This window comes from Streptomyces sp. NPDC002076 (genome assembly GCF_053593835.1).
In genome coordinates, this window is record NZ_JBSFDI010000013.1 from 1 (window position 1) to 57,671 (window position 57,671).

Annotated in this window: 46 protein-coding genes (1 of these 46 running past the window's edge); 28 read left to right on the forward strand and 18 right to left on the reverse strand. The window is 70.1% G+C overall.

The window, feature by feature from the left end; all coding sequences use genetic code 11:
* The coding region (locus ACWCQS_RS26050) for a hypothetical protein (protein ID WP_451006685.1) at positions 1-250 on the reverse strand (250 nt) is incomplete at its 3' end.
* Here ACWCQS_RS26050 and ACWCQS_RS26055 point away from each other — a divergent pair.
* The 7 genes from ACWCQS_RS26055 to ACWCQS_RS26085 all read left to right on the forward strand — a co-directional run bounded on the left by ACWCQS_RS26055 (position 180) and on the right by ACWCQS_RS26085 (position 6,039).
* A complete protein-coding gene (locus ACWCQS_RS26055; RefSeq protein ID WP_451006923.1) occupies positions 180-422 on the forward strand; it encodes a hypothetical protein in 243 nt (80 codons plus the stop codon). The genes ACWCQS_RS26050 and ACWCQS_RS26055 overlap by 71 nt on opposite strands.
* Complete coding sequence (locus ACWCQS_RS26060) at positions 419-622, forward strand: hypothetical protein (protein WP_451006912.1); 204 nt, start codon at positions 419-421, stop codon at positions 620-622. Before ACWCQS_RS26055 ends, ACWCQS_RS26060 begins: the two co-directional genes overlap by 4 nt.
* Positions 623-741: 119 nt before the next feature.
* On the forward strand, positions 742-1,311 hold the full coding sequence (locus ACWCQS_RS26065; protein WP_451006686.1) for a winged helix-turn-helix domain-containing protein: 570 nt from the start codon (positions 742-744) through the stop codon (positions 1,309-1,311).
* 77 nt (positions 1,312-1,388) lie between these two features.
* Positions 1,389-2,441 (forward strand): NAD-dependent epimerase/dehydratase family protein, encoded by a 1,053-nt coding sequence (locus tag ACWCQS_RS26070; RefSeq protein WP_451006687.1) that lies wholly within the window; start codon positions 1,389-1,391, stop codon positions 2,439-2,441.
* Positions 2,442-2,472: 31 nt separating this feature from the next.
* Positions 2,473-3,732, forward strand: a complete 1,260-nt coding sequence (locus ACWCQS_RS26075) for a sensor histidine kinase (protein WP_451006688.1) — start codon at positions 2,473-2,475, stop codon at positions 3,730-3,732.
* On the forward strand, positions 3,717-4,370 hold the full coding sequence (locus ACWCQS_RS26080) for a LuxR C-terminal-related transcriptional regulator (RefSeq protein WP_451006689.1): 654 nt from the start codon (positions 3,717-3,719) through the stop codon (positions 4,368-4,370). The genes ACWCQS_RS26075 and ACWCQS_RS26080 overlap by 16 nt, the downstream gene beginning before the upstream one ends.
* 136 nt (positions 4,371-4,506) lie before the next feature.
* Complete coding sequence (locus tag ACWCQS_RS26085) at positions 4,507-6,039, forward strand: DUF1996 domain-containing protein (protein ID WP_451006690.1); 1,533 nt, start codon at positions 4,507-4,509, stop codon at positions 6,037-6,039.
* A gap of 91 nt (positions 6,040-6,130) precedes the next feature.
* On the opposite strand, the gene ACWCQS_RS26090 is transcribed toward ACWCQS_RS26085, so the two are convergent.
* Complete coding sequence (locus ACWCQS_RS26090; protein WP_388621667.1) at positions 6,131-6,532, reverse strand: hypothetical protein; 402 nt, start codon at positions 6,530-6,532, stop codon at positions 6,131-6,133.
* Between the two features lie 130 nt (positions 6,533-6,662).
* Here ACWCQS_RS26090 and ACWCQS_RS26095 point away from each other — a divergent pair, with 130 nt between their 5' ends.
* From ACWCQS_RS26095 to ACWCQS_RS26110, 4 genes are all read left to right on the forward strand, one after another.
* On the forward strand, positions 6,663-8,579 hold the full coding sequence (locus tag ACWCQS_RS26095; protein WP_451006691.1) for a hypothetical protein: 1,917 nt from the start codon (positions 6,663-6,665) through the stop codon (positions 8,577-8,579).
* Positions 8,580-8,656: 77 nt separating this feature from the next.
* Complete coding sequence (locus ACWCQS_RS26100; protein ID WP_451006692.1) at positions 8,657-9,535, forward strand: metal-dependent hydrolase; 879 nt, start codon at positions 8,657-8,659, stop codon at positions 9,533-9,535.
* Positions 9,535-10,593 (forward strand): PDR/VanB family oxidoreductase, encoded by a 1,059-nt coding sequence (locus tag ACWCQS_RS26105; protein ID WP_451006693.1) that lies wholly within the window; start codon positions 9,535-9,537, stop codon positions 10,591-10,593. The genes ACWCQS_RS26100 and ACWCQS_RS26105 overlap by 1 nt, the downstream gene beginning before the upstream one ends.
* Before the next feature lie 36 nt (positions 10,594-10,629).
* Positions 10,630-11,319, forward strand: coding sequence for a TetR/AcrR family transcriptional regulator (locus ACWCQS_RS26110; protein ID WP_451006694.1), 690 nt, complete (start codon positions 10,630-10,632; stop codon positions 11,317-11,319).
* 4 nt (positions 11,320-11,323) lie between these two features.
* On the opposite strand, the gene ACWCQS_RS26115 is transcribed toward ACWCQS_RS26110, so the two are convergent.
* Together ACWCQS_RS26115 and pulA are read right to left on the reverse strand one after the other, a co-directional pair.
* The gene (locus ACWCQS_RS26115) at positions 11,324-11,689 is read right to left on the reverse strand and encodes a 5-carboxymethyl-2-hydroxymuconate Delta-isomerase (protein ID WP_451006695.1); all 366 of its coding nucleotides are present in this window, start codon (positions 11,687-11,689) and stop codon (positions 11,324-11,326) included.
* A gap of 32 nt (positions 11,690-11,721) precedes the next feature.
* On the reverse strand, positions 11,722-17,094 hold the full coding sequence (gene pulA / locus ACWCQS_RS26120) for a pullulanase-type alpha-1,6-glucosidase (protein ID WP_451006696.1): 5,373 nt from the start codon (positions 17,092-17,094) through the stop codon (positions 11,722-11,724).
* A 276-nt stretch (positions 17,095-17,370) separates the two neighbouring features.
* Between pulA and ACWCQS_RS26125 the strand changes: the two genes are divergently transcribed.
* The gene (locus tag ACWCQS_RS26125) at positions 17,371-18,129 is read left to right on the forward strand and encodes a carbohydrate-binding module family 20 domain-containing protein (RefSeq protein ID WP_451006697.1); all 759 of its coding nucleotides are present in this window, start codon (positions 17,371-17,373) and stop codon (positions 18,127-18,129) included.
* 10 nt (positions 18,130-18,139) lie between these two features.
* On the opposite strand, the gene ACWCQS_RS26130 is transcribed toward ACWCQS_RS26125, so the two are convergent.
* The 5 genes from ACWCQS_RS26130 to ACWCQS_RS26150 all read right to left on the reverse strand — a co-directional run bounded on the left by ACWCQS_RS26130 (position 18,140) and on the right by ACWCQS_RS26150 (position 24,863).
* Positions 18,140-19,516 carry an alpha-amylase gene (locus ACWCQS_RS26130; RefSeq protein WP_451006913.1) on the reverse strand — a complete coding sequence of 459 codons (1,377 nt, stop codon included), beginning with the start codon at positions 19,514-19,516 and terminating at the stop codon, positions 18,140-18,142.
* A gap of 184 nt (positions 19,517-19,700) precedes the next feature.
* Complete coding sequence (locus tag ACWCQS_RS26135) at positions 19,701-21,386, reverse strand: glycoside hydrolase family 13 protein (protein WP_451006698.1); 1,686 nt, start codon at positions 21,384-21,386, stop codon at positions 19,701-19,703.
* 168 nt (positions 21,387-21,554) lie between these two features.
* Complete coding sequence (locus ACWCQS_RS26140) at positions 21,555-22,460, reverse strand: sugar ABC transporter permease (RefSeq protein WP_451006699.1); 906 nt, start codon at positions 22,458-22,460, stop codon at positions 21,555-21,557.
* A gap of 19 nt (positions 22,461-22,479) precedes the next feature.
* A complete protein-coding gene (locus ACWCQS_RS26145; RefSeq protein WP_451006700.1) occupies positions 22,480-23,484 on the reverse strand; it encodes a carbohydrate ABC transporter permease in 1,005 nt (334 codons plus the stop codon).
* Positions 23,485-23,585: 101 nt separating this feature from the next.
* Positions 23,586-24,863: an extracellular solute-binding protein gene (locus tag ACWCQS_RS26150; protein ID WP_451006701.1), complete on the reverse strand. Its 1,278-nt coding sequence runs from the start codon at positions 24,861-24,863 to the stop codon at positions 23,586-23,588.
* Positions 24,864-25,172: 309 nt separating this feature from the next.
* Between ACWCQS_RS26150 and ACWCQS_RS26155 the strand changes: the two genes are divergently transcribed.
* Both ACWCQS_RS26155 and ACWCQS_RS26160 read left to right on the forward strand, forming a co-directional pair.
* On the forward strand, positions 25,173-26,207 hold the full coding sequence (locus ACWCQS_RS26155; RefSeq protein ID WP_451006702.1) for a LacI family DNA-binding transcriptional regulator: 1,035 nt from the start codon (positions 25,173-25,175) through the stop codon (positions 26,205-26,207).
* Positions 26,208-26,275: 68 nt separating this feature from the next.
* Complete coding sequence (locus ACWCQS_RS26160; protein ID WP_451006703.1) at positions 26,276-27,139, forward strand: phosphatase PAP2 family protein; 864 nt, start codon at positions 26,276-26,278, stop codon at positions 27,137-27,139.
* A 115-nt stretch (positions 27,140-27,254) separates the two neighbouring features.
* Here the strand turns inward: ACWCQS_RS26160 and ACWCQS_RS26165 are convergent, their stop codons facing one another.
* The gene (locus ACWCQS_RS26165; protein WP_451006704.1) at positions 27,255-30,254 is read right to left on the reverse strand and encodes a bifunctional [glutamine synthetase] adenylyltransferase/[glutamine synthetase]-adenylyl-L-tyrosine phosphorylase; all 3,000 of its coding nucleotides are present in this window, start codon (positions 30,252-30,254) and stop codon (positions 27,255-27,257) included.
* A gap of 1,335 nt (positions 30,255-31,589) precedes the next feature.
* Between ACWCQS_RS26165 and ACWCQS_RS26170 the strand changes: the two genes are divergently transcribed.
* The 7 genes from ACWCQS_RS26170 to ACWCQS_RS26200 all read left to right on the forward strand — a co-directional run bounded on the left by ACWCQS_RS26170 (position 31,590) and on the right by ACWCQS_RS26200 (position 41,602).
* Entirely contained in the window at positions 31,590-32,477 is an 888-nt protein-coding gene (locus ACWCQS_RS26170) for an alkaline phosphatase family protein (RefSeq protein ID WP_451006705.1), read from the forward strand.
* 1 nt (position 32,478) lies between these two features.
* Positions 32,479-33,738 (forward strand): MFS transporter, encoded by a 1,260-nt coding sequence (locus tag ACWCQS_RS26175; RefSeq protein WP_451006706.1) that lies wholly within the window; start codon positions 32,479-32,481, stop codon positions 33,736-33,738.
* The gene (locus ACWCQS_RS26180) at positions 33,735-34,754 is read left to right on the forward strand and encodes a TolB family protein (protein ID WP_451006707.1); all 1,020 of its coding nucleotides are present in this window, start codon (positions 33,735-33,737) and stop codon (positions 34,752-34,754) included. Before ACWCQS_RS26175 ends, ACWCQS_RS26180 begins: the two co-directional genes overlap by 4 nt.
* 54 nt (positions 34,755-34,808) lie before the next feature.
* The gene (locus ACWCQS_RS26185) at positions 34,809-35,099 is read left to right on the forward strand and encodes a hypothetical protein (protein WP_451006708.1); all 291 of its coding nucleotides are present in this window, start codon (positions 34,809-34,811) and stop codon (positions 35,097-35,099) included.
* A gap of 290 nt (positions 35,100-35,389) precedes the next feature.
* Positions 35,390-37,273, forward strand: coding sequence for a serine/threonine-protein kinase (locus ACWCQS_RS26190; protein ID WP_451006709.1), 1,884 nt, complete (start codon positions 35,390-35,392; stop codon positions 37,271-37,273).
* 9 nt (positions 37,274-37,282) lie between these two features.
* Positions 37,283-39,634, forward strand: a complete 2,352-nt coding sequence (locus tag ACWCQS_RS26195; protein ID WP_451006710.1) for an FHA domain-containing protein — start codon at positions 37,283-37,285, stop codon at positions 39,632-39,634.
* 333 nt (positions 39,635-39,967) lie between these two features.
* Positions 39,968-41,602: an alpha/beta hydrolase gene (locus ACWCQS_RS26200; RefSeq protein ID WP_451006711.1), complete on the forward strand. Its 1,635-nt coding sequence runs from the start codon at positions 39,968-39,970 to the stop codon at positions 41,600-41,602.
* A gap of 213 nt (positions 41,603-41,815) precedes the next feature.
* On the opposite strand, the gene glnA is transcribed toward ACWCQS_RS26200, so the two are convergent.
* Positions 41,816-43,177 carry a type I glutamate--ammonia ligase gene (gene glnA / locus ACWCQS_RS26205; RefSeq protein ID WP_356303289.1) on the reverse strand — a complete coding sequence of 454 codons (1,362 nt, stop codon included), beginning with the start codon at positions 43,175-43,177 and terminating at the stop codon, positions 41,816-41,818.
* A 325-nt stretch (positions 43,178-43,502) separates the two neighbouring features.
* On the opposite strand from glnA, the gene ACWCQS_RS26210 reads away from it, so the two are divergent.
* Positions 43,503-44,687 carry a globin domain-containing protein gene (locus tag ACWCQS_RS26210; protein WP_451006712.1) on the forward strand — a complete coding sequence of 395 codons (1,185 nt, stop codon included), beginning with the start codon at positions 43,503-43,505 and terminating at the stop codon, positions 44,685-44,687.
* Positions 44,688-44,993: 306 nt separating this feature from the next.
* On the opposite strand, the gene ACWCQS_RS26215 is transcribed toward ACWCQS_RS26210, so the two are convergent.
* Complete coding sequence (locus ACWCQS_RS26215) at positions 44,994-45,446, reverse strand: RrF2 family transcriptional regulator (RefSeq protein WP_451006713.1); 453 nt, start codon at positions 45,444-45,446, stop codon at positions 44,994-44,996.
* Positions 45,447-45,598: 152 nt separating this feature from the next.
* Between ACWCQS_RS26215 and ACWCQS_RS26220 the strand changes: the two genes are divergently transcribed.
* The 3 genes from ACWCQS_RS26220 (at position 45,599) to ACWCQS_RS26230 (ending at position 49,104) form a co-directional block, all read left to right on the forward strand.
* Entirely contained in the window at positions 45,599-46,276 is a 678-nt protein-coding gene (locus tag ACWCQS_RS26220) for a DUF3105 domain-containing protein (protein WP_451006714.1), read from the forward strand.
* Positions 46,276-46,956, forward strand: coding sequence for a DUF305 domain-containing protein (locus ACWCQS_RS26225; RefSeq protein WP_451006715.1), 681 nt, complete (start codon positions 46,276-46,278; stop codon positions 46,954-46,956). Before ACWCQS_RS26220 ends, ACWCQS_RS26225 begins: the two co-directional genes overlap by 1 nt.
* A 210-nt stretch (positions 46,957-47,166) precedes the next feature.
* A complete protein-coding gene (locus tag ACWCQS_RS26230; RefSeq protein WP_451006716.1) occupies positions 47,167-49,104 on the forward strand; it encodes a S53 family peptidase in 1,938 nt (645 codons plus the stop codon).
* 74 nt (positions 49,105-49,178) lie between these two features.
* Here ACWCQS_RS26230 and ACWCQS_RS26235 read toward each other — a convergent pair whose 3' ends face one another.
* On the reverse strand, positions 49,179-49,388 hold the full coding sequence (locus ACWCQS_RS26235) for a DUF397 domain-containing protein (protein WP_451006717.1): 210 nt from the start codon (positions 49,386-49,388) through the stop codon (positions 49,179-49,181).
* On the reverse strand, positions 49,360-50,223 hold the full coding sequence (locus ACWCQS_RS26240) for a helix-turn-helix domain-containing protein (protein WP_451006718.1): 864 nt from the start codon (positions 50,221-50,223) through the stop codon (positions 49,360-49,362). The genes ACWCQS_RS26235 and ACWCQS_RS26240 overlap by 29 nt, the downstream gene beginning before the upstream one ends.
* Positions 50,224-50,335: 112 nt before the next feature.
* Between ACWCQS_RS26240 and ACWCQS_RS26245 the strand changes: the two genes are divergently transcribed.
* Both ACWCQS_RS26245 and ACWCQS_RS26250 read left to right on the forward strand, forming a co-directional pair.
* Complete coding sequence (locus ACWCQS_RS26245; RefSeq protein WP_451006719.1) at positions 50,336-50,560, forward strand: hypothetical protein; 225 nt, start codon at positions 50,336-50,338, stop codon at positions 50,558-50,560.
* Positions 50,561-50,565: 5 nt separating this feature from the next.
* Entirely contained in the window at positions 50,566-50,913 is a 348-nt protein-coding gene (locus ACWCQS_RS26250; RefSeq protein ID WP_451006720.1) for an ATP-binding protein, read from the forward strand.
* 1,002 nt (positions 50,914-51,915) lie between these two features.
* Here the strand turns inward: ACWCQS_RS26250 and ACWCQS_RS26255 are convergent.
* The 4 genes from ACWCQS_RS26255 to ACWCQS_RS26270 all read right to left on the reverse strand — a co-directional run bounded on the left by ACWCQS_RS26255 (position 51,916) and on the right by ACWCQS_RS26270 (position 56,802).
* Positions 51,916-53,133, reverse strand: coding sequence for an MFS transporter (locus ACWCQS_RS26255; protein WP_451006721.1), 1,218 nt, complete (start codon positions 53,131-53,133; stop codon positions 51,916-51,918).
* Between the two features lie 121 nt (positions 53,134-53,254).
* Complete coding sequence (locus tag ACWCQS_RS26260) at positions 53,255-54,304, reverse strand: endonuclease/exonuclease/phosphatase family protein (RefSeq protein ID WP_451006722.1); 1,050 nt, start codon at positions 54,302-54,304, stop codon at positions 53,255-53,257.
* A gap of 187 nt (positions 54,305-54,491) precedes the next feature.
* Positions 54,492-55,121 carry a TetR/AcrR family transcriptional regulator gene (locus ACWCQS_RS26265; protein ID WP_451006723.1) on the reverse strand — a complete coding sequence of 210 codons (630 nt, stop codon included), beginning with the start codon at positions 55,119-55,121 and terminating at the stop codon, positions 54,492-54,494.
* Positions 55,122-55,215: 94 nt separating this feature from the next.
* Entirely contained in the window at positions 55,216-56,802 is a 1,587-nt protein-coding gene (locus tag ACWCQS_RS26270) for an MFS transporter (RefSeq protein ID WP_451006724.1), read from the reverse strand.
* A gap of 197 nt (positions 56,803-56,999) precedes the next feature.
* Between ACWCQS_RS26270 and panB the strand changes: the two genes are divergently transcribed.
* Positions 57,000-57,671, forward strand: partial view of a 3-methyl-2-oxobutanoate hydroxymethyltransferase gene (gene panB, locus ACWCQS_RS26275; protein ID WP_451006725.1) — the 5' portion only. The gene runs 195 nt beyond the window's last position; only the first 672 of its 867 coding nucleotides appear in the window; it begins with the start codon at positions 57,000-57,002; the stop codon falls past the right edge of the window.

Below are 57,671 nucleotides of genomic sequence, written 5' to 3' on the forward strand. Positions count from 1 at the left end.
GATCGAGCTGGTTGCCGAGGCTGTCCGCCTCCAGGGTGATCGGTACGACGGGCGTGAACGCCTGCTGGCGGCGGGCGCCCCCCTGCCGTATTCCGTGCCGGGTGACCGGCGATCCGTAGCCCGCGCTCGCCCTCCTCGGCCGCGAAGTCGCCGGCCCGGCTTCGCACTGGATGGCGCACGTGGGTCGGCTCGGGCCCGCCGGCGCGCCGTTGCCGCCGCTGATCGAGCAGCACCTGAAGGAGGCGGGCACGGTCGCCGGCCGGGCCGAGGAAACGGTGGATCCGCTCGCCCGGTGGCGGGTCGGCCACCGCTCCTGGAGCGGTTTCGGCCTGCCCGGTGCCCTGCCCGCGCTCCCCGCGATCGGCCTCCTCCCCCGGTTCGCCGTACGGGAACTGCCGGCGACCGCGACGGTGGTCGGCTGAACGGCCCTTGTCCGGATAGCGAGACGACCTTTCACGCAGGGGTCCTGTCCGGCGCCCGCGTCTGCTTCAATGGGCCCATGGCCAGCTTCCAGAAGTACACCGCGACGGGTCGCCATGACCTCGAGCCCTTCTGGCCTTCCCGTCAGCACCACGACTTCGACCGGGTGTGTTGCCGCGCGGTGAACGCGCGGGCCCTCTAAAGCCGTAACCCCCGGCCTTCGGCCAGCGCGAAACGACGTACGTCCTCCGGCGCGCCCGACCACGAATCGCGGCCGCCGCTCCCACCGACGAACCTCTCGCGCGAAAGAGCTGACCTCTCATGGCGACCACTCGTTCTCTCTCCCCCGCCTCCACCCTCCCCGCCCCCGCCCGGCACCGGCTGCGCGCCGTCGACCGGGACGAGGTGGTCGACGTCGCGGACCTCCTGCCGCCGGGCGCCACCTGGCTGCCCGCGCCGCAGCACACCCTGCCGACCCTGCCCGGACAGCCGCCGATGGTCGGCTACCTGGTGCTGGTCCCGGCCGACCAGCACCCGCCGTTCCTGCCGGTCGCGGTGCCGGACCAGCCGGAGACGCCCGCCGGGGCCGGCGCCGCCGAGCCGCTGGTGCGGATCGACCCCGTGCAGCGCACCGCCCGCGTCGACGGCCGCGAACTCGACCTCACCTACCTGGAGTTCGAGCTGCTCGCGCACCTGGTGGCCCATCCGCACCGAGTGCACACCCGCGACCAGCTGGTCACCACGGTGTGGGGCTACGGCCATGTCGGCGACGGCCGCACCGTCGACGTGCACATCGCCCGGCTGCGCCGCAAGCTGGGCGCCGAGCACCGTCAGACGATCCAGACGGTGCGCCGGGTCGGCTACAAGTACACTCCGCCGACCGGCCGCTGACCGGCAGCCGGAAGAGCGGCTCTGCCCTCGGCAGAGTCACCTGCCGCCGGGCGCCCGGAGCGGGCACGATCACCGGTATGAGACTTCTGGTGCTGGGCGGTACGGAGTTCGTGGGGCGGGCGGTGGCCGAGGCCGCGCTGGGGCGCGGCTGGGAGGTGACCGTCTTCCACCGGGGACGGCATCAACCCCCGCCGGGGGTGCGGTCGTTGCACGGCGACCGCACCGCACCGGACGGCCTCGCCGAGCTTGCCGAAGACGCCGGCTCCTGGGACGCCGTGATCGACACCTGGTCGGCCGAGCCGCGTGCCGTGCTCGCGGCGGCACGGCTGCTGCGGGGCCGTGCCGCACGGTACGTGTACGTCTCCAGCCGGTCGGTGTACGCCTGGCCCTGGCCCACGCTGGGCGGGACCGCCGAGGCCGGGGCGCCGGTCGAGGGCGCCGCCGCCGACGCGGGGCCGACCGACTACGCCCGCGACAAGCGGGGCGGCGAGCTGGCCGCTGTCGAGGCCTTCGGCGAGCGGGACTCGCTGCTGGTACGGGCCGGGCTGATCCTCGGGCCGTACGAGAACGTGGGCAGGCTGCCCTGGTGGCTGACCAGGATCGCCCGTGGTGGCCCGGTGCTGGCGCCGGGGCCGCGCGAGCTGCCGGTGCAGTTCATCGACGCCCGCGACCTGGCGGGCTGGCTCCTGGGAGCGGTGGAACAGTCGCTGAGCGGGCCGTACGACCTGATCGGCCCGCCGGGGCACAGCACCATGGGCGAGCTGCTCGACGAGTGTGTCCGGGTCACCGGTGCGGACGCCGAGCTGCGCTGGACCGACCCGGAGGCGATCCTGGCCGCCGGTATCGAACCGTGGACCGAGCTGCCGGTGTGGGCGCCGCCGGGCACCGAGCTGTACGACTGCGCCCACCGCACCGACGTGTCACGGGCCCTGGCCACCGGTCTGGAATGCCGCCCGGCCGCACAGACGGTCGCGGACACCTGGCGCTGGCTCACGGAACTCGGCGGCGTGGCACCGGTGCGGCCGGACCGGACGGCCCCGGGTGTCGATCCGGAGGTGGAGGCGAAGGTGCTGGCCGGCGGCGGGGGTGTACCTGGCATCACCCCCCAGGAGGGGACCTCGGGCCAGTGACCCCCGCCCCGGGGTCGGCCAGACTTGCCGCATGAGCAGCGAAGACAAGAGCGGCCGCAGCCGAGAGGCCCTGCTGGCCGCCGTGCGCGGGCTGGTGCTGGCAGTGACCGTGCTGCCTTTCGGCATAGTGTTCCTGGTGCTGATCCCGCTGTCCCTCGCCTTCATCCCCCTCGGCGTCGGACTGGTGACGACTCCGGCCGTGCTGACGGGCGTTCGCGCGTTGGCGGACGTGCGCCGCAGGCTGGCGGGCGAGTGGTGCGGGGTGCGGGTCCGGGCGGCGTACCGGCCGATCCCCCGCGGCACCAACCCGTGGACCCGCACCTTCACCATGCTGGGCGACCCCCAGACCTGGCGGGACGTGCGCTGGCTGCCGGTGGACGTCACGGCCGGTTTCGTCACCGCGCTGCTCCCGGCCGTGCTGCTGTTCTTCCCCGTCGAGGGTCTGATGCTGCCCTTCGGGCTGTGGCGGCCGTACACGCACGGCGGCACCTACTGGTACGCGTTCGTCCCGGTCACCGGAGAGGTGAGTGCCATCGGCGCGGCGGTCCTCGCCCTCGTCCTCCTCGGCGTCGCCCGGCGCTACACCCCGGCCCTGCTGACCGCGCACTTCCGGCTCACCCGGGCCGTCCTCGGCCCCGCCGACGGCGAACTCGCCGAGCGCGTGAGGGTGTTGACCGAGACCCGGCGGGACGCGGTGGACACCTCGGCCGCCGAGCTGCGGCGCATCGAGCGCGATCTGCACGACGGGGCGCAGGCCCGGCTGGTCGCGATGGGCATGGACCTCGGCACCATCGAGTTGCTCGTGGAGCGGGACCCGGCCCAGGCGAAGCGGCTGCTCGCCCAGGCCCGCCAGAACTCCGCCGAGGCCCTGGAGGAACTGCGCGACCTGGTGCGCGGCATCCACCCGCCGGTCCTCGCCGAACGCGGGCTCGGCGACGCCGTACGGGCGCTGGCGCTGCGGCTGCCGCTGCCGGCCGAGGTGACCGTGGAGCTGCCCGGCCGGGCGGACGCGCCGGTGGAGTCGGCGGCCTACTTCGCGGTGAGCGAGGTGCTCACCAACGCCGCCAAGCACTCCGGCGCCGACCGGGTCTGGGTCGACGTGCACCATGCCGCGGGCCGGCTGCGGATCACGGTCACCGACAACGGCAGGGGCGGCGCGGCGGTCGGCGCCGGGTCGGGGCTCGCCGGGGTCGAACGCCGGCTCGGTACATTCGACGGCGTCCTGGCCGTCAGCAGCCCCGTCGGCGGCCCCACCCTGGTGACCATGGAGATGCCGTGCGCGTTGTCCTAGCCGAAGACCTCTTCCTGCTGCGCGACGGGCTGGTGCGGATGCTGGAGGCCTTCGGCTTCGAGATCGTGGCCGCCGTCGAGTCCGGTCCCGAACTGAGCCGGGCGCTGGCCGAGCTGGAGCCGGACGTGGCCGTGGTGGACGTACGGCTGCCGCCCACGCACACCGACGAGGGCCTGCAGTGCGCGCTCGCGGCCCGGAAGGCGCGGCCCGGGCTGCCGGTGCTGGTCCTGTCCCAGCACGTGGAGCAGCTGTACGCGCGCGAGCTGCTCGCGGACGGCAACGGCGGGATCGGGTATCTGCTGAAGGACCGGGTGTTCGACGCCGAGCAGTTCGTGGACGCCGTACGACGGGTCGCGGCCGGCGGTACGGCGATGGACCCGCAGGTGATCCAGCAGCTGCTGTCCCGCCGGGCGGGCGACGGCCGACCGCTCTCGGGGCTCACCCCGCGCGAGCTGGAGGTGCTGGAGCTGATGGCGCAGGGCCGGTCGAACGCGGGCATCGCGGCCCAGCTGGTGGTGACCGAACGCGCCATCGCCAAGCACACCTCCAACATCTTCACCAAGCTGGGCCTGGAGGTGTCGGACGACGACAACCGGCGGGTGCTGGCGGTCCTCGCCTATCTGGACCGGGACCGCTGACCAGCCAACTCCCCTGTTTCTGCGAGGAATTTGTGAGACGGGTGAACACCTCTGGGGCGGCGTCCGTATGGAAGGGCGCCGCTTCACTCCTGTCGGGCGCCCCGATGCTGCCCCGCAAGGAAGTCAGAGGAGTTCCATGGGACGCAACACACGAAAACGCCGTACGCCGTTGGCCGCCAAGGCCATAGCCGCATCGGCGGCCCTAGCGCTCGGTGGGGGCGGGCTGATCTGGGCGAACTTCTACGCCTCTGCGCACGAGTCGAACAACCAGACGTGGGGAGGCAACCAGACGAAGGCCGCGACGGCGCAGGTCGCGACCATCTCCTGCCCGGACGTCCAGCAGAAGCTTACGAACGTGCCGTGGCGGGCCCGCCAGGGCGTGGCGACGGAGCTGGCCAACCTCGACAAGCAGATCACCGAGGCCTACACCCGGCTCGCCTCCACGCGGGACGCGCAGGCCAAGGATCCGAGCTTCGTACAGAACGCGATCACCGGTCCGCTCAAGGAGAAGCGGGCGGCGACGATCGACCGGATCCGGATCGACATCCAGCGGGTCGGCGGTTCCTTCGACAACGCGATCCAGCAGCTCGCCGCCTGTACGACGCAGACCGCCAACCAGACCACCGCCGGGGGGAACGGCGGTGGCCAGCAACAGAACGGTGGTGGCCAGCAACAGAACAACGGCGGCCAGCAGCAAGGCGGCCAGCAGGGTGGTCAGCAGCAGGCCAACAACGGTGGTCAGGGCGGTGACGGCCCCTCCGCGGCCGACTTCGTGGACATCACCAAGGTCGCGCCGAACGTCCTGTCCAAGCCGAACAAGACCCCCAACGCCTCGACGGGCACGTTCACCACGCGCTGCGGTGTGAACGCGAACCAGAACCACAACAGCGACAACGTGATCGTCGCGCCCGGCGTGACCAACGGCGCCCACCACGTCCACGACTACGTCGGCAACCAGAAGGTCAACGCCTTCGCCAGCAACAACACCTTCCTGCAGGGCGGCACCAGCTGCCAGAACCGGAACGACCTGTCGGCGTACTACTGGCCGGTCATCCGCGAGCAGGACGGCACCCAGGAGAAGGACGCCAACGCGGACGGCGGCGGCAAGGACCTCAACGTCGGCAAGATCCTGGTCGCCCAGCAGGCCCAGATCAAGTACGTGGGCAGCCCGGCGAGCAAGGTCGTCGCGATGCCGCAGTTCCTGCGGATCATCACGGGTGACGCCAAGGCCTTCGTCAACGGCCCGGCCAACGCCAACGCGCACTGGAGCTGCACCGGCTTCGAGAACAGGGTTCAGTTGACGGACAAGTACCCGATCTGCCCGGCGGGCAGCAAGGTGGTGCGCTCGTTCGCCTTCCAGAGCTGCTGGGACGGCCAGAACATCGACAGTGCCAACCACCGCACGCACGTGGCCTTCGCCGATCCCGGGAGCGGTGTCTGCCCGAACGGCTTCAAGGCGATCCCGCAGCTGACGATGCGCCTGGTGTACAACGTGCCGCAGCCCGTCATCCAGGCGGACGGCACGGTGAAGAACGCCTACGCGGTCGACGGCTTCCCGGAGGAGCTGCACAAGGCCATCACCGATCACGACGACTTCATCAGCGTCACGACCGGTGGCCTGGCGAACCGGATCGCCAACTGCATCAACAGCGGGCGGAACTGCGCCTGACCGCCTGACGCGGGCCACAGAGCGAGGCCGGTGACGGATCCCCCTCCCGTCACCGGCCTTCCCGTGTGCGTGCCCGCTTCGACGGAACGTCTCAGCCGCCGTGCCCGGCGTGGGCCGCATGGTTCGTGCCCATCTCCACGTCCCCGCCGAGGGTGCCGCGCAGCGCCTTGACGACCCCGTCGTCGCCGACGGCCACCCACTTGCGGCCGACGAGGTAGTAACCGCCGTAGTCCTTCGCGTCGTTGATCCACTCGCGCTGGCCGCGGTCGGTGGCGAAGGTGGCGAAGACGAACCTGCCGTCGTGGTTCTTGCAGATCGCCTGACGGACCTCGTCGGAGTCGATCTGCATGTTCGGTGTGCACTTCACCTCGGCGGCCAGGCTCTCCAGGCTGCCGGTCGCGGTGGGCGGGACCGCCTTGGTGTCCCCGCCCGAACCGCAGCCCGCCAGCGCCAGTACGGCCACGGCGGCCGGCAGCAGTCGTGTCACCTTCATCTGTTCCTCCGGTCCAGTGGGCCAAGCATGCCTCAGCTCCTTCGGATACGGCTCCGGGCCGCCGTGCGCTCAAATCCGGGGATCACCCATCCGGTGGTGACCAACCGACTGCCGGCTCGTTCTCCATGACGTGCAGTCACAGGATGTAGCCCCGCGTCACGCACTGACCTCCAAGAACTCCGGACCGGTCGATGTCGAGCAGGCCGAGGCCGCGCTCGTCGAGCACTATCCACGGCTGGTCCGGATCGCCTACCTGGTGCTGCCGTCGAGCCTCGGCCGCAGTCGCCGGGTGCTGACCGCGCACGCGCTCGTCCAGCGCGCCCTGCCCAGAGGCCGGGGGCAGCGGTCCGCGATCCCGGCCCAGGCCTCCGGGCACGCGGGCGACCCGGGGTACGCCTTCCTGCGCGAGCGCGTCCTGCGTACGGCCCTGGAGGCGGCCCGGCCCCGCAAGGGCCTGCCCAGGCTCTCCCAGCTGCCGCCACTGCTGCCCCAGGTGTGGGGCCTGAGGCTGTTCCCGCGCTCGGGCGGCGCCGACGAACTCGCCCTGGACCAGCGGCTGTCCGCCCTGTCCGGCCCGGGCCGCGCCGCGTATGTGCTGCGCGGCCTGGAGAAGCTGTCCGACGCCGAGATCCGGGGTCTGCTCACGGCGGCCGGGGTGGACGACGCGGGCGGCGCGCTGGCCTCGGCGAACGGCGTGCCCACGCAGCCCGTGCTGCTCTCCTCCGCCGAGTTCGACCCCTGTCTGCTCCAGGCCCGGCCCACCGATCTGATGCGCCGCCGCCAGCACACCAAGGCCGCCCTCGCCGCCGCCGCGGCGCTCGCGGTGTGCGGGGCGCTGCTCGCCCTGCCGGGCGACGGCTGGGGCCCGGACGGTGCCGCCGCGCCGGTCTACGCCGAGAACCCCTCCGCCGAGGCCGCCCTCGACCCCGCCCGGCTGATCCGGGTCTCCCCCGTCGACTGGGAGTCCGCCGCCCGCACCGACTTCTCGGTGTGGCCCGCGCGCGGCCCGCTCACCGGCGACACGGCCCTGCTGCGCCGAGCCCTCGCGGTATGGGCCCGCCCCGGCGCGACGGTCCGGGTCTCGGCGACCCCCGGCACCCAGACCGGCGGCCCGGCCGGCCCGCCCCAGCTGCTGTACGCGGGCCAGGTCGACAACGCGCGCGTGGTGCTGCTCTACGACGGTCTGCGCATCGCCCGCTACGCCGAGCCGGTCGACGGCACCCCGGGCGCGGCCCTCGACCTCGCCCGGGTCGACGGCGCGACCGGCGCCGAGGCGAACGCCCTGGTGCTGGGCCGCTCCGACGGCAACGTCCGCTATCTGACCGCGCCCTGGGTGAAGAAGGCGGCCTCGCGGGACCTGACGAAGCCGGACGCGGCCGCGACCCCGCTGACCCTCACCGACGGGATCACCGGGCCGCTGTCCAGCCCGGCGCTGCGGCCCGGCAGCTGCACCTCCTGGACCGTGCTCCAGCTGACCGACGCCTCGGGCACCGAACTCACCACCGACCTGGGCGAGTTGGTTCCGGCACGGCTGACCGCCGGGCGGCCGGGATCGGCGGGCGCGGCGTCCGGCCGGGCCGGGCTGAAGGCCTGGGCGCCGTTCGCCTGCTCGCTTCAGGCGGAGCGCTCCGCCGGGGTGCGCAGCGTCAACGCCTGGGCGTTCGCCGACCAGCCGCTGCCCGACGGCAGCGGGGCCGCCGGGTGGGTGTGCACCAGGGCCGAGACCTGGCGCGGCGACGGTACGGCCGCGCTGGCCCAGTTCCGCACGCCGGGCGCGGCGGTGGGGGCGGCGGTCGCCAAGGGCACGGACGCGCGGGCCTGCGGGCCGCGCGATCCCCATGTGCTGGCCGGGGTGCTGTGGAAGTCCGCGGCCGGGCACTGGTACCTGCTGGCGGCGGGCGACAAGGACACGGCGTCGATCCAGGCGGGCGGCGGAGTCACCGCGGCCGGGCAGGGGCAGTTCCTGGTCGCCCGGGCGGAGAAGGGGGCTCAGGCCTCGCTGAAGGGCACGCTGGTGGACGGGACCGAGGTCAGCGGGTTGCGGTAGAGCCTTTGCTGACAGCGGCGTAAATAAGGCTTGCCCCAGGGGTTCTCAGAGCGCCTACCCGTCAGTACATTGACGCCATGTCTAACACGCAGGCCCGGGTGCCGCTCAAGGCACGCAAGGTGTCCTTCTCCTGGGACGGCACGCCGTTGCACTGGGTGCCGGAGGATCCCTTCACCACGCACACCATCAACGTGCTGCACCTGCTGCTGCCCGCCGGTGAGCGCTGGTTCGTGCACGTGTACAAGCAGGTGCTGCCGTACATCCGCGACGAACGGCTCCGCGAGGACGTCATCGGGTTCATCGGCCAGGAGGCCATGCACTCCCAGGCCCACGACGAGGTGCTGCCGCATCTGCGCGAGCAGGGGCTCGACCCGACGCCGTACACCGCGCAGGTCGACTGGTTCTTCGAGAAGCTGCTCGGCGACCGGACGCTGCCGCCGGGCAGGGCGCGCCGGTGGTGGCTGATGGAGCGGGTCGCGCTCATCGCGGCCATCGAGCACTACACCGCGTTCCTCGGCAACTGGGTGCTCAACGCCGAGGAGCTGGACCGGCGTGGTGCCGACCCGACCATGCTGGACCTGCTGCGCTGGCACGGCGCGGAGGAGGTCGAGCACCGCTCCGTCGCCTTCGAGCTGTTCCTGCACGTCGACGGCAGCTACCGCCGACGCGTCCGCACCTGGGCGACGGCCTTCTCGGCGCTGGTGTTCCTGTGGCAGCGCGGGGCGCGGTTCTTCATGGAGAACGACCCGACCCTCATCGACGGCAAGGCCTCCTTCAAGGACTTCTACGTCCGGGGCAGGCGGGGCCTGCTGCCCGCGACCGGGGACATGCTCAGGTCCATCCCCCGCTATCTGAGCCGCGACTACCACCCCTCGCAGGAGGGCGACACCGAGCAGGCCGTTGCCTATCTGGCCGCCTCCCCGGCGGCCACTGCGGCGCAGAGGAGGGCCGCCTGATGCCGAAGCTGCGTACGGTCGTGCTCGTCGCGGGCGCCGCCCTGCTGGCCCGGGGGGCGCTGCGCCGCCGGATCCAGGTCTCGCCGCTGTGGCCGATGCCCGCGCTGGCGGAGCCCACCTCGGGCCGGCCGCGCTCGCGTGCGCTGCGGCTGCTGGTGGCCTCCCGCGAGACGGTGGCCGAAGGGGTTGTGCAACTCCGCCTGGAGGGGCGGGACTTGCCGCGCTGGGAGCCCGGAGCGCATCTCGACCTCGTCCTGCCGTCGGGTCTTGTCCGGCAGTACTCGTTGTGCGGGGACCCCGAGGACACCTCCTCGTACACGGTCGCGACCCGGCTGGTCGCGGACGGGCGGGGCGGCTCGCGGGAGGTGCACGAGCAGGTCACGGAGGGCATGGAACTGGAGGTGCGGGGGCCGCGGAACCGTTTTCCGCTGGTCGAGGCGGAGTCGTACGTCTTCGTCGCGGGCGGGATCGGCATCACCCCGTTGCTGCCGATGCTGCGGGCACTGCCGGAGCACGCCGACTGGCGGCTGCTCTACGCGGGGCGCGACCGGGCCTCGATGCCGTTCCTGGAGGAGGTCGAGAAGCTGGGCGGCACGGGGGTCCCCCCGGGCGAGCGAAACCGAGGCCGCGGGCGGGTGACCGTCGTGGAGGGGCGACCGGACCTCGACGTGCTGGAGGTGGGCGAGGGGGCCGCCGTCTACTGCTGCGGTCCCGAGGGACTCATGGCGGCCGTCGCGGCACGCTTCCCGGACGTCCGTCTCGAACGGTTCGCGCCCCGTACGTCGTCCGACGGCAACACCGGGTTCCAGGTCGAACTGCGGCGTACCGGGCGGACGTTGGACGTCTCCGCCGACTCCACCGTGCTCGCCGCCGTACGCGGCGAACTGCCGGACACCGCCTACTCGTGCGAGCAGGGCTTCTGCGGGACCTGCCAACAGCGGGTGCTGGAAGGGGAGATCGACCACCGGGACGAGCTGCTGACCGACGCGGAGCGCGCCGACTCGATGCTGATCTGCGTCTCGCGGGCCCGCAGCGATCGTTTGGTGCTCGACATGTGATCACCTGCGGCCGAATCCGATCGGTAAGGTGTTCGCATGCGTACCGGGGTTCGCCGCAGGATGGGTGTCGAGGAGCGGCGGCAGCAGTTGATCGGCGTCGCCCTCGACCTGTTCAGCCGACGCTCGCCCGACGAGGTCTCCATCGACGAGATAGCGTCGGCCGCGGGCATCTCACGCCCGCTCGTGTATCACTATTTCCCCGGCAAACTCAGCCTGTACGAGGCCGCGTTGAAGCGCGCCGCGGAGGATCTCGCGGGCCGCTTCGGCGAGCCGCACGAGGGCCCGCTCGGCGCCCGGCTGCTGCGCGTGATGCGCCGCTACTTCGACTTCGTGGACGAGCACGGGCCCGGTTTCTCGGCGTTGATGCGCGGCGGGCCGGCGGTCGGCTCGTCGGCGACCAACGCGCTCATCGACTCCGTACGGCAGGCCGCCTACGACCAGATCCTGTCGCACCTCCAGGTCTCGGAGGCGCCCCCGCGGCTGGAGCTGGTCGTCCGCTCCTGGATCTCGCTCGCCGAGTCGACCGCGCTGATCTGGCTGGACGGCCGGCGCATCCCGCGTGCCGAACTGGAGCTCCAGCTCGTGCACGACTTCGCCGCACTGGCCGCCGTCAGTGCCGCCTACGACGAGGAGATGGCGGCCCTGCTGAAGACCATGGTCAAGGACGAGCCGGCCGACGGCCCCTTCGCGGAGCTGGTCGGCCGGCTCATCGCCCTCGGTGCCTAGACCGTCACCGGTCGAACTTCCGGTAGGACGGGGCGAGGTCACGGACCTCGGCGGAGGCGTGCACGATGACCCCCTCCTCCGGCTGCACGTACGTCCGCAGCAGCTCCAGCGCGGCCTCGGTGAGCCTCGCCTTCGTCTCCTCGCTACGCCCGGCGAGGAGTCCGATGGTCACATGGAAGATGGCGTGCCCGCCGGCCCCGGGGTCCTCGTACCCGAACGCGCAGTGGTCGCTGTACCGGAACAGCGTCTTGCACGCCTCGGGCTTGGCCGCGGCGATCTCGACGGTCGCCTCGTGCATCGCCCGCGCGAAGCCCTCCAGGTCGAAGGTGTCTTCCACCGGGTGCGAGTAGTCGACGGTGATCTGCGGCATGGGCACTCCTGTTCTACGACGACGCCCAGACCCTACTTCCCCGCCCGGGTGAACACCGCCACCGTCCGCGCCGGGACGCTGAACGTGCCCGAGTCGGCCGCGTAGGCGGAGGTCTTCACCACCGGGTCGGCGCCGGAGGCCTGCACCGGGTGCAGTTGGTACCGCGTCCCGGCCAGGTCGCCGATCCGCTGCTCCTGCCGCTGCGGGGTGGCGTTGAAGACGACGACCAGGTCACCGAGCCTCATCGTGATCACACCCGGTGTCTCGTCCTTGCCGGACAGCGGGAAGGACAGCTGGTCCTGCACCTGTGCGGCCGTACCGAGCGAGAACGCCTTCTCGGTCGTGCGGATCCTCAGCAGGTCCTGGTAGGCGGCGGAGGCGCCGTCGATCTGCGGGCAGCCGACCTGCACGCTGGTCAGCAGCGGGCGGGCGTAGTCCCACTTGGACTGGTTGTCGGCCGCCATGGGCAGCCCGCGGCCGAAGCCGTTGCCGTCGGCGCAGTTCCAGTGGATGGCGTTGAACCAGTCCCCGCTGTCGAAGGAGTTGCGGTCCAGCGACTTCGAGCGCAGCAGGTCGGTGCCCGCCTGGGACAGGGCCGGCCCCTGCGACAGGACGGCCGTGGCCATCGCCAGGACCTGCATGCGGGCCCGGTCGGACGCGGAGGTGTCCTTCGGGAGCTTGTAGGTCAGGGCGTCGAAGAGGGACTCGTTGTCGTGCGCGTCCACATAGGCGAGGGCGTCGCCGGGTGCGTCCGCGTAGCCGGCGGGCGAGCCGTTGTAGTCGATCTCCGCTCCCGTGACCTCCTTGCCGTCGGTGTCCGTGAAGTGGTACTTCGCGAGGTTTCCGGACAGCCCGACCTTGATCAGGTCCTGGTAGTGCAGCAGGCGCGCCTTCTGCTCCTCCTTCGAGCCGTTGGCGGTGGAGGAGTTGGGGTCGGTGTACAGCCCGGACGCGAAGCCCTGGATGCCGGGGTCGGAGTCGAAGGGGCTGCCGCCGCGCACCGCGTCACGGGCGCGGTCGGAGAAGGTGGCGATGCCGGTGCCGGCCATGTTCGCCTGCGTGGCCTGCACAAAGCGGGCGTCGTTCGCGACCTCGCCGAAGTTCCAGCCCTCGCCGTACAGGATGATCTTCTTGCCGTCGACGCCGTCCTTCTCCAGGGTCAGGGCGTCGAGGGCCTTGCGGACCGCGAGGATGTTGGCCTTGGGGTGGTGGCCCATGAGGTCGAAGCGGAACCCGTCGACCTTGTACTCCTTGGCCCAGGTGACGATCGAGTCCACGACCAGCTTGCCCATCATCGCGTTCTCGGGTGCGGTGTTGGCGCAGCAGGTGCTGTTGGCCACCGACCCGTCGGCCAGGAGCCGCTGGTAGTAGCCCGGCACGATCTTGTCGAGGACGGAGGTGTCCGCCTGGCCGCTGGCCGCCGTGTGGTTGTAGACGACGTCCATGACGACCCGCAGGCCGTCCCGGTTGAGCGCCTGGACCATCCTGCGGAACTGGACCGTACGGGCGGTGCCGTCCGGGTCGGTGGCGTACGAGCCCTCGGGGACCGTGTAGTGGTACGGGTCGTAGCCCCAGTTGTAGGCGTCCTTCGCGGCGGTCTTCGCCACGCACGCCTGCTGCTGGTCGGAGTCGGCCGCGTAGGAGGCCAGATCGCAGCCGGGACTCGCCTGGTCGGCCTTCTTCTCGGGGACCGTGGCGAAGTCGAACGCGGGCAGCAGATGCACGTACGACGTGCCCGCCCTGGCCAGCTCCCTCAGGTGCCTGGAGCCGTCGCTGTTCTTGTCGGTGAAGGCCAGGTAGGTGCCCTGGTCCTGGGCCGGGACGGTCTTGTCGGCGACCGAGAAGTCCCGGATGTGCAGCTCCTGGATCTGCGCGTCCTTCAGCGGTACGGCCTTGGGCTTGTGCAGGGCCGACCAGCCGCTCGGGGCGAGGGCCTTGTCGTTCAGGTCGACGACGAGGCTGCGCTCGGAGTTCGCGGTGAGGGCGACCGAGTAGGGGTCGGTGACCTTGTTGGTGACCATCTTGCGGACGCTGGGCGCCCAGACCTTCACGACGTACCGGTAGGTCTTGCCCTTCCAGGACGCCGGGCCGGTGACGGACCAGACGCCGGTGGTGTCGTCGCGGTGCATGGCGTGGGTCGAGCCGTCCAGCTCCAGCGCGACGCTCTGTGCCGTCGGTGCCCAGACGGAGAGCGTGGGCCTGCCGTCATGGAAGACCGGCCCGAGCCGAGCCTTGGTCGCGCCGGGGTAGAGGTCGTCCAGCACCCCCGCGATCTGCACCCCGGTCGCGGCCAGGACGGCACCGTTGGCGGCCCGCTGCGAGGCGACGAGCCGGCCCTTCAGCGCCTGGCGCACCCGGTCCCGGTCACGGGGGTCGACGGACCAGGCGGCGTAGTCCTTCAGGTGCGGGAACTTCGCCTTCTGGGCGTCGGTCAGCGTGGTCTTCTCCAGCCGGATCCAGCGCTCGTCGTCGCTGGTCAGCGCCCCGTCCTTGACCGCGATCGAGCCGTCCAGGGAGTACAGCAGCTGGGTGGAGGCGGCGCCGTCCGCGCCGTTCCAGGCGACGGTGTCCCGGTCGATCCAGATCGCCTTGGAGGTGCTCAGGTCGAGGGCGGCCGAGCTGCCCGCCGGCTGCGGCAGCAGGTACTTCTCCTGGCCGTTCAACAGCCACACCTCGTGGCCGTTGGCTTTGAGATCGAGGGACTGGTCCGCAGCCAGGTCCTTCTCGTCGCCCTTGTGGATGATGTAGCTGAGGCTGGTGGCACCCGCGGTGAGCGGCACCTCGAAGACCGCGCCATAGGCGTCAGTCTTCACCGGCTTCAGCGGGTTCGACCAGTCGGTGGGGTTCGCGGCACCCGTCCAGACGTGCAGGCCCCAGCCGTCGTAGTTGCCGTCCGCCCGGTGGTAGTGGATGACCGCCTTGGTCGTGTCCTGCGCCGGATAGTCGGGCTTCTGCGTCAGTACGTCCGTCTTCCCCTGCTCGACCCAGACCTCACCCGTCCTGGTGACGTCGATGCTCCGGTCGGCGGAGACGTCCTTGTTGCCGTTCTTGTCGATGACCAGGAAGCCGACGTTGGAGGCGCCGGGCTTGAGCTTGACCCAGGCGAAGGCGCCATAGGCGTCCCGGCCGGTGAACGGGTGGCTGGCGGGCCAGTTGGTGGCCTCGCCGTCGGCGATGTCGCCCCAGGCGTACAGGCCCCAGTTGCCGTAGTCGCCGTCGGTGCGCTTGTAGTGGACGATCACGTAGTCGCGGGCGGAGGCCGTGGGGACCTCGGGCGCGGGCGGGGTGCCGGAGGTGCTGCTCGCCGTGGTGCTCGCGGTGTGCCCGGCCGAGTCGATCACGACGGCCTTGTAGCGCAGCGCGGTCCCGGCCGGCACGTCCTTGCCGAGGGTCTGGGTGACCTTGTAGGGGGCGTGGTCGGCGGAGCCCAGCACCTGCCACTTGGCGTTTCCGACCTGGGCGGCGAAGACGACCCGGTTGAGCTGACCGCCGTCGACATCGGCGCCGATCTCCACGGTGCCGGTGGCTCCGGCCGCCGGCGCCTTCAGGGTGATCGTCGGTGCGGCGGTGGGCTTGGCGAGGGTGCCGGTGGCCTTGTAGACGACGGCGGACTCGGCCGGGACGGAGATGGTGACCTTGCGGTCGCCGCCGGACGTCACGGAGTCGGTGGCGCCGTGGATGCCCCGGTACGCCATGCCGGCGGAGCCGGTCGCGAAGGTGGCCGTCCGCGCCGAGTCGGCGTTGTTGAGGGCGACGACGTACTCCTGCCCGGTCTTCGCGTCCGTACGGGTGAACGCGTAGACGCCGGCGCTGTCGGCCGCGTAGCGCTGGGTCTGGACCCCGTCGGTCAGGGCAGGGTTGGCCTCGCGGAGCTTCGAGAGGTCGGCGATCTGCCGGTACAGCGGCGCGCGGGTGTCGTACGAGTCGCTGGCGTGGGTGCGGTCGGTGCCGATCTCGTCGTCGTCGAGGTAGTCGGCGACCTTGGAGGCGAACATGGTCTGGCGGGCGTCCTTGTCGCCGCCGGAGCCGGTGAAGCCCTGCTCGTCGCCGTAGTAGACGACCGGGTTGCCGCGGCTGAGGAACATCAGCTCGTTGGCGAGCTCGTCCTTCTTCAGGATCTCGGCGTCGGTGGCCTTCGGGTTGTCCTGCTTGAGGAAGTACCCGATGCGGCCCATGTCGTGGTTGCCGAGGAAGGTGACCTGCTCGTACGCGTTGGCCTTGTCGGTCGTGTACTTGTAGTCGTCGCCGAAGACGCCCGCCAGCTTCTGGGCGCTCGCGCCCTGGGAGGCGTAGGCGCGGGCCGCGTCCTGGAACGGGAAGTCGAGGGTGGCGTCGAGGCGGCCCTGGGTGACGTACGGGGAGGTGATGGAGGTGTCGGCGGAGTAGACCTCGCCGAACATGAAGAAGTTCCTCCGCCCGTGCGCCGCGGCGTACTTGTCGAGCGCGGTCGCCCACTGGGTCCAGAACGGCATGTCGACGTGCTTGACGGTGTCGATCCGGAAGCCGTCGACGGCGAAGTCCTTCACCCACCGTTCGTAGATCTTCTCCATGCCGTGGACGACCTCGGGACGCTCGGTCCACAGGTCGTCCAGGCCGGAGAAGTCGCCGTAGGTGGTGGACTCGCCGGCGTACGTCGAGTCGCCCCGGTTGTGGTACATCGTCGGGTCGTTGAGCCAGGCAGGGACCTTGGACCGGCTGGTGACCTTCGGGGTGTACGGGAAGGAGGCGCTGGAGACGGCCGGGAACCTCCTGGTGCCGTCCGCGTAGTCGGCGTCGTCGAAGGGGCGGCCGTCCTTGGTGAGGTACGGGAAGGCGCCCTTGGAGAGGTAGTCGTAGGACTTCTCCTGGTAGTCCACGACGTCGGCGGTGTGGTTGGTGATGACGTCGAAGAAGACCTTCATGCCCTTGGCGTGCGCCTTGGAGATGAGGGTCTTGAGGTCCTTGTTGGTGCCGAAGTGCGGGTCGACCTGGGTGAAGTCGGTGATCCAGTAGCCGTGGTAGCCGGCGGAGGCGTTGCTGCCCGTGCCCTGCACGGGGCGGTTCTTGAAGATGGGGGCCATCCAGATGGCGGTGGTGCCGAGGCCCTTGATGTAGTCCAGCTTCTTGGTCAGGCCCTTGAGGTCGCCGCCCTGGTAGAAGCCCTTGTCGGTGGGGTCGTAGCCGGTGCTGAGGCGGGAGCCGGTCAGTCCGCCCCGGTCGTTGGACGTGTCGCCGTTGGCGAAACGGTCCGGCATGACGAAGTAGAACTGCTCACGGGTGTCGTCGTGCCGGGCGGGCTGGGCGGCCAGGGCCGCGTCCGAGGGGGGCTCGGGCGGGGTGGCCGCATGGGCGGCCAGTGGCTGGATCAGTGCGGCGGCGAGGGCTGCGGCGGTGACGGCCGCGGCCCGTCTCGCTCTCGGTATCACAGGCGGTAACTCCTAGCGAATGCGGCTCTCTTGGGTCCGACCCCGCGCGACCGTATCGCCGACGAAAGGTTTACAGCAAGAGTCTTGAAACTCATAGCAAGAAGTTTCAGCGTCAACCTTGACGCCCCTCTCTCAACTCCCTCACGTTCACGGGTTGTTGAACGCTGTCCCTTCTTTCGAAGCCGCACATGAGCAGACACTGACCCCCGGGTGTCCTCCGCCGGACCCCGACCGCCGCGGCCGCGGGCACCCTCGCACTGGCCGGAGTCGACGGGCATGGCGGACGGCACGTACAAGAACGTCGTCGACGGTGGCGCGACGACGGTGACCGTGTCGTGCGGCAGCGCGTCGATCACCGTCCCGGCGAAGAGCGCCGTCGCCTTCTACAACTCCTCCTACACCTGCACGGTGGGCTGCGGCGACGCGGGCGGCAGCTCCGGCGACACGGTCAGCGCGACCTTCAACGAGTACGCGTCCACGACGTCCGGCACCAACGTGTACGTCGTCGGGTCCATCTCGGCGCTGGGCGGCTGGGACACCTCGAAGGCGATCCAGCTGTCGTCCTCCGGGTATCCGGTCTGGTCGGGCGAGGTGAGCGTGCCGGTCAACACGTCCTTCGCCTACAAATTCATCAAGAAGGACAGCTCGGGCAATGTGACGTGGGAGTCGAACGCCAACAGGTCGGCGACCGCGACCACGTCGGCCCTCTCGCTCAACAACTCCTGGACCGTGGCGGACGCCGACGCCACCGACGTCACCTTCAACGAGAACGCGACGACCGACTGGGGCACCAACGTCTACGTCGTCGGCTCCATCCCGTCCCTCGGCTCCTGGAACACCAGCGACGCCGTCCCGCTGTCCTCCGCCTCCTACCCGAACTGGAGCAGGCTGGTCATCGTCCCCAAGAGCACGGCCTTCGAGTACAAGTACCTCAAGAAGGACGGCTCCGGGAACGTGACCTGGGAGTCCGGGACGAACCGCTCGTACACGACGGGCAGTTCGTCCGGCTACACGACGCGCGACGCCTGGAAGTAGTCGTCCGGGCTCAGCAGCTCGACTTCCCGGCGTAGAGCGCGAGCGCCGTGTTCGAGCCCAAGGTGGCGGTGAACTGCCCACTGGAGTTCACCGTCACCGTGGTGTTGTTCTGGACATTGCAGTACGTGCCCGCGGGCAGGGAGGTCTGGTACGTCCTGGTCAGGCTGCCCGACTCGTGGTTGATGGCCACATATCCCTTGCCGCCCCGCCCGAACGCGATCGCGTTGTTGCCGTCGTCCCACCAGTCGGAGACGGCCTGACCGCGGGTCGCGTTGCGGAAGGCGACCATGCGGATGATCTCCGGCCAGGCGTGCTGGCACTTCCAGCCGTCCTGCCAGCAGGCGTTGACCTGCCCGTTGTTGGGCGGGCCCGCGTCCGCGTCCGACCACTCGTAGCCGGAGTTGATGTCGGGGGCGCCGTACGGCCAGGCGAGCATGAAGACGTTGGCCAGGGTGTAGTTGGCGCCGTCCTTGTAGTTCAGGGTCGAGCCGTTGCGCTCGGTGTCGTGGTTGTCGACGAAGACGCCGGCCACCGAGCTGCTCAGATAGCCCCAGCCCTCGCCGAAGTTGTTGAGGTAGGCCAGCTTCTCGTTGTTGAAGACGCGCTTGAGGTCGTAGGCGTAGCGGAACTCCTGGACGTCTCCGTTGCCGGTGTACTCGGAGGGCTGGACGGCCTCGTTCGCGCCGTAGATGACCTCCTGCTTCCAGTACACGGACGGGTTCGTCAGGCGGCTCTTGATGTTGGCCAGGTCGTCCGCCGGGATGTGCTTGGCCGCGTCGATGCGGAAGCCGTCGGCGCCCAGGGAGAGCAGGTCGTTCATGTAGCCGGCGATGGTCTTGCGGACGTACTCCTCGCCGGTGTCCAGGTCGGCCAGGCCGACGAGTTCGCAGTGCTGGACGTTCCAGCGGTCCTGGTAGTTGGTGACCTGGGAGGTGCAGTCGTCGAAGTCCGGGTACGAGTACAGGCCCGGATAGTCGTACTTGCTGTACGTCGAGCCGCCGGTGCCGGTGCCGCTGCCCGCCGACATGTGGTTGACGACGGTGTCGACGACGACCTTCAGGCCGGCCGCGTGACAGGTGTCGATCATGTTCTTGAAGGCGGTCCGGTCACCGAGCCGGCCCGCGATCCTGTACGACACCGGCTGGTACGACGTCCACCACTGCGAGCCCTGTATGTGCTCGGCGGGCGGGGAGACCTGGACGTATCCGTAGCCGGCGGGGCCGAGGGTGGTGGTGCACTCGCGGGCCACCGAGGCGTAGTTCCACTCGAACATGACGGCGGTGACGTCCTTGGTGCCGGGCGGGGACGCGTCGGCGGTGGTCGGGTTCATGCCAATCAGAGCGGCGGCCGTGAGGGCGGCCACCGCGGAGAGGGTTCTGCGTGCCATGTGTCTGCGTGCCATGTGGGGGTCCTTCGTCCTTGAAGGCTGGGGAAAGACCGCTGAAGGCGCTTGCTGCAATGTTTCAGCAAACTTGCGGTGACGCAGATGTTAAAGGCCCGCTGCCTGAAAGACAGCGGGCCGTTGTGAAGTTGATGCAAGAACTTGTCGACGGACGTCAGGCAGCCCTGTGTCAGACGGTCGTGAACCACACCGTCGTGTCGGCGGGCACCTTGGTCTCGTCGTCGGCCTCGGTCACCTCACCGCTGGCGAGGAGCACACGGCCGTACGCCGGAATCGCCACCGACTCCCCCGTGGTGTTCGCGACGCACACGAACTCCCCGCGCCGGAAGGCCAGGACGCCCTCGGGTGCCCGCAGCCACTCCACCGCGTCGCCCGCGCCCAGGTCGGGCTGCGTCCGGCGCGCGGCCAGGGCCGCGCGGTACAGCTCCAGCGTCGAGCCGGGGACGCCCGTCTGGGCCTCCACGCTCAGCTCGCCCCAGCTCGCCGGCTGCGGGAGCCAGCTGCCGCCGGCGCCGAAGCCGTACGAGGAGCCCTCGCGGGTCCACGGGATCGGCACCCGGCAGCCGTCGCGGAAGCCGTCCTGGCCGGCGCCGCGGAAGTACGCCGGGTCCTGGCGCACCTCGTCGGGCAGGTCGACGACGTCCGGCAGGCCCAGTTCCTCGCCCTGGTAGACGTACGCCGAGCCGGGCAGCGCCAGCATGAGGAGGGTGGCGGCGCGGGCCCGGCGCAGGCCCAGTGCCCTGTCGCCCGCCGTGCGGATCTGGGTGCCGAGGCCGGGCGGGTTGGCGAAGCGGGTGGCGTGCCGGGTGACATCGTGGTTGGACAGCACCCAGGTGGCGGGCGCGCCGACCGGGCGCATGGCCTCCAGCGTGCGGTCGATGACCGTACGCAGCTCCTTCGCGTCCCACTCGGTGCTCAGGTACTGGAAGTTGAAGGCCTGGTGCAGCTCGTCCGGGCGGACGTAGTTCGCGGTGCGCTCGACGGTCGGGGTCCAGGCCTCGGCGACGAAGATGCGCTCGCCCGCGTACTCGTCCAGGATGCGGCGCCACTGGCGGTAGATCGCGTGGACGCCGTCCTGGTCGAAGAACGGCATGACATCGTTGCCCAGCAGCTTGAGCTGGTCGTGGGAGCCGAGGTCGGGCAGACCGTCGGCCTTGACCAGGCCGTGGGCCACGTCGATGCGGAAACCGTCCACGCCCATGTCCAGCCAGAAGCGCAGGATGGAGCGGAACTCGTCGCCGACGGCCGGGTGCTCCCAGTTGAAGTCGGGCTGCTCGGGCGCGAAGAGGTGCAGGTACCACTCGCCCGGGGTGCCGTCCGGCTCGGTCACGCGCGTCCAGGCGGGGCCGCCGAAGATGGACTCCCAGTCGTTCGGCGGGAGTTCGCCGTTCTTCCCCTTGCCGGGGCGGAAGTGGTAGCGCTCGCGCAGCGGGGAGCCGGGGCCCTCGGCGAGGGCGCGCTTGAACCACTCGTGCTGGTCGGAGGAATGGTTCGGCACGAGGTCGACGATGATCCTCAGTCCCAGCTCGTGGGCGTCGCGGATCAGCGCGTCGGCGTCGAGCAGGTTGCCGAACATCGGGTCGACGGCACGGTAGTCGGCGACGTCGTAGCCCGCGTCGGCCTGCGGGGAGGCGTAGAAGGGGCTGAGCCACACGGCGTCGACGCCGAGGTCACGCAGATAGGGCAGGCGGGAGCGTACGCCTTCCAGGTCGCCCATGCCGTCGCCGTTGCTGTCGGCGAAGCTGCGCGGATAGACCTGGTAGATGACCGCGTCCCGCCACCAGTCACGGCGGCGGTCGGCGACGGCTGCGACGGTGGAGTGGTGGGCCGGTGCGGCGGGGGGCTGCTGGCTCATGGCGTCCTTGTGTGTAACGGGGTTCGGGTCATGGGCGCGTGGGTGATACGGCGGCGGATGCGGTGGGCCGGGGTGCGTGTGCGAGGCGGCCGCGGTGACAGCGGGGTCGGATGGGCACCGCGGCCGCCTACCCGCGCGGTGAGGCGCGCGGGAGTCCCGGGGTGGGCGTCAGCCCTTCGTTCCGCCGGCGGTGAGACCGGTGACGAGGTTCTTCTGCACGAGGTAGAAGAACACCGACACGGGTATCGCGATCAGCACGGCGGTGGCGGCCATGTAGTTCCACTGGGCGTCGTGCTCGCTGACGAAGGTCTGCAGACCGACGGCGAAGGTGTACTTCGAGTCGTCCAGCATGAAGGTGGTCGCGAAGGCGACCTCGCCGACGGCGGTGATGAAGTTGTAGAACGCGGCGACGGCGAGGCCCGGGCGGGCCAGCGGCAGGATCAGCCGGAAGAAGGTGCCGAAGGGGCTCAGTCCGTCGACGCGTCCGGCCTCGTCGATCTCGAAGGGGATGGTGTCGAAGTACCCCTTGAGCAGCCAGGCGCTGTACGGCACGGCGGTGGTGCAGTTGATGACGATCAGCGCCCAGTAGGTGTCGATGAGATCGAGCTGGCTGAAGATCTCGTACATCGGCACGATCAGGATGGCGATCGGGAAGGCCTGGGTGAGCAGCAGGACCCACATCAGCTGCTTGTAGCCGGGAAAGCGCATCCGGGAGACCGCGTAGCCGGTGGTGGCGGCGACGAAGACGCCGATCAGGGTGGTGCCGCCGGCCACGATCATCGTCGACTTGAACCAGTCGAAGAAGCCGGTGTGCTGCAGCACGAAGCTGTAGTTGGAGAAGCTGAGCTTGCCCAGGATCTTGCCCGGGTGCAGATAGTCGTCCTTCTCGGGGCCGAGCGACAGGAAGATCAGCCAGGCCACCGGGGCGAGCGCGATCAGGCTCGCGAGGGCGAGGCCGCCGTGCAGGAGGGCGGCGCCGAGGGGGCCGCGTTCGCCGCGCCGGCGGGCGCGGCGCGCGGGCTGCGCGGCAGGGGTGGGCCCGGCCTCGGTCTTTTCCAGGGTCGTGGTGCTCATGGCGGCGGCTCCTGCGGCGTCAGACGGCGAGCTGGTCATTGCGCTTCAGCCAGCGGAAGTAGAAGGAGGTGAAGACGGTGATGATCGACAGCAGCAGTACGCCGTACGCGGCGGACTGGGCGAAGTCGCGCGGCTGCTGTCCGAAGCCCAGGAAGTACGCCCAGGTGACGAGGATCTGGGCGTCGGGGGCGCTGGTCGGGCCGAACAGCAGGAAGATGATGGCGAACTGGTTGAAGGTCCAGATGATGCCGAGGAGGACGACGGTGGAGCTGACGGACCTCAGGCCCGGCAGGGTGACGTGCCGGAAGCGCTGCCAGGCACTGGCGCCGTCCATCTCGGCGGCCTCGTAGAGCGAGGAGTCGATGGACTGCAGCCCGCCCAGCAGCGAGAGCATCATGAACGGCACACCGCACCAGGTGTTGACCATGATCGCGGCGAACCGCTGCCAGAAGGTGTCCTCCAGCCACTGCGGCTGGGGCAGGTGGACGGCCTGCAGTATCTGGTTGATCACGCCGGAGTCGGAGAGCATGATCCGCCAGGAGAAGACGGTGACGAAGGTCGGCACGGCCCAGGGCAGGACCAGCAGCACGCGGTAGAAGGTGCGGCCGCGCAGCTTCTCGTTGAGCATGAGCGCGAGGCCCAGGCCGATGGTGTAGTGCAGGGCCACACAGGCGGCCGTCCACACCACGGTCCACAGGAAGTGCGACCAGAACCGGTCGTAGGACAGCGGGCCGAACAGGATGTCCTTGTAGTTGCCGAACCCGATGAACTTGTAGGTGGCCGGGATGTGGTTGACGCCGATCGTGCGCGCCGAGTTCAGGCTGTTGGCGTCGGTGAGCGTCAGGTAGACGCCGCGGAGCAGCGGATATCCCACGATCACGGCGAGCACGACGACCACCGGGGCGATCATCGCGTAGGCGTACCAGTACCTCTGGTAGCCGTTCTTGATGCGCTGCCCCAGCCCGGGCCGAGGCGCGCGGTCACCGCGGCGCTTGCCGGTCGCGCGGTCGATGGCGACTGTCATGGTTCGACACCTTCAAAACGATCAGGGGTTGGGCCGGGCACAGGGCGGTGGCCGCCGGATCCTTCCCCTCCTGACGAGAGGATCCGGCGGCCACCCGGGCGTCACTTGCTGAAGTCGGGCACCAGCTTGGCGATGGCGACCTCGGCGTTGCTCAGGCCCTTATCCAGCGACTCCTTGCCGTCGGCGATCTTCGGCAGCTCGGTGTCGAGCGGACCCCACAGGCTGCTGTACTCCGGCAGCGCCGGGCGGGGCTGGGCGGCGGGCAGGACGGCCTGGTAGCCGGCGATGCCGGGGTCGGCCTTGACCTGGGCGGTGTAGGCGTCCTCACGCGTGGGCAGGGTGGAGTTCTTCAGCGCGATGGTCTCCTGGGAGGCCGCCGAGGTCATGAACTTCACGAACTTCAGCGCCGCGTCCTGGTGGGACTTGTCCGAGCCGGCGTAGACCGCGAGGTTGTGACCGCCGGTCGGGGCGCCCGCCTTGCCGCTGGAGCCGGCCGGGACGGTGGCGATGCCGAGGTTGGACTTGTCCTTGAAGGCGCTGCCCTTGTAGAAGTTCGTGATCTCCCAGGGGCCCTGGATGATTGCGGCGACCTTGCCGTTGACGAACGCGTCCTGGATGTGGGCGTAGGCGTCGGCGGTGGTGTCGGCCTTGTGCAGACCCTTGCCGGAGAACGTGCTCAGCCAGGTGCCGTACGCCTTCTTGGCGGCGGCCGAGTCCACGGTGATCTTCTTGGCGGTCGCGTCGACGGTGTCGGTGCCCTCGCCGTAGAGGAAGGACTGGGCGTAGTAGGCCTGGGTGGAGCCCCAGTAGCCGAACTGGCCGGTCTTGGCCTGGACCTTGGCGGCGTCGGACTTCAGCTCGTCCCAGGTCTTGGGGGCCTCGGTGATGCCGGCCTTCTTGAACAGGGCCTTGTTGTAGACGAGGGCCAGGGTGTCGGTGACCAGCGGCACGCCGTAGGTCTTGCCCTGGTACTGGGCCTGCTTGATCAGGCTGGGCTGGAACTTGGCCTGGTCGGCGAGGGCCTCGGTGCCGTCCAGCGGCAGGAAGTAGCCCTTCTTGGCGAAGGCCGGGGTCCAGCCGACCTCGGAGCGCAGCACGTCCGGGGCACCCTTGGAGCCGGCCGCGGTGTCGAACTTGTTCTGCGCCTGGTCGAAGGGGACGTTGACGTACTTGACCTTGATGTTCTTGTTGGCAGCCTCGAACTGCTTGATCAGGGCCTGGTACGTCGGCGCCTCGTTCGTGGCGTTGGAGGTGTCCCACCAGGTGATGGTCACCGGGCCGTCCGACTTACCGCTGTCGCTGCTGCTCCCGCCGCCGCAGGCCGTCGCCGCGAGGGCGAGGGACGCCACCAGCGCGGAGGCCGCTATGCCACGCCGCATGAGTTCTCCTTGAGGGTTTAGCCCGTGTGATGCCGACTGCGCCGTTGCGGCCGCCGAGCGACCAGGAACGTAACAGCGTTGTAAGCGTTGCGAAAGACCTTGCAGAAAAAAAGTGCAAGGGAACACGATGGTTACCCTGTCGTTACCGCTCAGCGGAGAGACGACACGTGTGCAAGACTCTGCAAGCTCTTGCCGCCACCAATTCGAGGGAGCCCGATGAGGCAGCAACCCAGGGCGGGCCGTCCGGCCGCTCGTGCACGGCGTCCCGTCGGTGTGCAAGGCGGCATACGACCGGTACAGTCCAGTGCCGTGACCACACGGCTTGCCGACATCGCTGCGCAGGCGGGGGTGAGCGAAGCGACCGTCAGCCGGGTCCTCAACGGGAAGCCGGGCGTCGCCGCCACCACTCGCCAGTCCGTGCTGGCCGCGCTGGACGTGCTGGGCTATGAGCGCCCGGTCCGGCTGCGGCAGCGCAGCGAGGGCCTGGTCGGGCTGATCACCCCGGAGCTGGAGAACCCGATATTCCCGGCCCTGGCCCAGGTCATCGGCCAGGCGCTGACCCGCCAGGGCTACACGCCGGTGCTCGCCACCCAGACCCCGGGCGGGTCGACCGAGGACGAGCTGACCGAGATGCTGGTGGACCGGGGGGTCGCGGGGATCATCTATGTCTCCGGGCTGCACGCCGACACCACCGCCGACATGCAGCGCTATGAGCGGCTGCGGGCGCAGGGCGTGCCGTTCGTGCTGGTGGACGGGTTCTCGCCGAAGGTGCAGGCGCCGTTCATCTCCCCTGACGACCGGGCCGCGATGACCCTCGCGGTGACCCATCTGGTGTCGCTCGGGCACACCCGGATCGGGCTCGCCCTCGGGCCGAAGCGGTTCGTGCCGGTGCAGCGCAAGATCGAGGGCTTCGTGCGGGCCATGCAGGACCAGTTGGGCCTGGACGCCTCGGTGATCGAGACGGAGCTGATCCAGCACTCGCTGTACACGCTGGAGGGCGGTCAGGCGGCCGCGACCGCGCTGATCGACCGGGACTGCACGGCCGTGGTGTGCGCCAGCGACATGATGGCGCTCGGCGCGATACGAGCCGCCCGGCAGCGGGGTCTGGAGGTGCCCCGGGACGTGTCGGTGGTGGGCTTCGACGACTCCCCGCTGATCGCCTTCACGGACCCGCCGCTGACCACGGTCCGCAAGCCGGTGCCGGCGATGGGGCAGGCCGCGGTGCGCACATTGCTGGAGGAGATCGGCGGGACGCCCGCGCCGCACAGCGAGTTCGTGTTCATGCCGGAGCTGGTGGTGCGCGGTTCGACCGCTTCGGCGCCGCATGTCGTCCGTATGTCGTAGAAGGTGCGTGGCGGACCCGACCTTGGGATGATCGGGCGAAGGACCCTTTTCTGGCAGACTTGATGCCTATGAGTGACTCGACCGTGACGCAGTCGGAAGGTCGCGAGGAGGTGGCCGTTCCTCGCACCGTCACGGGCGAGGACGGCAGGGGTCCGCTGCGGCGGCTGCGGCGACCGCGCCGGCCCCGGCTCTGGTTCGAGATCCTTCTGATCGCGGTGAGTTACTGGACGTACTCGCTGATCCGCAACGCCGTCCCGGAGCAGAAGGGCAAGGCGCTGCGCAACGCCGACTGGATCTTCCGGGTCGAGCACCATCTGGGCGTCGCCGTCGAACAGTCCGTCAACCATGCCGTGAACTCGGTCACTTGGCTGATCATCGGCATGAACTACTACTACGCCACGCTGCACTTCATCGTCACGATCGGTGTGCTGGTGTGGCTGTACCGATGGCATCCGGGGCGTTACGCGGCGGCGCGGCTGGCGCTGTTCTCGACCACCGGTGTGGCCCTGCTCGGTTACTATCTGTTTCCGCTCGCGCCGCCTCGGTTGATGCGCGGCGGGGACTTCGTGGACACCGTGATGGTGCACCACACATGGGGCTCGATGGCCTCCGGCGATCTGAAGCACATGTCGAACCAGTACGCGGCGATGCCGTCGATGCACATCGGCTGGTCACTGTGGTGCGGGCTGACGATCTTCGCGCTGTCGTCCGTGCCCTGGGTGCGGGTGCTGGGCCTGCTCTACCCGGCGGCCACCCTGCTGGTCATCGTTGCCACGGCCAACCATTTCTGGCTGGACGCCGTGGGCGGTGTGCTGTGCCTGTCCTTCGGCTTCACGGTGGTACGGCTGTGGTACGGCGCGCTGCCGTACACCCTGCCCAGGCTGGTCCCGGCCCGCCGCCCCGAGCCGGAGCGGGCGACGGCCCGGGCCTGAGCACCGTGGCTCCGGCCGGGCGCGGGTGGTACGGCAGTGTGCCCGGCGGCGCAGCCCGGGCAGCGGCGCGCTGCCGTCCACCCCCAGACCTGAGCGCCGTGGCCCCGGCAGGGTGTCACCCTCCGTTGCCGTAGAACAGCTCCTCCACCACCGCACGCGCCCGACGGGTGGTACGGCGGTAGGCGTCCAGCATGTCCCCGGCATGCCCGGCGCCGTAGCCCAGGTAGCGGCCCACGGCGGCCAGCTCGCGCGGCTCGGTGGGGAAGGTGTCCCCGGCCCGGCCGCGCACCAGCATCACCGCGTTGCGCACCCGCGTCGCCAGCACCCAGGCCTCGTCCAGGATCTCCGCCTCCTCGGCGGACAGCAGCCCGGCCTCGCGGGCGGCGGCCAGCGCCTGCCGGGTGCGGGTGGTGCGCAGACCGGGCTGCTCCCAGCCGTGCCGGAGCTGGAAGAGCTGGACGGTCCACTCGACGTCGGACAGCCCGCCCGGGCCGAGCTTGGTGTGCAGCTTGGGGTCGGCGCCGCGCGGCAGGCGCTCGGACTCCATCCGGGCCTTCAGCCGGCGGATCTCGCGGACCGCGTCCTCCGGCAGTCCGCGCCGCGGGTAGCGCAGCGGGTCGATCAGCTCGGTGAAGCGCCGGCCCAGCTCGTCGTCCCCGGCGACCGGCTCCGCCCGCAGCAGCGCCTGGGACTCCCAGACCAGGGACCAGCGGCGGTAGTACGCCTCATACGACTTCAGGGTGCGCACCATCGGGCCCGACTTGCCCTCCGGGCGCAGGTCGGCGTCGATGAGCAGCGGCGGGTCGGCGCTGGGCAGCTGGAGCAGGCGGCGCATCTCGGCGACGACCTTGTTCGCGGCGGCGGCCGCCTCGTGCTCGTCCACACCGTCCTGCGGCTCGTGCACGAAGACGACGTCCGCGTCGGAGCCGTAGCCCAGCTCGTGGCCGCCGAACCGGCCCATCCCGATGATCGCGAACCGGGTGGGCAGCGTGTCGCCCCAGCCGTCCCGGACCACCGCGCGCAGGGTGCCGGCGAGGGTGGCGGCGGTGAGGTCGGAGACCGCCGCGCCGACCCGGTCCACCAGGGCGCCCTGGTCGGCCTCGGCGGGGTTGGTCTCGGTGCCGTAGGAACCGACGATGTCGGCGGCGGCCGTACGGAACAGCTCCCGGCGGCGCACGCCGCGGGCGGCGGTGACGCCCTGCTCGGCGTTCTCCGCGCGGCCCACCGCGGCCAGGATCTCCTGCTCCAGGTGGGGGCGCCCGCGCGGGTCGAGGCCGCCGCCGTCCCCGTCGCCCAGCAGGGCAACCGCCTCGGGGGCGCGCATGAGCAGGTCGGGGGCCAGGCGGCCCGCCGACAGCACGCGGGCCAGGTTTTCCGCGGCCGCCCCTTCGTCCCGGAGCAGGCGCAGATACCAGGGGGTCTTGCCGAGCGCGTCGGAGACCTTGCGGAAGTTCAGCAGGCCCGCGTCCGGGTCCGCCGAGTCGGCGAACCAGCCGAGGAGGACGGGGAGCAGGGTGCGCTGGATCGCCGCCTTGCGGGTCACGCCGGAGGCCAGGGCCTCCAGGTGGCGCAGGGCGGCGGCGGGGTCGGCGTAGCCGAGGGCGACGAGGCGCTCGCGGGCCGCCTCGGGGCTCAGGCGGGCCTCGCCGGGGGCGAGCTGGGCGACCGCGTCGAGCAGCGGGCGGTAGAAGAGCTTCTCGTGGAGCCTGCGTACGACGCCGGTGTGCCGCTTCCACTCCCGGATCAGCTCGGCCACCGGGTTGGTGCGCAGGCCGAGGGAGCGGCCGAGGCGCCGCTGGTCCTCCTCGGCGACCGGGACCAGGTGGGTGCGGCGCAGGCGGTAGAGCTGGATGCGGTGCTCCATCGAGCGCAGGAAGCGGTACGCCTCGTCCAGGCGGGCGGCGTCCTCGCGGCCGACATAGCCTCCGGCGGCCAGGGCCTGCAGGGCGTCCAGGGTGGTGCCGCTGCGGAGGGCCTGGTCGGTGCGGCCGTGCACCAACTGCAGGAGCTGGACGGCGAATTCGACGTCGCGCAGGCCGCCCGGGCCGAGCTTGAGCTCGCGCTCGATCTCGGACGCGGGGATGTTCTCCACCACGCGCCGGCGCATCTTCTGGACGTCCGGCACGAAGTTCTCGCGCTCGGCCGCCTTCCAGACCAGGGGTTCGAGGGCGTCTATGTAGGCCTGACCGAGTTCTGCGTCCCCCGCCACCGGGCGGGCCTTGAGGAGGGCCTGGAACTCCCAGGTCTTGGCCCAGCGTTGGTAGTAGACGAGGTGGGAGGACAGGGTGCGGACCAGGGGGCCGTTGCGGCCCTCCGGGCGGAGGTTGGCGTCCACCGGCCAGATGGAGCCCTCCACGGTGGTCTCGGAGCAGATCCGCATGAGGTGGGAGGCGAGGCGGGTGGCGGCGGTGAGCGCCTTGGCCTCGGTGGTCCCCTCGGCCGCTTCGGCCACGAAGATCACGTCCACGTCGGAGACGTAGTTCAGTTCGTGGCCGCCGCACTTGCCCATCGCGATCACCGCGAGGCGGCAGGCGGCGGCGTCCTCGGGGGCGTGCGTCTTCGCTATGGCGAGCGCGGTGCGGAGGGTCGCGGTGGCGAGGTCGGCGAGTTCGGCGGCGGTTTCGGCGACGTCCGTGGTGCCGCAGACGTCGCGGGCGGCGATGGAGAGCAGACAGCGGCGGTAGGCGACGCGGAGCGAGACGGGGTCGGTGGCCTCGGCCAGGCCGCGCTCGAACTCCTCGACGCCGGGGTGCAGGTCGCGGGGCTCGTAGGTGACCAGGGCGTGCCAGTCGCTCGGGTGGCGGGCCAGGTGGTCGGTGAGGGCGGCGGAGGCGCCGAGCACGCCGAGGAGGCGGTCGCGCAGCGGCTTGGCCGCGATGAGGGTGTCCAGCAGTTCGCGGTGGGCCGTCGGGCCGTCCTGGGCTTCAAGGAGGCGGACCAGGCCGTGCAGGGCGAGGTCCGGGTCGGCGGTGGCGCCCAGGGCTTCCAGGAGGACGGGGTCGTCGCGGACGGGGGCGAGTTCCGGGCCGTCCAGGAGGCGCTCCGCTGCGGAGGGGTCGGTGAAGCCGTGCCGGAGCAGGCGGGTGAAGGTACTGCTTCTGCGCCCCGGCGTCATCTCCGTGCCTCCCCTTGGGTGCGGCTGCGTGCGTGTGCGTGCGTCTCGGATCGGAATCGTCCTGGCCAGAGCCTAACCGGAGGGGGGCGGAGGGGCTTCGCCGAGCGGAAGGGCTTCGCCGAGCGGGGGTGGCTCCTGCGGGGCGGGGTCGGATGCGGGGGCCTGCGGGGCGGGGCGGGGTTCGGGTGCCGGGGGGCTGTGCCGGTGTGCGGGGACTGAGGGCCGGTTCGGGTGCGGGGGGTGTCCGGGTGCGTGCGCCTTGCGGAGCCGGTTCGCGTGCGGGGCTGTGCCGATGCTCGCGCCCTGCCCGGCCGGTTCGCGCGCCACGACTGTACCGATACTCACGCCCTGCGCCGCCGGTTCCCGTGCGGGGACCGTACCGATACTCACGCCCTGCCCGGCCGGTTCCCGTGCGGGGACCGTACCGATACTCACGCCCTGCCCGGCCGGCTCGCCTGCGAGGACCGTACCGGTGTGTGGACGATGCAGGGGAAGCGGGGGCGCGGGTACGTGGGTCCTGTGGGTGGATTCGGGGTGCCTGGTGCCGTGCGGGTGCGGAGCCTGCGGGGGTCCGGGTGCGTGGTGCTCTGCCGGACTGCGGACCTGCAGGGCCGGTCCGGGTGCGTGGTGCTCTGCCGGACTGCGGACCTGCAGGGCCGGTCCGGATGCGTGGTGCTCTGCCGGACTGCGGACCTGCGGGGCCGGTCCGGATGCGTGGTGCTCTGCCGGACTGCGGACCTGCGGGGCCAGTCCGGGTGCGTGGTGCTCTGCCGGACTGCGGACCTGCAGGGCCGGTCCGAGTGCGTGGTGCTCTGCCGGACTGCGGACCTGCAGGGCCGGTCCGAGTGCGTGGTGCTCTGCCGGACTGCGGACCTGCAGGGCCGGTCCGGGTGCGTGGTGCTCTGCCGGACTGCGGACCTGCAGGGCCGGCTCGCGTGTGTGGTGCTCTGGCCGTGCGTGGGCCCTGTGGAGTCCGGGTGCGTGGTGTCGTGCGGGTGCGTCGTCACTGCCTGCGGCGGCCGGTGCGGGTGCGTCGTGGCTGGTGTCGCGCCTGGCGTTGTCCGTGAGTCGGTGCCGCGCCGGGTGGTGTCCGTCCTCGGGCCGACGGGCGGCTTGTCGGGTGTTGCAAGGAGTTTTCGCCGGCCGCTGCGGGCGGACACCACCCGACACGTCCCCTTCCCCCCGTGCGCGGCTGCGGCCCCGCGCATGGGGAGCCGGAGTAGTTCATCTGGTTTTCACCGTCCCGGTTGGGTGCCGTACGGCGAGGGAATATTGACGTGAGCATGCTCTGTCCGCACCGCCAACCCCGTCCCACCCCCCACACCGGAGGTTGATGTGTCCGGCAGTTCCGTGTACCGCCGCGCCCGTACCGTCGTGGCGTCCACAGCGGCCCTGGCCGCCGCCGCGTTCGGGCTGTGGACCGGGATCGGCGCAGAGTCCGCGCACGCCGCGGGCGCCGTGCCGAGCCCGGACCACGTGGTCGTCGTGGTCTTCGAGAACCACGCGTACAGCCAGGTCATCGGCTCCTCCCGCGCCCCGTACATCAACTCGCTGAAGTCGGGAGGTGCCAACCTGACGCAGTCGTACGCCGAGACCCACCCGAGCCAGCCGAACTACTACGCCATGTTCTCCGGCGACACCCAGGGCATCACGGACGACAGTTGTGTCACGCCCGGATTCTCCTCGGAGCCCAACCTGGCGTCCGAGGTGATCGACGCCGGCCGTACCTGGGCCAGCTACAACGAGGATCTGCCCAGCCAGGGTGACACCACGTGCAGCAGCGGCGACTACGCCCAGAAGCACAACCCGTGGTTCGGGTTCAGCAACGTGCCGACGGACAGCGCCATGACGTTCGACCAGTTCCCGACGGACTTCTCGACGCTGCCCCAGATGTCGTACGTGGTCCCCAACCTGTGCAGCGACATGCACGACTGCTCGGTGTCCACCGGTGACACCTGGCTGAAGAACAACCTGGGTGCCTACGCGACCTGGGCCAAGACCCACAACAGCCTGCTCGTCGTCACGTTCGACGAGGACAACCGGCTGAGCGGCAACCGGATTCCGACCGTGCTGTACGGGCAGCCGGTCACGGCCGGGTCGTCCAGTTCGACCACGTACAACCACTACGACCTGCTGCGCACCCTGGAGGACAGCCAGGGCCTGACCTCGCACGCGGGCAACGCGGCCTCCGCCAAGGACATCACCGGCATCTGGGCGTCCTGACGTGTACGTAGCGGACAGCCGCGCGAGTACGCCGGCGTCCGCGGACGGTGCCGTCCGGCCACTGGCCGGGCGGCGCCGCGCCGCGATCGCCCCGACCGTGCTCGCGCTCGGAACGGTCAGTCTGGTGACGGACGTGTCGTCCGAGATGGTCACGGCGGTGCTGCCGTTGTACCTGTTCAGCGGGCTGGGCCTGTCGCCGCTCGGCTTCGGGCTGCTGGACGGTGTGTACAACGGCTTCTCGGCGGTCGTACGGCTGGTGGGCGGGCACCTCGCCGACCGCGGTGGCGGGCGGCACAAATGGGTCGCCGGGTTCGGGTACGCGGTGTCGGCCGTGTGCAAGCCGTTGCTGCTGGTTGCCCATTCACTGACTCCGATCGGGCTGGTTCTCGCCGCCGACCGCACGGGGAAGGGGCTGCGGACGGCGCCCCGGGACGCCCTCATCTCGCTGTCCAGCACGGCGGAGTCTCGGGGGCGGGCCTTCGGGGTGCACCGGGCCATGGACACGGCCGGGGCGCTGCTCGGACCGCTGGTGGCCTTCCTGATCCTGCGGGCGACGGTGGACGGGTACGACGCGGTGTTCACCGTCAGCTTCTGCATTGCGGTGCTGGGCGTGCTGGTCCTGGTGCTGTTCGTGCCGGGCGGGCGCGGTGGCGCGGTCGCGGACGAACGGCCCACCCTGCGGGGTGCGGTGGGGCTGTTGCGGCGGCGGGGGCTGCGGCGGATCGCGGTGTGCGCGCTGCTGCTCGGTCTGGCCACGGTCAGTGACTCGTTCGTGTATCTGCTGCTGCAGCGCCGGCTCGGCGTCCCGGACCGGTGGTTCGCGCTGCTGCCGCTCGGTACGGCCGCCTCCTTCCTGCTGCTGGCGGTGCCGCTCGGGCGGCTCGCGGACCGGGTGGGCCGATGGGCGGTCTTCCTGGGCGGGCACGGTGCTCTGCTGGTCGCGTACGCGTTGCTGCTCACCGCGTGGCACGGCTCGGCCCTGCCGTACGTCGTCCTCGCCCTGCACGGCGCCTTCTACGCGGCCACCGACGGCGTGCTGATGGCGGCGGCCTCGGACGGAGTGCCGGAGGGGCTGCGCTCGTCGGGGCTGGCCCTGGTGCAGACGGGGCAGGCCGCGGCCCGGTTCGCCTGCAGTCTGCTGTTCGGCGCGGCCTGGACGGTGTGGGGCGATCGGGCGGCGCTGGCGGGCGCGGCGGTGGCGCTGGTCGTCGGTGTGGTCTTCTCCGTCGTCGTTCGCCCGAAGGGGGCGGTGCCCGCATGACCGTACGCAACCGCGTCCTGATCCTGGTCGCCGCCGTCGCCGTGCTCGCGGCGGTGGGGCTGGCTTCCGTGCTGCACGCCTCGGCCCGCGCCGACCGCCGTGACCAGTCGCAGGCGGGCGGTCCGCGGGTCACGGCGGGGGCGGTGACGCTGACCGGGCACGGGCGGATGGTGTTCCGGAACATGGCGTGGGGGCCGCACCGGGACGAGCTCGTCAGTGTTCCGGTCGGCGATCCGTCGGGGGCGCGGACGGCGTCCGGCGTCAAGTGCCTGCGTTTCTATGCCGCTTCGGGCACCGGTGTCTGCCTGCAGGCCGTGCACGGCCCGGTCTCGGACACCTATCGCGCGCTGATCCTGGACGCGCGGCTGCGGACCCTGCACCGGTACGACGTCCCGGGCATCCCCTCGCGTGCCCGGGTCTCGCCGACGGGTCACTTCGCCGCCTGGACGGCGTTCGTGGGCGGCGATTCCTACGCCGGTACGAACTTCTCCACGCGTGCGGCGATCGTGGACACGAGGAGCGGTGAGCTGATCCCGTCCCTGGAGGACTTCCGGATCGTCAAGGACGGGCACACGTACCACGCGGCGGACGCCAACTTCTGGGGCGTGACGTTCGCGGCGGACGACCGCACGTTCTACGCGACGCTGGCGACGAAGGGGCGCACGTATCTGATCCGGGGCGACCTGCGCGCCCGTACGGTCACGACCCTGCACGCGAACGTCGAGTGCCCGTCCCTGTCGCCCGACGGCACCCGGATCGCCTACAAGAAGCGGGTCGAGGGCCTGCCGAAGGACGCCCCTTGGCAGCTGTACGTCCTGGACCTGCGGACCATGCGGGAGACCCCGCTGGCCGAGCGGCGGAGTGTGGACGACCAGGTGGTGTGGAAGGACGCCCGTACGGTCGTGTATGCGCTGCCCGGTGACTACGGCGCCGATCTGTACGAGGTGCCGGCGGACGGCTCGGGGGCGGCGCGGCGGATCACCACGGCCGCGGTGTCACCGGCGTACGTCGGATAACCGCACCGTCAGCAGCCGCGTGACCTGGGCCGATTCGGTCTCGCTGACCAGGGCGTGAAGAAGATCATCGCTCTCGCAGCGCTCACCGCCGCCGGTCTCGCGCTCGTCGCCCCCGCCCACGCCGACAGCGACGGCACCCGCGGCCGCATCAACATCGCCGGCCGCGCCCTGTCCCCGGACAAACTCTGCGAGACGGCCCTCGGGATCGTCCCGCTCACCGCACCGAGGACGGGCAGCTCGGTACACGACGCCTGCACCAACCGCCCACACGTCCATCCCGAACGCTCCCAGCAGGCCCGCTCCGACTCCGCCCCGGACTCGAACTCGATCTCGGCCTGGCAGTGAGGCGTCGTCGACGAACGAACGACCATCGGCCCACCCCGAGGGGCGGGCCGACTGTTGCAGATGCGCAGCGAGTGCGGCGACTCGGGGGCGACCTGCTGAGATGACGCCCAGGCCGCCGCCCGAGGCCGAATCGCCTGCCTGACGCCCCGGCAGCAGAAGGGCACGGAGTGCTGGTTCAACGGCACAGGGGATTTTGCCTCAAACCTTGAGCGCTAAATCATTTCAGGACTGCGCCTCGAGATGCATGCAACCGGAGACAGGGAGAGAATTATTTAGAGCCATTTATGCGAATGGAGAACGAGGCGGAAGCTGCCATGGCGAGGATAGGTGACAGCTCTGGTCGGTTGATCGCCGGACGCTACCGGCTAGTCCGCCACCTCGGGGCCGGCGGCATGGGCCGTGTGTGGCTCGCCCACGACGAAGAGTTGGCGTGCGAGGTCGCGGTCAAGGAGATCGCCGTACCAGCGGAGGTTCCGGAGCCGGAGCTGAAGGCCCGTATCGCCAGAGCTCGAGCAGAGGCACGGCACTCAGCACTGCTGCGTGGAAACCCCCACGTGGTGACGGTGTATGACTGCGTCGTCGACGACGGCCTGCCCTGGATCGTCATGGAGTACGTGCCCGGAGCACGGGACCTCGAAGCGGTCGTCCGCCACAGCGGACCGCTTTCACCGACCGATACGGCCAGGCTCGGCGTGGCCGTCCTCGATGTCCTGAAGGCAGGTCACCAACTGGGCATTCTGCATCGGGACGTCAAGCCTTCCAACATCCTGCTCACCGTCCCCGACACGCATACCGCCGACGCTGACCGGCTCGGCAGGATCATGCTCAGCGACTACGGCATTTCGCTCCAACGAGACGTCGGCGAACCACGGCTCACCTCTGCTTCCGGCATCGTCGGAACCCCCGGCTACCTTGCGCCGGAACGCGCGCGCGGCGCAGAGCCGACACCGGAATCAGACCTGTTCTCCCTCGGTGCCACGCTTTACTACGCGGTCGAAGGACAGGGCCCCTTCGACCGCAGCTCTTATGTGGCCACGCTGACCGCGCTGCTCAGCGAGGAGCCCATCCCGCCCCGCCGTGCCGGCGACCTGGCACCGGTGCTGCAGAAACTCCTTGTCAAAGACCCCGCACACCGGCTGTCCGCCGACGACGCAGCACCGCTTCTGCGTGAGCTCACAACCGGGACCGCCCGAGCCCCGCAGGAGACGATCACGCAGATACCCGGACCCATCAGGCAACCGTCGACCCCCCAGCCCCCACCCCGCCGCCCTCCACAGCCGGCGCCCCCGCCACAAGCGCCTCCACCTCGTCCGTCGCGTATGACGCGCCGCAACATCGCTCTGGCTGCTGCCGCGGCGCTCGTCGTCGGCCTGGGATCGTGGGCACTGGTGGCCGGTCTCGGCGGCTCCCACAAGCCCGCCTCCAGCACGACTTCGACCGGCCCGGTACTGCCCTACGGAGAAACTGTCGGGCTTACCAAGGAACTACATCCGGGCAACTGCGTCAACGCCGCGTGGGTGAAGGGGAAATTTGTGGGGCCGCCGCCGAACCTGGGCCTGACGAGTTGCACAGGTTCCTCCCCCCATGACGGCCAAGTTCTGGATACCTATACTGCGAGCTCTTTTGGCGACGCGCAGAAGAACGGCGACAGCCGCTGCAAGGCGCTGCTGGCCGCCACCGTGAACACAATGGCCGACGCGCGGTCATACGCACTCCCGCCCAGCAAGCAGGGCTGGGACAGTGGTGTACACAGCACCGCATGCCTGATCTTCGACAAGACCGTCCTGCTTTCGGACAATGTTGGCCACTTCCGAAAAATTGGCGATCTCTCATACTATGACAATGAATCAATCGGCGACTGCTGGAGCACCAAGGGTTCGAGCGCCTACATTGCCAAATGCGATACGCCGCACGACGCCCAGGTCGTTGGATTCGTCAAACCACCTGCCGCTATGACATATCAGTCAGCCAAGGCCGAAGGTGCCACCTTGTGTGAGAACAAGTATGGCTCCACCTATACGCATGGAACAAATGACGTTGAGGCAGAATTGGGATCGGAGACGGACTACTGGAAGAATGGCTTCCGATACATTGAGTGCGACGTGTACCGAACTGACGGGAACAAACTCACGTCAAGCCTCGTCACCCAATCGCCGTCCACACGACCCACGTAGGGTTTTGCCATGGGAGAGCGGCCCGGAGCGCAACTGGCGCCCGAACTCGTTCTGGAGACCGACACGGGTTCCACGGTGATGTGCCCGAGCCGGCGCTACCGCGTCGGGCGGGATCCGTCCTGCGAGATCGCCATCAACGACCCCCGGGTCTCTTGGCATCACGCGGTGTTGTGCGCCGATGCCGACCACTGGATGGTCGCGGATGAGGACAGCAAGAACGGCACGTACGCCGACGGACGTCGTGTCCACGTATGCGCTGTTGGGCCTGGCAGCGTTCTCCGCTTCGGTCATCCGATGTCCGGGCCGCGCGCCGTTGTCACCGCCTGCGACCGGGGGTCCCTGGCGACGGGTTGGCTCGAGGGACCGCCTGCCGTGATGGAGCCCTCGTCGACGGGAACCTTCCGGATCCCTACGACGGTGCGGCGTCGGCCGAGGCGCACGGTGCGCATCGGCCGCGAGCGGGACAACGACCTCGTCATCCATGACGACCTGGGAGTCTCGCGTCATCACGCCGAACTGCGCGCGCACGCCGACGGGACGTACGAGATCGTCGATCTGGACAGCCACAACGGCACCTTCCTCAACGGTCGCCCGGTCGACCACGCCCTCGTCTCCGAGGGGGACATCGTCGGCATCGGCCGCTCCGCGTTCTGCCTGATCGGCGACGAGCTGCGCGAGTACGTCGACTCCGGTGAGGTGTCCCTCGATGTCCATGACCTGACGGTCACGGTCGACGGTGGCCGCAAAACGCTGATCGCCGGGATCTCCTTTCCCGTCGGTGCGAAGTGCCTGCTCGCTGTGGTCGGCCCGAGCGGCTCGGGCAAGTCCACCCTTCTGAACGCCCTGACCGGGCTGCGCCCCGCCGACCAGGGGACTGTCCTGTATGACGGCCGCGACCTGTACCGCGACTACGCGGAGCTGCGCCAGCGCATCGGTCTCGTTCCCCAGGACGACATCCTGCACACCCAGCTGACCGTGCGCCGAGCCCTCGTCTACGCGGCCGAACTGCGCTTTCCCCAGGACACCGCCCCGGCCGAACGGGAGGCGCGGGTCGATGAGGTCATCCGGGAGCTCGGTCTGCAGGAACGCGCCGAACAACCCATCCACCGCCTCTCAGGCGGCCAGCGCAAGCGGGTGAGCGTGGCTCTGGAACTGCTGACCAAGCCTTCACTGCTCTTCCTCGACGAGCCGACCTCCGGGCTCGACCCTGGCATGGACCGGTCCGTCATGGCCATGCTGCGGGGCCTGGCCGACGACGGGCGGACCGTCATCGTGGTCACCCACAGTGTGCTCAGTCTTCAGGTCTGTGACCGGCTGCTCGTCCTCGCCCCTGGCGGCAGGACCGCCTACTACGGACCGCCTGAAGATGCCCTGGGTTTCTTCAACTTCTCTGATTGGCCGGAGGCATTCGAGGCGTTCGAGGCCGACCGCGGCCGGGACTGGGCCGGTGAGTTCCTGCGCTCGCACCAGCACCGGCAGTACATCGAGGCCGCCGGTGCATGGCAGCCCGCTCAGCAGGCCGCAGTAGCTGCGAGCGGACCGCTTCCACGACGTCAGACCTGGACAGCGCAGCTGATGACACTGGTGCGGCGCTACGCGGCCGCGCTCGGTGCCGACCGGACCTTCGTCGGCATCATGATCGCGCTGCCGTTCGTGATGGGTCTACTGGCCCGCGCACTCGCCGGGAGCCGACTGACTCAGGAGACCGCACCAACTGCGCTGCTCATCCTCTGCGTCGGCGCCGTCCTGACCGGCGCCGCCAACGCCGTGCGCGAACTGATCAAGGAGCGCGCCATCTACCAGCGAGAACGAGCCGTCGGGCTGTCCAGATCCGCCTACGTGGTGTCCAAAGTCATCGTCCTCGGCACCGTCACGGTGCTGCAGGCCGTGGTGCTCACCCTGGTGGCCCTGGTCGGCGTCGACGTGAACGCTCCGAACGGCCACGGTGTGTTCACGGCGCCGCTCGCGGAGATCACGTTCGCTGTGGCCCTGCTGGCCTTCACCTCCATGATGCTCGGGCTCCTGGTCTCCGCCCTTGTGGCCAAGGAAGAGGTGACCATGCCGCTGTTGGTGCTCCTGGCCATCGCGCAGGTCGTGTTCTGCGGCGCCCTGCTGAAACTGCACGGCGTTCCCGTGCTCGACGAGCTGACCTGGCTGGTGCCTGCCCGGTGGGCGGTAGCCGCCATGGCGTCCACCATCGACTTCGCCCGGCTCGCACCCGGCAAGGCCGACCCGTTCTTCCACCACACCGTCGATGCCTGGCTACGGAACATGGGGATACTCATCGTCTTCTCCGCCGTCCTCGGCTACGCCGTCACACGACATCTGCGCCGCCATGAACCGGCAATCATGCGAAAGTAGGGTGACCTGGGAAAGGGGGCACGCCGAAGCCGTAAGGTGTGTGCCTACTCCATCACCGGGCGTTCCTACGGGCACGGGACTACGCGTTGCTCTGCATCAGGGCGGCGCCCACGACTTGCCGTCGAAGAACACGTTGGAACACCCCTGCGGCGGCCTGCCGCTACGTGTCGAGGGCCGCCGCCCGTGCGAGGGCCATGCGCCTGTGCCAGCACGTCTGAGCCAGCCCAGGGCCGCGCGTACGGGCACGCAGTCGCACCGTGCTCGAGAGCTTGCTCCACTGAACATGAGGGTGCAAAGGGACGGGCGGTAAGGCGGCAAGTAATGACGAGCCCCATGAAGTCCACGGCATCATCCGCGGCCATGTGCATGCGGGTCGGCGCTGTGGCCTTCTCCGTCGTCCTGGTGGCCGGTGCCGCCGGCGCAGGCACGGCGGGCGCCAAGGAGACAGCGCCCAGGACACGATCTCCCGCCGCTTCCGCAACCGCGAGCCCGGGCCCGCCCCTGCCCGGCTCACTCACCGGCCAGAAGCTGAGCTGGAAGAGCTGCCCGGCCCCCACGCCCCTGCAGGGCGCGGATGCCGGAGCGCCGGGAGGACTGTCCGACGGCACACCCTGGGAGTGCGCTTCTCTCAAGGTCCCCCTCGACTACGCCGATCCGGGCGGCGACACCATCCACCTGGCGCTGATCCGCGCCCAGGCCCGCCCGCAACACGGACAGAAGCGCATCGGCTCCCTCGTCTTCAACTTCGGCGGACCCGGCGCGTCCGGCGTTTTCTACCTCCCCCAGTTCGCGAACGACTACCGTGATCTGCACGCACGTTACGACCTGGTGAGCTTCGACCCACGCGGCGTCGGCGCCAGCGCACCCGTGCGCTGCCTGAACGACAAAGACACCGACGCCGCGAACGAGGTCGACGGCACCCCCGACAACGACAAAGAGCTCAAAGAGCTGAAAGCCGGCCTCGGGCCGGGGGACACGTACGTGGCGGCCTGCAAAAGGAACTCGGGCAAGATCCTTCCGCACGTCAGCACGACCAACGCGGCCCGCGACATGGATCTGCTGCGCCACGTCCTGGGCGACGACAAACTGCACTACTTCGGCACCTCGTACGGCACACAACTCGGCGGAACCTACACCCATCTGTTCCCCGGGCACGTGGGCCGGGCCGTCTTCGACGCCGTCGTCGACCCCACCCAGGACCCGGTGCAGCAGTCCCTCGCCCAAACCAAGGGCTTCCAAGTGGCCCTGGACAACTACTTGGAGGACTGCGCACGGCAGCCGGACTGCCCGGCCGGCAACAGCGTCACAGAGGGTCGCAAGAAGATCATCGATCTGCTGAAGCGGCTCGACGCGCAGCCGCTGCCCACCAACGACGGCCGCAAGGTGACCCAGGACCTGGCGGAGCTCGGCATCGCATCGGCGCTCTACTCCAAGGACAGCTGGCCCGATCTGACGCAGGCCCTGCAGGAAGCCGAGCAGGAGGGAACCGGAAACACGCTACTGCAGCTCGCCGATGCGTCCAACGGTCGCGACTCCAAAGGCCACTACGACAATTCGGGGCCCGCACAAATCGCGATCAACTGCGCCGACTTCCAGCAGCGCTACACGGTCGACGATGTGGAGGCGAAGCTGCCCGAGTTCCGCAAGGCCTCCCTGATCTTCGGTGAGTCCGGGGCCTGGTCCCTGCTGGAGTGCACCGACTGGCCGGTGAAGGGCGAGGCCAAGCACCCGCAGGTCGCCGCAAAGGGGTCGGCTCCGATCCTCCTTGCCGGCACCACCGGTGACCCGGCCACCCCGTTCGCCGGGACCCGGCGGATGGCCGACGAGCTCGGTAAGGGCATCGGCGTCGAGCTCACCTACAAGGGACAGGGACACGGAGCGTACGGCACCGACAACTGTGTGACGAAGACGGTGAACGCCTATCTGCTCGACGGCAAGGTGCCGAAGGACGGCACGGTCTGCACGTAGCAGCGGAGGCGCTCAAGGCCGCGACGGAGCCGGCGCCGGCTGTGGTCATGCGTGCTGCACGCCGCGGATACCCTCGGGGTTCTCTGTGAGGGCACCACTCCAGCGCCGGACGGCCCAGAGACGGCCCAGAGGCTGTGAGACACAGCGGGGCCGACGTTCCACGACCGTCGGCCCCAAGGGATCGTCTCGGCGGAAACTCGCCCTGACCTGCCCCTACAGCACCGGCAGGTTCTTCCGCAGCTCGAAGGCCGTGACCTCGCTGCGGTATTCCTCCCACTCCTGGCGCTTGTTGCGCAGGAAGAAGTCGAAGACGTGTTCGCCGAGGGTCTCGGCGACCAGGTCGCTGCGTTCCATGAGGGTCAGGGACTCGCCGAGGTTCTGCGGGAGGGGTTCGATGCCCATCGCGCGGCGCTCGGCGTCGGAGAGGGCCCAGACGTCGTCCTCGGCGCCCGGCGGGAGCTCGTAGCCCTCCTCGATGCCCTTCAGGCCGGCCGCCAGGAGCACGGCGTAGGCCAGGTAGGGGTTGGCGCCCGAGTCCAGGGAGCGGACCTCGACGCGGGCCGAGCCGGTCTTGCCGGGCTTGTACATCGGGACGCGGACCAGGGCGCTGCGGTTGTTGTGGCCCCAGCAGATGTACGACGGGGCCTCACCGCCGGCGCCGGCCGTGCGCTCGGAGCCGCCCCAGATGCGCTTGTAGGAGTTCACCCACTGGTTGGTGACCGCGGAGATCTCCGCCGCGTGCTTGAGCAGGCCCGCGATGAAGGAGCGGCCGACCTTGGAGAGCTGGTACTCGGCGCCGGACTCGTAGAACGCGTTGCGGTCGCCCTCGAAGAGGGACAGGTGGGTGTGCATGCCGGAGCCCGGGTGCTCGGAGAAGGGCTTCGGCATGAAGGTCGCCTGCACCCCCTGCTCCAGCGCCACCTGCTTCATGACCAGGCGGAACGTCATGATGTTGTCCGCCGTGGAGAGCGCGTCGGCGTAGCGCAGGTCGATCTCCTGCTGGCCCGGCGCGCCCTCGTGGTGGGAGAACTCCACCGAGATGCCCATCGACTCCAGCATGGTGATCGCCTGGCGGCGGAAGTCCATGCCGACGTTGGTGGGCGTGTGGTCGAAGTAGCCCGAGTTGTCGGCCGGGGTGGGGCGGGAGCCGTCCAGCGGGCGGTCCTTCAACAGGAAGAACTCGATCTCGGGGTGGGTGTAGAAGGTGAAGCCCAGGTCGGAGGTGCGGGCCAGGGCGCGCTTGAGCACATAGCGGGGGTCCGCGAAGGACGGGGAGCCGTCCGGCATGAGGATGTCGCAGAACATGCGGGCGGTGCCGGGGGTCTCCGCGCGCCACGGCAGGACCTGGAAGGTGGAGGGGTCCGGCTTGGCGATCATGTCGGACTCGTAGACGCGGGCGAAGCCCTCGATGGCCGAGCCGTCGAAGCCGATGCCCTCGTCGAAGGCCTGCTCCAGCTCGGCGGGGGCCACGGCGACGGACTTGAGGAAGCCCAGCACGTCCGTGAACCACAGGCGTACGAACCGGATGTCGCGCTCCTCCAACGTACGGAGCACGAACTCCTGCTGCTTGTCCATCTTCCGCTACCCCATCCTTGCTGGTCAGGCCGCCTGTCCCCCGTCCCGCGGGAGGCGGTCGGGCACCTGAGCATCCCACCACAACACCATTTCATGCGCGTTGCGGACCTTGATCGCGGATACGTCCTCGGCCTGAACGCCTCTCGTACGGCAGATGTACTGCCGTCTTGCCCATCTTGCCTGCTCGGACCGACATGTGTAATGGCCGATCCGCTTCGGACGTGAGGCAAAGCACGTCTCGATAATTTGCATCTCAGATGCAACTTTTCATAGCGTTCTGATCAGTCGAGATGTGAAGAGATCCGGCGAGATCCGAGGAGATCCGATGCTGACCGAACAGTCCGCAGTCACCGTCCGCGCCACGCTTCCCACCGTCGGCGCGGCCATCGGCGAGATCACCGAGCGTTTCTACGCCCGCCTCTTCGCCGCCCGCCCCGAACTCCTGCGGAACCTGTTCAACCGCGGCAACCAGGCCTCCGGCGCCCAGAAGCAGGCCCTCGCCGGATCCATCGCCGCCTTCGCCACGCACCTGGTCGACAACTCGGACCAGCGGCCGGACGCGATGCTCAGCCGCATCGCGCACAAGCACGCCTCCCTGGGCGTGGCCCCCGAGCACTACCCGATCGTGCACGAGCACCTCTTCGCCGCCATCGCCGAGGTCCTCGGCGAGGCCGTCACCCCCGAGGTCGCCGCCGCCTGGACCGAGGTCTACTGGCTGATGGCCAACGCGCTCATCGCCATCGAGAAGCGGCTGTACGAGGAGAGCGGCAGCACCGAGCGCCGGCCCTGGGAGGTCGTGGAGCGCGTCGAGGAGACGGCGGACGTCATCACCTTCCGGCTGCGCCCGGCCGACGGCGGCCCGGTGCGCGACTTCCGCGCCGGCCAGTACGTGTCCGTCCAGGTCGAGCTGCCCGACGGCGCCCGGCAGATACGGCAGTACAGCCTCTCCGGCGCGCCCGGCGAGACGCTCCGCCAGTTCAGCGTCAAGCGGGTGACCGGCGACGACGCCCCCGACGGCGAGGTCTCGAACCACCTCCACGCGCGCGTGCGCGTCGGTGACGTCCTGGACCTGTCCGAGCCGTACGGCGACCTCGTCCTGGACGCCGGCGCCGACACCCCCGTGCTGCTCGCCTCCGCCGGCATCGGCGTGACCCCGATGATCGCGATGCTGGCCGACCTCGCGGCGGGCGGCCACGGCGGCCCGGTCACCGTCGTCCACGGCGACCGCTCCCCCGCCGACCACGCCCTGCGCACCGACCACGAGACGTACGCCGGGAAGCTCGCGGACGCGTCCGTGCACTTCTTCTACGAGCGGGACGCCGAGCCGGGCACCCGCACCGGCCTGGTCGACCTCGCCGAGATCGCCGTACCGGCCGGCACGCGCGCGTACCTGTGCGGCCCGCTGCCCTTCATGCGCGCGGTGCGCACCCAGCTGATCGAGAAGGGCGTGGCCCCGGCCGACATCCACTACGAGGTGTTCGGCCCGGACCTGTGGCTGGCCCAGGGCTGAGCAGCGGCAGTTCCAGCGGAGCGCCTTCGGCCCTACGGCCTCCGGATCACCGGGGCAGGGGCGCGGGCGCGAGATCAGGGCCCGAGAGGTGCCCATGCCCGAGGTGGGGCGACGCAGTGACGGCGTCGCCCCACCAGCACGACCCGGCCCTCGGACCAGTGGTCGAGGTGGGCCAGGCAGACCGGACACAGCGGACCGCATCCGCCGTACGCGCGTGCGGGATGCGGGTCAACTCGCGCTTCGGCACTTCCAGTTCACCGGCGATATCCCCAGGTCTTCCAGCGCGTCGGCTTTCGGCCGCCGGCGTCAACCGCCCAGCGGCCCCCGGGAGATGCCCAGCAGCAGCGGGCCCGTCGGGTCGGTGACGAGTTCGTCGACCGTGACCGGGTCCAGCGCCGCGTAGAACGCCTCCTGGGCCCGGCGCAGCGCGCCGCGCAGGCGGCAGGCGGAGTTCAGCGGGCACGGGGCCGTACCCGCCGTACCCTCGCAGTCGACCACGTCGCCCTCACCCTCGAAGGTGCGCACCACCGCGCCGACCGAGGCCGAACGGCCCTTGGCGGTGAGGCTGAGGCCACCGCGCCGGCCGCGCCGGGCGTCGACGAGGCCCAGGTGCTGGAGTTCGGCGACGACCTTCGCGGCGTGGGTGTAGGGCACGTCCATGTCCGCCGCGACCTGGCGGGTGGTGGGCGTGGCGTCGGCGGCCACGGCCAGTCGCATCAGGACGCGCAGGGCCAGGTCGGTGGAGCGCAGAAGCCGCATATCACAAGCCTAGGTAATGCGCATCCACGGTTCAAATTATTGCTCGGCCACCTCCTTGCCGCGCCCTGCCTACGGAAGCCGCCCCCTTCCCCACTACGATCAGCGGGCCCCACCCTTCCCGTTGCCGGCCCTTTCCCCCAGAAGGACACCTCATGGGTTCCGCCAAGTACAGCAGCGCGGCGCGCAAGGCGCGCATCGAGGAGATGCGCCGTGCCGAGCGTGCGCGCGAGCGCCGCAACCGCGTGCTGACCATCGCCGCGAGCGTGGTGGTCGTCGCCGGCCTCGTGGTCGGCGGTGTCGTCCTCGTGAACTCCCAGTCCGGGAAGAAGAAGGACACGGCGAGCGACTCCAAGGCCGCCCGGAGTTCCGGCGACTTTGGGCAGTGGACCACCGACAAGGACGGCGTGAAGGTCTGGTCCGGCAAACTGGCCCGGACGCACGTGCAGACCAAGGTGTCGTACCCGATGCACCCCCCGGTCGGCGGCAACCACAACCCGGTCTGGGCGACCTGTGACGGCACCGTCTACACCAAGCCGCTGCAGGACGAGAACGCCGTGCACTCGCTGGAGCACGGCGCGGTCTGGGTGACGTACACCAGCAAGGCGAGCAAGGCCGACGTCGACGCGCTGGCGGCGAAGGTGAAGAAGACGCCGTACTCGCTGATGAGCCCGTACGAGAACCAGGCGGCGCCACTGATCCTGTCGGCCTGGGGCCACCAGGTGACCGTCAAGAGCGCCGGTGACCCGGAGGTGGACAAGTTCTTCGCCACCTACGTCCAGGGCAAGCAGACCCCCGAGCCGGGCGCCGCCTGCACCAGCGGGGCGATGTAGTGCAGCGCCGGCACGTCGGCTGGATCGCCGGGTCCGCGGCGGCGGTGCTCGTCGCGGCCGGCGCGATCACGTACGCGGTCGCCGAGGACACGAGCGGCCGTTCGGCCGTGCGGACACCGTCCGCCGAATCGGCGGACGCCGGTTTCGCCCGGGACATGGCGGTCCACCACCAGCAGGCCGTCGAGATGTCGTACATCGTCCGGGACCGCACGAAGAACGCCGAAGTGCGGCGGCTCGCCTACGACATCGCGCAGACGCAGGCCAACCAGCGCGGCATGCTGCTCGGCTGGCTGGACCTGTGGGAGCTGCCGAAGGTGTCGGCGAAGCCGCCCATGGCCTGGATGGGCATGGGCGACATGCCCGAGCGCGGGGACGGCTCGCTGATGCCGGGCATGGCGACGAACACGGAGCTGAGGAAGCTCCAGTCGCTGAACGGCAAGCAGGCCGAGATCCTCTACCTCCAGCTGATGACGGACCACCACAAGGGCGGGATCCACATGGCCGAGGGCTGTGTCGCCAAGTGCACCGTCGGCGTGGAGAAGCGGCTCGCGCAGGGCATGGTCGACGCGCAGCAGTCCGAGCTCCAGGTGATGGCCCAGATGCTCAAGGAGCGGGCGCGAAACCGCGTTCGTGAACGAAACGGAAGCGCGCTCGTGAACAGCGGGCAAGCCCTTTCGTAATGCACCCGTAAGGATAAAAGCCTCAAATCGCCCCACCTGACGGTTACTTGAGCTTCTCTTGACCTTTTCGTTCCCCTGGCATGAACGGTTCATCGAAAGAGTGACCCCCATCGTGTGATCCATACGGTCGGCCGAACCGCCGCGGGCCGGCACGCGGATGCATGACGTATCGACCACTACATGCATGCGAACCGCATCGCAGGGGGTTCTATGAGATCCAACCGCGCCAAGCTGCGCGCCATGAGCATGGCAGCGACACTGCCCATGGTCGCCGGCGCGCTGGCGCTGGGCATACCCGCGGCACACGCTGCGGACAGCCCCGCTCGTGAGGCACTGAAGGGCACCAAGCCGCTGTGGGCCACGGCCAAGGCGGACAAGGGCGCGACCTCGAACAGCGCCCAGGTGAACGCCCGGGTCTACCTGGCCGGCAAGAACGCGGCGGGCCTCGCCGCCTACGCCAAGGCCGTGTCCGACCCCAGCTCGACGCTCTACGGCAAGTACCTGAGCGCCAAGAAGGCGCAGGCCGCCTTCGGGGCCACCAAGGCCCAGGTGGCCGCCGTCAAGTCCTGGCTGACGTCGGCCGGCCTGAAGGTCACCGAGGTCACCCAGCACTACGTCGCCGTCTCCGGCGACGTGGCCGCCGCCGAGAAGGCGTTCGGCACCCAGCTGCACAACTACGCCAAGGGCTCGGCGACTTACCGCGCCCCGGCGCAGACGGCCACCGTGCCGGAGGGCCTGAAGGGCTCCGTCCTGACCGTCACCGGCCTGGACAACGCCCCGCACAAGGCCAACCACGACGACCAGCTCCCGCCGCCGGACGCCGTGTTCAAGAACTCCGGGCCGTTCTCCTCGTACTTCGGCTCGAACATCGCGACGACCCTCCCGGACGCGTACGGCGGCAAGATCCCGTACGCGATCAAGGGCTACACCGGCAAGCAGCTGCGCGCCGCCTACGGCGCGGGCGACTACACCGGCAAGGGCGTCCGCGTCGCGATCACGGACGCCTACGCGTCCCCGACGATCGCCTACGACGCGGGCACGTACGCGGTCAAGCACGGTGACGCGGCCTGGAAGACCAGCCAGCTGCACCAGGCGCTGCCGAAGAACTACACCAAGACCAAGGAGTGCGGCGCGGCCGGCTGGTACGGCGAGGAGACCCTCGACGTCGAGGCCGTGCACGCGGTGGCTCCGGACGCCGACGTCACGTACGTCGGTGCGGCCTCCTGCTACGACGACGACCTGCTCGACTCGCTCAGCAAGGTCGTGGACAACCACCTGGCCGACATCGTCTCCAACTCCTGGGGCGACATCGAGGCCAACCAGACCCCGGACCTCGCGGCCGCCTACGACCAGGTCTTCCAGCTGGGCGCGGTGCAGGGCATCGGCTTCTACTTCTCCTCCGGTGACAACGGCGACGAGGTCGCCCACACCGGCACGAAGCAGGTCGACACCCCCGCCAACTCCGCCTGGGTGACGGCGGTCGGCGGTACGTCCCTGGCCGTGGGCAAGGGTGACACGTACGAGTGGGAGACCGGCTGGGGCACCGAGAAGGCGACCCTGTCGGCCGACGGCAAGAGCTGGACCAACTTCCCCGGCGCCTTCACCTCGGGCGCGGGCGGCGGCACCAGCAAGACGGTCGCCGAGCCGTACTACCAGAAGGGCGTCGTCCCGGACGCGCTGGCGCAGGCGAACAACGCCGCCGGCAACCGCGTCGTCCCGGACATCGCGGCCATCGCCGACCCGAACACCGGCTTCCTGGTCGGCCAGACCCAGACCTTCCCGGACGGATCGCAGCAGTACAGTGAGTACCGCATCGGCGGCACCTCGCTCGCCGCTCCGGTCATCGCGGCGGTCCAGGCGCTGGCCCAGGAGGCGCGCGGCGGCAAGGCGATCGGCTTCGCCAACCCGACGATCTACGCCAAGTACAACAAGGGTGTCTTCCACGACGTCACGGACAACCCGACCGGCTCCGGCCTGGCGGTCGCCCGCGTGGACTTCGCCAACGGCTTCGACGCGTCGGGCGGCCAGCTGTACTCGGCCCGCAGCCTCGGCAAGGACAGCTCCCTGTCGGCGGTCAAGGGCTACGACGACGTGACGGGCGTCGGCTCGCCGGCGAACGGTTACGTCCAGTCGTACCGCAAGCACTGACGCGCTGACGCTCCGCTGAGGGGCGGGGGGCGTGGGGTCCTGAGGACCTCACGCCCCCCTTGCTTTGCGTTGGTTTACGCGGACTTCGACTTCAGTGCGGTGATGAAGGGGGTCCAGGCGGTAGGGGTGAGGAGGAGGATGGGGCCGTCGGGGAACTTTGAGTCGCGGACGGGGACGAGGGCGGGGACGTTGGGGGCTACTTCGACGCAGTCGCCGCCGTCACCGTTGCTGTAGCTGCTCTTGAACCAGAGAGCGTCACTCAAGTCGATCCCGTTGCTTGCCATTTCGGTAATCCTCTGCCGCTGCCTTGATCATGGCGAGGGACGTGTCTGGTGACAGCGCGACGGCCCTGAGCCGATCGTATGCCTTGCGGTATTGCTTCACGAGGGCCGGATCGTCGATGGTGTCCCCGCTGTACGACGCCTCGACGTAGAGCAGCGGCGGCGCGTCCTGAAACGTCATGACCTTGATGGAGGCGGCCATCAGGGGATACGCACCGCACGTCCGCAGAACGATCTGTGGTGTGATCCGGCGCCGCTCGGCCAATGCCACGACCCGGTCCAACTGCTCGGCCATCTCCAGCGGTGGCAGGATCGGGTCTGTGATCAGCGACTCGTGCAGGATCGCCCAGTACTCCGGGGTGGAGTGGCCCTCCTCGAAGAGGCGGGCACGAGCGAGCCGGGCGGTCACCTTCTCCTCGACCCACTCGTCGGAGGTCGCCGGGTGGGCCGAACGGACCAGCGCTCCTGCATACGGCGCCGTCTGGAGCAGCCCAGGAAAGGTGATGGGGCACCATTCCTCAATGGACTCCGCGGACTTCTCGGCCTCCAGGACCTTCTCGAAGTACGCGGCATGGGGCCCTCGCCGCGCCTTCCGCACATCCTCGCAATGCCGCTCGAAGAAGCCGTCGGTCTTCAGGACCCGGTCCGCGTGCCGGGCCAGATCGAGCGGCATCCTCCGCTCGCCGCGCTCGATGTCGCTGAGGTACGTCTTGCCGTAGAAGCTGCCTTCGAGGAACGCCTCCAGCGACAGCCCCGCCGCTTCCCTCTTCCAGCGCAACTCCGCGCCGTAGAAGGTCGGGACGCTCATCGAGCCGTCGATGTCCTTGCGCCGTGCCATCGCTCACCTTTCGCTGCCCCGGTCGCGAACGCGAAACCACTTTTACGGTAGCCAGCAGAGGGACAGTCTGTGAGGAGTTCGTCACACACCGCACAGAAGGGTGCAGGAGTCCATGCCCGACCACCGCTCCCCCACCGCCTACGACGTCACCCTCTGCGTGGAGGAACTCCGCTCGGCCCTAGCCCTGCACGGCATCACTCTCCCGTCCCTCCGCGTGGATCTGCCGAGTTTCGCGGGCACGTACGCCCGGCCCGCCGGACTCGTCACGCTCGGGAACTGCAACACGGCCACGGCACGGGCGCTGGCCGCTGCCCTCAGGAAGACGGCGGGCCGGTGAGGACGATGCTCGAACTCCGCCTGCTCGCCACGCCGAAGGCCGCGCCGGAGCTGCGGCACCGGCTCCGTGAGCACAGCTACGACGTCCGGCTGTGCGCGACGGAGTTGCTGACGAACGTCATCGACCACCTGGGCGAGGGCACACCGGTGACCGTACGCGTCATCGGTACGGCGGCGACCCACGGCCGTACCCGCATCGAGGTGACCGACCCCGCGCCGGGTGCGCTGCCCGTGCTGCTGTCCGCTACGGAAGCGGAGGAGTCGGGGCGCGGCTTGGCACTGCTCGCGGCGCTCGCCGAGCGGTGGGGCGTGGAACAGTGGGCGGACAGGAAGACGGTCTGGTGCGAGCTCTGAAGTTGCCGTGGGACCGCCCGCTTCTTGGCCAGTGTCGTGCTTCCGCGAGGTGCGTCAAGGGCGCTACGCGTCGGCTTCGCCGATGGCCCTCCGGGCCACCCTTGACCCACCTCACTCCAGCACGGGGAAGAAGCGAGCGGGCAGCCCGGGAAAGTGGCCGCCTTACCGGTACCGGCCCCTTGGGTCGGCTGAGCAGGCGCCCTGGGTTACGGGGTCGCGCTCGCGCCTCGCCTGCACGCCGGGTGGGCTGGGCGGCTTACGGCCAGTAGGTGGCGCGCCCCCGGCGGACGGCGGCAGCCGGGCAGGCTCAGCGACGCACGGCCAGCAGGTGACCCGCCCCCGACGGATGGCGGCACACCGAGTCGGCTCAGCGGCTTGCGGTTGGTGGTGGGGGTGGCGGCGGTGGGGAGTCACATCCGTCCCATGGGTCACGCGCAGGCAGTGATTGGCAGATCTGTTCCACCCCTGACCGCCTCTCGACCGCCTGACCTGGGGCTTTCGGAGCGCCCCTTGGCTCAAATCTTCCAATCACCGCCGGAGCCACCCCGATTGGGCCTCCGTCGCAACTCGGGAGAGCCGCCGATCGCCACCGATCCCACCCGCCGGTCGCCGCCGAACCCACCCGGCGTGCATGCGAGGCGCGACCGCGCACCCCACCCATGAACCCGCAAGCCGCCAAGCCCGCCCGGCGTGCATGTGAGGTGCGAACGCGGCCCCGCCGACGGGGTCCGGTCAGCGCCCTCGGGGCCGGTGCCGGTCGGGGCCACCGCTCTTCCGGGCCGCTCGCTCGCTTCTTTCGCGGGCTGGAGTGAGGTGTGTCAAGGGTGGCCCGGAGGGCCATCGCCGAAGGCGACGCGAATGCGCCCTTGATTCACCTCACGGAAGCCCGACACTGGCCGAGAAGCGAGCGGCCAAACGGCAACTGGCAAGCTCGGGCCCACAGCAGCGGACTTCGCCCCCCTCCCGGCCGACCGAGTCGGGTGGGCGGGTGGGCAAACGAAGTCAGTGGTGCAGCGCAGCCGACCCCTCGGGTACGTGGGACGTAACGACCCGCCCCACCGACGGAGTCCCCCCGCGGCGGTCCACCGCGTACGCCACGCTCGCCACGCCCAGCCCCAGCACCGCCAGCATCGCGCCGGCCAGCGCCGGGGACGTCGTACCGAAGCCCGCCGCGAGCGCCAGGCCGCCGATCCAGGCGCCGCCGGCGTTGGCCAGGTTGAAGGCCGCCTGGTTGGCGGAGGAGGCCAGGGACGGGGCCGCCGAAGCCTTCTCCATCACCATCAGCTGCAGCGGCGAACCCGTGACGAACGCCGCCATACCCAGCAGCGTCACCGCCAGCGCCGCGCTCCACTCCGCTCGCATCAGCACCGGGAACAGCAGCAGCACGACACCCAGTGACGCCAGCCCGCCGAACAGCGTGCCCCGCAGCGAGTGGTCCGCCAGGCGGCCGCCCAGCAGGTTGCCCGCCGTGGCGCCCACCCCGAACAGGGCCAGGAGCAGCGTCACGCTGCCCTCCGCGAACCCGGCCGACTGCGTCAGCATCGGGGTCACGTAGCTGTACGCCGCGAAGAGCGCGCCGAAGCCCGCCACCGTCGTACCCAGTGCCAGCCAGACCGGCACGGACCTCAGCGCGGCCAACTCGCCGCGCAGGCCCGTCGACGAGGCGGCCTGCCCCTGGTCGTGGGGGATCAGCAGCGCCAGCGACGCGATCGCCGCCAGGCCGATCGCGCTCACGCCCAGGAAGGTGGCCCGCCAGCCCAGGTGCTGGCCCATCAGCGTGGCCACCGGCACGCCCGCGATGTTGGCGACGGTCAGGCCGAGGAACATCAGGGAGACCGAGCGGGCCTTGCGCTCCGGCGGGACCATGGTCGTGGCGACGACCGCCCCTACGCCGAAGAAGGCACCGTGCGGCAGGCCGCTGAGGAAGCGGGCGGCCAGCAGCGAGTCGTTGCCGGGGGCGAACGCGGAGAGCGCGTTGCCCGCGACGAACAGCGCCATCAGGGCGATCAGCACCGTGCGGCGGGACATGCGGGCCGTGAGCGCGGCCAGCAGCGGGGCGCCGATCACCACGCCCAGCGCGTACGCCGAGACCAGGTGCCCGGCGGTGGGGATCGAGATGTGCAGGTCGTCCGCGACGTCGGGCAGCAGGCCCATCATCACGAACTCGGTGGTACCTATACCGAAAGCGCCGACGGCCAGAGCGAGCAGGGCCAGGGGCATGAAGGGCCTGTGCCTTTCAACGTGAGAGTCGACTCGACGTGAGAGTCAACGAGAGCGGAGTTCCGTCACAGCATATGTTCAGCCACGGAACAAAGCCTCTCAGGCCCAGTATTCCAGCGGGTTACGACGACGTGTCCAGCTTCACACGCGCAGCCACCGGCAGATGGTCGCTGCCGGTGCGCGGCAGGGTCCAGGAGCTCTCCGGTTCGACCCCCTTGACCATGATCTGGTCGATCCGCGCCATCGGGAACGACGCCGGCCAACTGAACCCGAAGCCGCTGCCCGCCGCGCCCTGCGTGGAGCGCATCTGGGAGGTGACGGCGTTGAGCGAACGGTCGTTCATCGTGCCGTTCAGGTCACCGAGCAGCACCACCCGCTTCAGCGGCTCGTCGGCGATGGCCTCGCCGAGCGCGTCGGCGCTCTTGTCGCGCTCCCGGGCGGTGAACCCGGCCTTCACCTTCACCCGCACCGAGGGCATGTGGGCGACGTACACCGCGACGGGGCCCTGCGGGGTGGCGACGGTGGCCCGCATCGCGCGCTTCCAGCCGAGCTTGATGTCCACCGCCCGCACATCGCTCATCGGGTACTTGCTCCACAGGCCGACCGTGCCCTCGACCCCGTGGTACTTGTAGGTCGGCGCGAGCGCCTTCTCGTAGGTGGACACGGCCGTCCCCGGGACCTCTTCCAGGGCCAGGACCTCGGCGCCGGAGGCGGCCACCTCGCGGGCGGTCCCGGCGGGGTCGGGGTTCTCGGCGTTGACGTTGTGGGTCGCCACCATCAGGTCGCCGCCCGAACCGGTCTTGTCGGTGAGCAGCCCGCCGAAGAGGTTCAGCCACACGATCGCCGGAAGGAGTACGGCGATCAGCGCGGTCGCCGACCTCCGCAGCAGCCCGAGGAGCAGCAGCACCGGGATGGCGAGGCCCAGCCACGGCAGAAACGTCTCGGTGAGGCTGCCGAGGTTGCCCACCCGGTTCGGGATGCGCGAGTGCAGCAGCATCACCAGGGCGAGCAGGAGGGCGAGGAGCGCGAGGATGATGCCCCGGCGCCAGATGCGTGGGTCGCCGTGCCAGCCGGCGAGCAGGCGGTGCAGCAGGCGCCGAAGCCGGGATCCGGGTCGCTCGGGCCCCGAGCCGCCGTTGTCCGTCTCCGTCATGTACGCCTGCTGCGCCATACCGTCTGCCTCACTGCCTGCCGTGCACACCGTCGTTCCCCCGTGTTCTTCCGACCCTAGGGGATGATCGGCTCTGCTCCCGCCGTCCCATGACGGCCGTACGGAAGACGAGGACGAAGGAAGCGGGACAGGGAGTTCCGTTAGCCCTGGGGCACTCGGGGTTTGTGACGAAACGCGCACATAAGTGCTACGAGGCTGTCGAGCTGACGGGCCGTAGGCCTTCCAGGACCGTGTCGACGATCTGTTCCGCCAGGCCCTCGGGCAGGTCGCCCTCGGGGCGCAGGACGGTGCGTACGAGCATGGGGCCGACGAACAGGTCGTTGGCCAGGTCCAGGTCGACGTCCGGCCGCAGTTCGCCGTTCTCCCGGCCCCGGCGCAGCACCTCCATCCCGAGTTCGCGGCGGGGCGCGATGACGCTGGCGTGGTACGCCGACCAGATCTTCGGGCTGTGCTTCATCTGCGCGTAGACGTTGTGCAGGATCGCCGAGGAGCGGTGCACGAGTCCGCGCTGGCGCATGGACTCCAGCAGCACGACGAGGTCTTCGCGCAGGGAGGTGCCGGGGAGTTCGGGGTCGGGGGGTTCGGCGGCGCGTACGACGTCGACGAACAGTTCCTCCTTGCCGCTCCAGCGGCGGTAGATGGTGGCCTTGCCGACCCCGGCCGTGCGCGCGACGCGTTCCATGGAGAGTTCGGCGAGCGGTACGCCGTCCTCCAGGAGCTTCATCACGCTTTCCAGAATGGCCCGTTCCAGTGCCTCGCTGCGGGGGCGTCCCCGCACGGGCCCGTCCGGTCGCGGCCGGCTCTCGGCAAGGCTCACGTCGTCCGTCCTCTCAGTCTGCTGCGGGAATTGTCCCGCAGCCACCTCCCTCCCCCGTGGAGCCTCGGTCTGAACCGTGGCCGCTCGGTCCGCGTCAGTCCGCTGCCGCGACCAACTCCGCCTCCCGTTCGCCCGCTTGAGCGGCGGGCGGCTTGCCGGGCAGGAACAGGGCCGTCACCACGGCGCCGATCAGCGCGACACCCACTCCGCAGAGGGCGGTGACGTGCATGGCGTGCAGGAACGCGTCGTCGGCGGGGGTGACCACGGCCTTGCCCTGCGGGCCGAGCTTGCCGGCGATGCCGAGGGTGGCCTCGATGGACTCGGCCGCCTTGTCGCGCAGGGCGGGCGGCAGCATGCCGAGCTTGCCCTCGATGCCGTTCCGGTAGGACGTGGCGAGCACCGAGCCGAGTACGGCGATGCCGAGCGCGCCGCCGACCTGGCGGAAGGTGTTGCTGAGCGCGGAGGCGGAGCCGGCCTTCTCGCGCGGCAGCGCCTGCATGATGACGACCGAGGTCGGCGTCATGATGTGCGCCATGCCGGTGCCCATGAGGAAGAAGACGACCTCCAGGATCCAGATCGGGGTGTCGGCCTCGAACGTGGCGAACGCGGCCAGCGTGGCGGCGATCAGCACCAGGCCGGCGGTGGTGGTGGCCTTGTTGCCGAACCGGTCGACCAGCAGGCGGGCGCGCGGCGCGAAGATGAGCTGGGCGCAGGCGAGCGGCAGCATCAGCACACCGGACTCCAGCGGCGAGTAGCCGCGCACGCTCTGGGTGTAGAAGACACCGAAGAACGTGACGCCCATCAGCGCGAAGAAGACCAGTGCGATGGCGCTCATGGCGGCCGAGAAGACCTTGTTCTTGAAGTAGGTGACGTCGAGCGACGGGTGGTCGCTGCGCTTCTCGAAGATGACGAACCCGGTCAGGACGGCGAGACCGGCGACGATGGTCGCCAGCACCTTGGCGTCGGTGAAGTCGGCGAGTTCCCCGCCCTTGATGATGCCGTAGACCAGCAGGACCAGGCCGACGACGGACAGGATGACGCCGACGGGGTCGAGGCGGCCGGGCTTGGGGTCGCGGGAGTCGGGCACCAGCCAGGTCATCAGGACCAGCGCGACGATCACGATCGGCACGTTGACGAAGAAGACCGAGCCCCACCAGAAGTGGTCGAGGAGCGCGCCGCCGGTGATCGGCCCGATGGCGATGGCGAGGCCGACGCCGCCGGCCCAGATGCCGATGGCCTTGGGCTGCTCCTCGCGCTCGAAGACGTTCATCAGGACGGCGAGGGTGGCGGGCATGACGAAGGCGGCACCGAGGGCCATCAGGGCGCGGAAGGCGATCAGCTGGCCCGGCGAGCCGGACTCGGCGGCCAGGGCGGAGCCGATGCCGAACACGGCGATGCCGCCGAGCAGCACCTTCTTGCGGCCGAGGCGGTCGCCGATGAGGCCCGCGGTGAACAGCAGGCCGGCGAAGACGAGGGTGTAGGCGTTGATCGCCCACTCGATCTGCCCCTGGGAGGCGCCGAGGCCGGTCGGCGCGGGGCTGGAGATGGTCTTGATGGCGACGTTCAGGATCGAGTTGTCGAGCACCACGATCAGCAGGCTCAGCATCAGCACGCCGAGGATCGCCCAGCGGCGCCGGTGCACCGCTTCCGGTATCCGGGAGGCAGGGACGGGACTTGTCATGTGTTCGAGCCTACGACCATTTCGATACGGAACGGTCTCGTATCTTGCTTCTTTACGAAGGACTTACACAGCTCGGTCTCAGCCACGGTTGTGGATCACAGGCGGTCCCTCTGGCCGTGACTGGCACGAGGTGCCACCATGGAGGCGATCCGGGGACGCCGTCAGGGCGCCTCGAGATGACTGAAGGAGCCGTTGCCATGACGCAGCTTTCGGCTGCCCAGAACAAGCCCTCCGACGGCAGCAAGACGCTGTACGGGGGGAAGGGCACTCGCCGCATCACCGTCCGCGACATCGCCCTCGCCAAGGAGCGGGGCGAGAAGTGGCCCATGCTCACCGCCTACGACGCGATGACCGCGTCCGTCTTCGACGAGGCCGGGATCCCGGTGCTCCTGGTCGGCGACTCGGCGGGCAACTGCCACCTCGGGTACGAGACGACCGTGCCCGTCACCCTCGACGAGATGACCATGCTGTCGGCGGCCGTGGTACGCGGCACGCAGCGCGCCCTGATCGTGGGCGACCTCCCCTTCGGCTCCTACCAGGAGGGCCCGGTGCAGGCGCTGCGCTCGGCGACCCGGCTGGTGAAGGAGGCCGGGGTCGGCGCGGTCAAGCTGGAGGGCGGCGAGCGGTCGCACGAGCAGATCCGGCTGCTGGTCGAGTCCGGCATCCCGGTCATGGCACACATCGGCCTGACCCCGCAGTCCGTCAACGCGATGGGCTACCGCGTGCAGGGGCGGGGCGAGGAGGCGGCACAGCAGCTGCTGCGCGACGCGAAGGCGGTGCAGGACGCCGGCGCCTTCGCCGTCGTCCTCGAACTGGTCCCGGCGGAGCTGGCGGCCGAGGTGACGCGCGTGCTGCACATCCCGACGGTC

Bases quoted from the DNA above. Each gene is read 5' to 3' on its own strand.
- ACWCQS_RS26065 (WP_451006686.1), top strand. From the start codon at position 742: ATGGCGACCACTCGTTCTCTCTCCCCCGCCTCCACCCTCCCCGCCCCC.
- ACWCQS_RS26070 (WP_451006687.1), top strand. From the start codon at position 1,389: ATGAGACTTCTGGTGCTGGGCGGTACGGAGTTCGTGGGGCGGGCGGTG.
- ACWCQS_RS26075 (WP_451006688.1), top strand. From the start codon at position 2,473: ATGAGCAGCGAAGACAAGAGCGGCCGCAGCCGAGAGGCCCTGCTGGCC.
- ACWCQS_RS26085 (WP_451006690.1), top strand. From the start codon at position 4,507: ATGGGACGCAACACACGAAAACGCCGTACGCCGTTGGCCGCCAAGGCC.
- ACWCQS_RS26090 (WP_388621667.1), bottom strand. From the start codon at position 6,532: ATGAAGGTGACACGACTGCTGCCGGCCGCCGTGGCCGTACTGGCGCTG.
- ACWCQS_RS26100 (WP_451006692.1), top strand. From the start codon at position 8,657: ATGTCTAACACGCAGGCCCGGGTGCCGCTCAAGGCACGCAAGGTGTCC.
- ACWCQS_RS26105 (WP_451006693.1), top strand. From the start codon at position 9,535: ATGCCGAAGCTGCGTACGGTCGTGCTCGTCGCGGGCGCCGCCCTGCTG.
- ACWCQS_RS26110 (WP_451006694.1), top strand. From the start codon at position 10,630: ATGCGTACCGGGGTTCGCCGCAGGATGGGTGTCGAGGAGCGGCGGCAG.
- ACWCQS_RS26115 (WP_451006695.1), bottom strand. From the start codon at position 11,689: ATGCCGCAGATCACCGTCGACTACTCGCACCCGGTGGAAGACACCTTC.
- ACWCQS_RS26125 (WP_451006697.1), top strand. From the start codon at position 17,371: ATGGCGGACGGCACGTACAAGAACGTCGTCGACGGTGGCGCGACGACG.
- ACWCQS_RS26130 (WP_451006913.1), bottom strand. From the start codon at position 19,516: ATGGCACGCAGAACCCTCTCCGCGGTGGCCGCCCTCACGGCCGCCGCT.
- ACWCQS_RS26135 (WP_451006698.1), bottom strand. From the start codon at position 21,386: ATGAGCCAGCAGCCCCCCGCCGCACCGGCCCACCACTCCACCGTCGCA.
- ACWCQS_RS26140 (WP_451006699.1), bottom strand. From the start codon at position 22,460: ATGAGCACCACGACCCTGGAAAAGACCGAGGCCGGGCCCACCCCTGCC.
- ACWCQS_RS26145 (WP_451006700.1), bottom strand. From the start codon at position 23,484: ATGACAGTCGCCATCGACCGCGCGACCGGCAAGCGCCGCGGTGACCGC.
- ACWCQS_RS26150 (WP_451006701.1), bottom strand. From the start codon at position 24,863: ATGCGGCGTGGCATAGCGGCCTCCGCGCTGGTGGCGTCCCTCGCCCTC.
- ACWCQS_RS26160 (WP_451006703.1), top strand. From the start codon at position 26,276: ATGAGTGACTCGACCGTGACGCAGTCGGAAGGTCGCGAGGAGGTGGCC.
- ACWCQS_RS26165 (WP_451006704.1), bottom strand. From the start codon at position 30,254: ATGACGCCGGGGCGCAGAAGCAGTACCTTCACCCGCCTGCTCCGGCAC.
- ACWCQS_RS26180 (WP_451006707.1), top strand. From the start codon at position 33,735: ATGACCGTACGCAACCGCGTCCTGATCCTGGTCGCCGCCGTCGCCGTG.
- ACWCQS_RS26190 (WP_451006709.1), top strand. From the start codon at position 35,390: ATGGAGAACGAGGCGGAAGCTGCCATGGCGAGGATAGGTGACAGCTCT.
- ACWCQS_RS26195 (WP_451006710.1), top strand. From the start codon at position 37,283: ATGGGAGAGCGGCCCGGAGCGCAACTGGCGCCCGAACTCGTTCTGGAG.
- ACWCQS_RS26200 (WP_451006711.1), top strand. From the start codon at position 39,968: ATGAAGTCCACGGCATCATCCGCGGCCATGTGCATGCGGGTCGGCGCT.
- glnA (WP_356303289.1), bottom strand. From the start codon at position 43,177: ATGGACAAGCAGCAGGAGTTCGTGCTCCGTACGTTGGAGGAGCGCGAC.
- ACWCQS_RS26210 (WP_451006712.1), top strand. From the start codon at position 43,503: ATGCTGACCGAACAGTCCGCAGTCACCGTCCGCGCCACGCTTCCCACC.
- ACWCQS_RS26215 (WP_451006713.1), bottom strand. From the start codon at position 45,446: ATGCGGCTTCTGCGCTCCACCGACCTGGCCCTGCGCGTCCTGATGCGA.
- ACWCQS_RS26220 (WP_451006714.1), top strand. From the start codon at position 45,599: ATGGGTTCCGCCAAGTACAGCAGCGCGGCGCGCAAGGCGCGCATCGAG.
- ACWCQS_RS26230 (WP_451006716.1), top strand. From the start codon at position 47,167: ATGAGATCCAACCGCGCCAAGCTGCGCGCCATGAGCATGGCAGCGACA.
- ACWCQS_RS26235 (WP_451006717.1), bottom strand. From the start codon at position 49,388: ATGGCAAGCAACGGGATCGACTTGAGTGACGCTCTCTGGTTCAAGAGC.
- ACWCQS_RS26240 (WP_451006718.1), bottom strand. From the start codon at position 50,223: ATGGCACGGCGCAAGGACATCGACGGCTCGATGAGCGTCCCGACCTTC.
- ACWCQS_RS26245 (WP_451006719.1), top strand. From the start codon at position 50,336: ATGCCCGACCACCGCTCCCCCACCGCCTACGACGTCACCCTCTGCGTG.
- ACWCQS_RS26250 (WP_451006720.1), top strand. From the start codon at position 50,566: ATGCTCGAACTCCGCCTGCTCGCCACGCCGAAGGCCGCGCCGGAGCTG.
- ACWCQS_RS26255 (WP_451006721.1), bottom strand. From the start codon at position 53,133: ATGCCCCTGGCCCTGCTCGCTCTGGCCGTCGGCGCTTTCGGTATAGGT.
- ACWCQS_RS26260 (WP_451006722.1), bottom strand. From the start codon at position 54,304: ATGGCGCAGCAGGCGTACATGACGGAGACGGACAACGGCGGCTCGGGG.
- ACWCQS_RS26270 (WP_451006724.1), bottom strand. From the start codon at position 56,802: ATGACAAGTCCCGTCCCTGCCTCCCGGATACCGGAAGCGGTGCACCGG.